Annotated in this window: 52 protein-coding genes (2 of these 52 only partly in view); 27 read left to right on the top strand and 25 right to left on the bottom strand. The window is 32.7% G+C overall.

Annotated features, from left to right (window positions below; all coding sequences use genetic code 11):
- Positions 1-957, top strand: partial view of a glucose-6-phosphate dehydrogenase assembly protein OpcA gene (gene opcA / locus Anndu_RS13675; RefSeq protein ID WP_464101737.1) — the 3' portion only. Its footprint begins 384 nt before the window's first position; only the last 957 of its 1,341 coding nucleotides appear in the window; its start codon lies beyond the left edge, outside the window; the stop codon is at positions 955-957.
- A 126-nt stretch (positions 958-1,083) separates the two neighbouring features.
- Here opcA and Anndu_RS13670 read toward each other — a convergent pair whose 3' ends face one another.
- Complete coding sequence (locus Anndu_RS13670; protein WP_464101736.1) at positions 1,084-1,578, bottom strand: hypothetical protein; 495 nt, start codon at positions 1,576-1,578, stop codon at positions 1,084-1,086.
- A gap of 105 nt (positions 1,579-1,683) precedes the next feature.
- The gene (locus Anndu_RS13665) at positions 1,684-4,377 is read right to left on the bottom strand and encodes a pre-peptidase C-terminal domain-containing protein (protein ID WP_464101735.1); all 2,694 of its coding nucleotides are present in this window, start codon (positions 4,375-4,377) and stop codon (positions 1,684-1,686) included.
- Positions 4,378-4,605: 228 nt separating this feature from the next.
- On the opposite strand from Anndu_RS13665, the gene Anndu_RS13660 reads away from it, so the two are divergent.
- From Anndu_RS13660 to Anndu_RS13605, 12 genes are all read left to right on the top strand, one after another.
- Positions 4,606-5,850, top strand: a complete 1,245-nt coding sequence (locus Anndu_RS13660; protein WP_464101734.1) for an RNA-guided endonuclease InsQ/TnpB family protein — start codon at positions 4,606-4,608, stop codon at positions 5,848-5,850.
- 593 nt (positions 5,851-6,443) lie between these two features.
- Positions 6,444-7,457: a 30S ribosomal protein S1 gene (locus Anndu_RS13655; RefSeq protein ID WP_464101733.1), complete on the top strand. Its 1,014-nt coding sequence runs from the start codon at positions 6,444-6,446 to the stop codon at positions 7,455-7,457.
- A 291-nt stretch (positions 7,458-7,748) separates the two neighbouring features.
- A complete protein-coding gene (locus Anndu_RS13650) occupies positions 7,749-9,257 on the top strand; it encodes a hypothetical protein (protein ID WP_464101732.1) in 1,509 nt (502 codons plus the stop codon).
- 60 nt (positions 9,258-9,317) lie between these two features.
- Complete coding sequence (gene radC / locus Anndu_RS13645) at positions 9,318-10,049, top strand: RadC family protein (protein WP_464101731.1); 732 nt, start codon at positions 9,318-9,320, stop codon at positions 10,047-10,049.
- Positions 10,050-10,520: 471 nt separating this feature from the next.
- Entirely contained in the window at positions 10,521-11,378 is an 858-nt protein-coding gene (locus Anndu_RS13640) for a Tic22 family protein (protein WP_464101730.1), read from the top strand.
- A gap of 105 nt (positions 11,379-11,483) precedes the next feature.
- A complete protein-coding gene (locus Anndu_RS13635; protein WP_464101729.1) occupies positions 11,484-12,215 on the top strand; it encodes a Tic22 family protein in 732 nt (243 codons plus the stop codon).
- Between the two features lie 298 nt (positions 12,216-12,513).
- Positions 12,514-12,993, top strand: coding sequence for a hypothetical protein (locus tag Anndu_RS13630; RefSeq protein ID WP_464101728.1), 480 nt, complete (start codon positions 12,514-12,516; stop codon positions 12,991-12,993).
- 128 nt (positions 12,994-13,121) lie between these two features.
- A complete protein-coding gene (locus tag Anndu_RS13625; protein WP_464101727.1) occupies positions 13,122-13,874 on the top strand; it encodes a response regulator transcription factor in 753 nt (250 codons plus the stop codon).
- 10 nt (positions 13,875-13,884) lie between these two features.
- The gene (locus Anndu_RS13620) at positions 13,885-14,481 is read left to right on the top strand and encodes a Maf family protein (RefSeq protein WP_464101726.1); all 597 of its coding nucleotides are present in this window, start codon (positions 13,885-13,887) and stop codon (positions 14,479-14,481) included.
- Positions 14,482-14,544: 63 nt separating this feature from the next.
- Positions 14,545-15,294 (top strand): peptidylprolyl isomerase, encoded by a 750-nt coding sequence (locus tag Anndu_RS13615; protein ID WP_464101725.1) that lies wholly within the window; start codon positions 14,545-14,547, stop codon positions 15,292-15,294.
- Between the two features lie 77 nt (positions 15,295-15,371).
- Positions 15,372-18,437: a peptidase domain-containing ABC transporter gene (locus tag Anndu_RS13610; protein WP_464101724.1), complete on the top strand. Its 3,066-nt coding sequence runs from the start codon at positions 15,372-15,374 to the stop codon at positions 18,435-18,437.
- 103 nt (positions 18,438-18,540) lie between these two features.
- Positions 18,541-20,088, top strand: a complete 1,548-nt coding sequence (locus Anndu_RS13605; protein ID WP_464101723.1) for a biotin/lipoyl-containing protein — start codon at positions 18,541-18,543, stop codon at positions 20,086-20,088.
- Between the two features lie 14 nt (positions 20,089-20,102).
- Here the strand turns inward: Anndu_RS13605 and Anndu_RS13600 are convergent, their stop codons facing one another.
- The 3 genes from Anndu_RS13600 to Anndu_RS13590 are packed head-to-tail and all read right to left on the bottom strand — an operon-like array spanning position 20,103 to position 24,395.
- Positions 20,103-20,480, bottom strand: coding sequence for a response regulator (locus Anndu_RS13600; protein WP_464101722.1), 378 nt, complete (start codon positions 20,478-20,480; stop codon positions 20,103-20,105).
- A 48-nt stretch (positions 20,481-20,528) separates the two neighbouring features.
- Positions 20,529-21,821, bottom strand: coding sequence for a hybrid sensor histidine kinase/response regulator (locus tag Anndu_RS13595; protein ID WP_464101721.1), 1,293 nt, complete (start codon positions 21,819-21,821; stop codon positions 20,529-20,531).
- 18 nt (positions 21,822-21,839) lie between these two features.
- Positions 21,840-24,395, bottom strand: a complete 2,556-nt coding sequence (locus Anndu_RS13590; protein ID WP_464101720.1) for an ATP-binding protein — start codon at positions 24,393-24,395, stop codon at positions 21,840-21,842.
- A 151-nt stretch (positions 24,396-24,546) separates the two neighbouring features.
- On the opposite strand from Anndu_RS13590, the gene Anndu_RS13585 reads away from it, so the two are divergent.
- Both Anndu_RS13585 and Anndu_RS13580 read left to right on the top strand, forming a co-directional pair.
- Complete coding sequence (locus Anndu_RS13585) at positions 24,547-25,071, top strand: GNAT family N-acetyltransferase (RefSeq protein WP_464101719.1); 525 nt, start codon at positions 24,547-24,549, stop codon at positions 25,069-25,071.
- A complete protein-coding gene (locus Anndu_RS13580; protein WP_464101718.1) occupies positions 25,068-25,553 on the top strand; it encodes a hypothetical protein in 486 nt (161 codons plus the stop codon). Before Anndu_RS13585 ends, Anndu_RS13580 begins: the two co-directional genes overlap by 4 nt.
- Positions 25,554-25,555: 2 nt before the next feature.
- On the opposite strand, the gene lspA is transcribed toward Anndu_RS13580, so the two are convergent.
- The 3 genes from lspA to bioB form a co-directional block, all read right to left on the bottom strand.
- Complete coding sequence (lspA, locus tag Anndu_RS13575) at positions 25,556-26,029, bottom strand: signal peptidase II (protein WP_464101717.1); 474 nt, start codon at positions 26,027-26,029, stop codon at positions 25,556-25,558.
- A gap of 77 nt (positions 26,030-26,106) precedes the next feature.
- Entirely contained in the window at positions 26,107-26,706 is a 600-nt protein-coding gene (locus Anndu_RS13570) for a biotin transporter BioY (RefSeq protein WP_464101716.1), read from the bottom strand.
- A gap of 74 nt (positions 26,707-26,780) precedes the next feature.
- A complete protein-coding gene (gene bioB / locus Anndu_RS13565) occupies positions 26,781-27,872 on the bottom strand; it encodes a biotin synthase BioB (protein ID WP_464101715.1) in 1,092 nt (363 codons plus the stop codon).
- A gap of 282 nt (positions 27,873-28,154) precedes the next feature.
- On the opposite strand from bioB, the gene Anndu_RS13560 reads away from it, so the two are divergent.
- Entirely contained in the window at positions 28,155-29,216 is a 1,062-nt protein-coding gene (locus Anndu_RS13560) for an IS630 family transposase (protein ID WP_464101714.1), read from the top strand.
- On the opposite strand, the gene Anndu_RS13555 is transcribed toward Anndu_RS13560, so the two are convergent.
- The 5 genes from Anndu_RS13555 to Anndu_RS13535 all read right to left on the bottom strand — a co-directional run bounded on the left by Anndu_RS13555 (position 29,164) and on the right by Anndu_RS13535 (position 34,486).
- Positions 29,164-29,370 carry a helix-turn-helix domain-containing protein gene (locus Anndu_RS13555; protein ID WP_464101713.1) on the bottom strand — a complete coding sequence of 69 codons (207 nt, stop codon included), beginning with the start codon at positions 29,368-29,370 and terminating at the stop codon, positions 29,164-29,166. The two genes, Anndu_RS13560 and Anndu_RS13555, sit on opposite strands and share 53 nt — an antisense overlap.
- Positions 29,371-29,474: 104 nt before the next feature.
- Positions 29,475-31,232 carry an arginine--tRNA ligase gene (gene argS / locus Anndu_RS13550; RefSeq protein WP_464101712.1) on the bottom strand — a complete coding sequence of 586 codons (1,758 nt, stop codon included), beginning with the start codon at positions 31,230-31,232 and terminating at the stop codon, positions 29,475-29,477.
- Between the two features lie 135 nt (positions 31,233-31,367).
- Positions 31,368-31,751, bottom strand: coding sequence for a DUF4346 domain-containing protein (locus Anndu_RS13545; protein ID WP_464101711.1), 384 nt, complete (start codon positions 31,749-31,751; stop codon positions 31,368-31,370).
- A gap of 76 nt (positions 31,752-31,827) precedes the next feature.
- Positions 31,828-32,886: a chemotaxis-specific protein-glutamate methyltransferase CheB gene (gene cheB, locus Anndu_RS13540; protein ID WP_464101710.1), complete on the bottom strand. Its 1,059-nt coding sequence runs from the start codon at positions 32,884-32,886 to the stop codon at positions 31,828-31,830.
- Positions 32,887-33,043: 157 nt separating this feature from the next.
- Positions 33,044-34,486 carry a folate/biopterin family MFS transporter gene (locus Anndu_RS13535; RefSeq protein ID WP_464101709.1) on the bottom strand — a complete coding sequence of 481 codons (1,443 nt, stop codon included), beginning with the start codon at positions 34,484-34,486 and terminating at the stop codon, positions 33,044-33,046.
- A gap of 227 nt (positions 34,487-34,713) precedes the next feature.
- On the opposite strand from Anndu_RS13535, the gene Anndu_RS13530 reads away from it, so the two are divergent.
- A complete protein-coding gene (locus tag Anndu_RS13530; RefSeq protein ID WP_464101708.1) occupies positions 34,714-34,983 on the top strand; it encodes a DUF6812 domain-containing protein in 270 nt (89 codons plus the stop codon).
- Positions 34,984-35,031: 48 nt separating this feature from the next.
- On the opposite strand, the gene sfsA is transcribed toward Anndu_RS13530, so the two are convergent.
- Complete coding sequence (gene sfsA, locus Anndu_RS13525; protein WP_464101707.1) at positions 35,032-35,775, bottom strand: DNA/RNA nuclease SfsA; 744 nt, start codon at positions 35,773-35,775, stop codon at positions 35,032-35,034.
- A gap of 223 nt (positions 35,776-35,998) precedes the next feature.
- Between sfsA and ebsA the strand changes: the two genes are divergently transcribed.
- The gene (gene ebsA, locus Anndu_RS13520; RefSeq protein ID WP_464101706.1) at positions 35,999-36,373 is read left to right on the top strand and encodes a type IV pilus biogenesis protein EbsA; all 375 of its coding nucleotides are present in this window, start codon (positions 35,999-36,001) and stop codon (positions 36,371-36,373) included.
- A 62-nt stretch (positions 36,374-36,435) separates the two neighbouring features.
- The gene (locus Anndu_RS13515) at positions 36,436-37,512 is read left to right on the top strand and encodes a phosphotransacetylase family protein (RefSeq protein WP_464101705.1); all 1,077 of its coding nucleotides are present in this window, start codon (positions 36,436-36,438) and stop codon (positions 37,510-37,512) included.
- Between the two features lie 78 nt (positions 37,513-37,590).
- Here Anndu_RS13515 and Anndu_RS13510 read toward each other — a convergent pair whose 3' ends face one another.
- Positions 37,591-37,812, bottom strand: coding sequence for a hypothetical protein (locus tag Anndu_RS13510; protein ID WP_464101704.1), 222 nt, complete (start codon positions 37,810-37,812; stop codon positions 37,591-37,593).
- Between the two features lie 502 nt (positions 37,813-38,314).
- Here Anndu_RS13510 and Anndu_RS13505 point away from each other — a divergent pair.
- On the top strand, positions 38,315-39,541 hold the full coding sequence (locus Anndu_RS13505; protein WP_464101703.1) for a response regulator: 1,227 nt from the start codon (positions 38,315-38,317) through the stop codon (positions 39,539-39,541).
- Between the two features lie 109 nt (positions 39,542-39,650).
- On the opposite strand, the gene Anndu_RS13500 is transcribed toward Anndu_RS13505, so the two are convergent.
- The 3 genes from Anndu_RS13500 to Anndu_RS13490 form a co-directional block, all read right to left on the bottom strand.
- Positions 39,651-40,100 carry a hypothetical protein gene (locus tag Anndu_RS13500; protein ID WP_464101702.1) on the bottom strand — a complete coding sequence of 150 codons (450 nt, stop codon included), beginning with the start codon at positions 40,098-40,100 and terminating at the stop codon, positions 39,651-39,653.
- Positions 40,101-40,325: 225 nt separating this feature from the next.
- Entirely contained in the window at positions 40,326-41,639 is a 1,314-nt protein-coding gene (locus Anndu_RS13495) for a 3-isopropylmalate dehydratase large subunit (protein WP_464101701.1), read from the bottom strand.
- Positions 41,640-41,791: 152 nt separating this feature from the next.
- Positions 41,792-42,598, bottom strand: a complete 807-nt coding sequence (locus Anndu_RS13490; RefSeq protein WP_464101700.1) for an Rpn family recombination-promoting nuclease/putative transposase — start codon at positions 42,596-42,598, stop codon at positions 41,792-41,794.
- 252 nt (positions 42,599-42,850) lie between these two features.
- On the opposite strand from Anndu_RS13490, the gene Anndu_RS13485 reads away from it, so the two are divergent.
- Both Anndu_RS13485 and glgB read left to right on the top strand, forming a co-directional pair.
- A complete protein-coding gene (locus Anndu_RS13485) occupies positions 42,851-43,345 on the top strand; it encodes a DsrE family protein (RefSeq protein WP_464101699.1) in 495 nt (164 codons plus the stop codon).
- 133 nt (positions 43,346-43,478) lie between these two features.
- Positions 43,479-45,794, top strand: a complete 2,316-nt coding sequence (glgB, locus tag Anndu_RS13480; protein ID WP_464101698.1) for a 1,4-alpha-glucan branching enzyme — start codon at positions 43,479-43,481, stop codon at positions 45,792-45,794.
- 53 nt (positions 45,795-45,847) lie between these two features.
- Here glgB and Anndu_RS13475 read toward each other — a convergent pair whose 3' ends face one another.
- From Anndu_RS13475 to Anndu_RS13460, 4 genes are all read right to left on the bottom strand, one after another.
- A complete protein-coding gene (locus Anndu_RS13475) occupies positions 45,848-46,567 on the bottom strand; it encodes a hypothetical protein (protein WP_464101697.1) in 720 nt (239 codons plus the stop codon).
- Positions 46,568-46,591: 24 nt separating this feature from the next.
- A complete protein-coding gene (locus Anndu_RS13470) occupies positions 46,592-47,353 on the bottom strand; it encodes a hypothetical protein (protein WP_464101696.1) in 762 nt (253 codons plus the stop codon).
- Between the two features lie 42 nt (positions 47,354-47,395).
- On the bottom strand, positions 47,396-50,119 hold the full coding sequence (locus Anndu_RS13465) for a hypothetical protein (protein WP_464101695.1): 2,724 nt from the start codon (positions 50,117-50,119) through the stop codon (positions 47,396-47,398).
- 143 nt (positions 50,120-50,262) lie between these two features.
- Entirely contained in the window at positions 50,263-50,619 is a 357-nt protein-coding gene (locus tag Anndu_RS13460; protein ID WP_464101694.1) for a hypothetical protein, read from the bottom strand.
- Positions 50,620-50,784: 165 nt separating this feature from the next.
- Here Anndu_RS13460 and pyrH point away from each other — a divergent pair, with 165 nt between their 5' ends.
- Positions 50,785-51,498 carry a UMP kinase gene (gene pyrH, locus Anndu_RS13455; protein ID WP_464101693.1) on the top strand — a complete coding sequence of 238 codons (714 nt, stop codon included), beginning with the start codon at positions 50,785-50,787 and terminating at the stop codon, positions 51,496-51,498.
- Positions 51,499-51,521: 23 nt separating this feature from the next.
- Positions 51,522-52,043, top strand: coding sequence for a ribosome recycling factor (frr, locus tag Anndu_RS13450; RefSeq protein ID WP_464104100.1), 522 nt, complete (start codon positions 51,522-51,524; stop codon positions 52,041-52,043).
- 139 nt (positions 52,044-52,182) lie between these two features.
- Here frr and Anndu_RS13445 read toward each other — a convergent pair whose 3' ends face one another.
- Positions 52,183-53,040, bottom strand: coding sequence for a glycosyltransferase family 2 protein (locus tag Anndu_RS13445; RefSeq protein WP_464101692.1), 858 nt, complete (start codon positions 53,038-53,040; stop codon positions 52,183-52,185).
- A 248-nt stretch (positions 53,041-53,288) separates the two neighbouring features.
- Here Anndu_RS13445 and rlmB point away from each other — a divergent pair, with 248 nt between their 5' ends.
- The 3 genes from rlmB to Anndu_RS13430 all read left to right on the top strand — a co-directional run bounded on the left by rlmB (position 53,289) and on the right by Anndu_RS13430 (position 55,455).
- Positions 53,289-54,248, top strand: coding sequence for a 23S rRNA (guanosine(2251)-2'-O)-methyltransferase RlmB (rlmB, locus tag Anndu_RS13440; protein ID WP_464101691.1), 960 nt, complete (start codon positions 53,289-53,291; stop codon positions 54,246-54,248).
- Between the two features lie 172 nt (positions 54,249-54,420).
- Positions 54,421-54,714: a DUF1816 domain-containing protein gene (locus Anndu_RS13435; RefSeq protein WP_464101690.1), complete on the top strand. Its 294-nt coding sequence runs from the start codon at positions 54,421-54,423 to the stop codon at positions 54,712-54,714.
- 141 nt (positions 54,715-54,855) lie between these two features.
- Positions 54,856-55,455: a superoxide dismutase gene (locus tag Anndu_RS13430; protein ID WP_464101689.1), complete on the top strand. Its 600-nt coding sequence runs from the start codon at positions 54,856-54,858 to the stop codon at positions 55,453-55,455.
- 181 nt (positions 55,456-55,636) lie between these two features.
- Here Anndu_RS13430 and Anndu_RS13425 read toward each other — a convergent pair whose 3' ends face one another.
- Both Anndu_RS13425 and Anndu_RS13420 read right to left on the bottom strand, forming a co-directional pair.
- Complete coding sequence (locus Anndu_RS13425) at positions 55,637-56,329, bottom strand: NUDIX hydrolase (RefSeq protein ID WP_464101688.1); 693 nt, start codon at positions 56,327-56,329, stop codon at positions 55,637-55,639.
- Between the two features lie 71 nt (positions 56,330-56,400).
- Positions 56,401-57,671, bottom strand: the 3' portion of a protein-coding gene (locus tag Anndu_RS13420) for an SPFH domain-containing protein (protein ID WP_464101687.1). Its footprint extends 184 nt past the window's final position; the window shows 1,271 of its 1,455 coding nt (coding positions 185-1,455); its start codon lies off the right edge, out of view — the gene reads right to left on this strand; its stop codon occupies positions 56,401-56,403.

Raw genomic sequence — 57,671 nt, 5'->3', positions numbered from 1 at the left:
GAAGGATCGGGTATTGCCGATGCGATCGCCGCCGAAAATCCCTGTCGCATTATTACTCTTTGCCCCAATACCCAAGAGGATGAGGGAGTAAGCGCCCAAGTTTCAGCCTATTGTCCCGTTCACAAACAGCAGAAAAACTCATTAATCTGTTGTGAGTATATCACCCTAAGCGGAACATCAGAAGCCTTAGAAAGAATTAGCGGTGTGATCAGTGCTTTAATGATTAGTGATTTACCTAAGTTAGTTTGGTGGAAAGCTAGTCCTGATCAAGATTTTGGCCTATTTAAAAGATTAACCCAAGAATGTCAAAAAATTATTTTTGATTCCAGTAGTTTTAATAATTTAGAAGTAGAATTGTTAACATTAGGAGCATTATTAAATCAAGGTATTCCCATCGCTGATTTAAACTGGTCAAGAATCGCTCCTTGGCAGGAATTAACGGCCGAAGCGTTTGATCCCCCTGAAAGACGGGCTAATATTTGGGAAGTGGACGGCTTAACTTTAGATTATGAAAAAGGAAATCCGGCTCAAGCTCTGATGTATCTAGGATGGATCGCCAGTCGTTTACAATGGCAACCCATTAGTTATCTGAAAGAGGGGGGAGATTATGATATTCGGAAAATAACTTTTTTAAGTAAAGATAAAAAAACGATTAATGCTGAGTTAGCGGGAATACCTACGGCTGATGTTGGGGAAATAGCGGGAGATTTAATTAGTTTAAGACTCTCATCTACTAATTTAGAAGCTGATTGTTGTACCGTTTTATGCTCAGAAACTACTGGATGTATGAGAATGGAAGCTAAAGGAGGCGCTCAAGCTTGTCGCATTCAACAAGTAACGCCTTTATTTGATCAAAAAACAGAGCAAATTTTAGGGCAACAAATTCAGCGTTGGGGTCAAGATTTCTTATATAAAGAAAGTATGGTACTAACTTATGAAATTTTAAAATTAGCTTAAATTTTTTAAATTGTTAGAATAATCATTGCCCACTCCAAAGATTAAACAGGGTGGGCAATTTCCCATGGGAATCAAAGATGAAACACCATTGCTCACCCTATCAATGACGATCTTAATCAATCATTTTTATGGATATACGATAACCTTTAAATTGGGCGATTCCACCGTATAATTATTACCATTTAACTCATAGATAACAACTGCTTTAACTTCATTTGCCCCCATAAAACCTTTAGAATTTGTTAAATGAAAGCCTTTTTCTAAAATTTGTAGTCCACCTAAATCAAAGGGATTAACTGTTTCAGACATCAAAACACTGTTGTCACTAGATTGGCGAATTTCAACTTTGGTAAGATTAGCAATGATATTATTTTGGGTTAAATTTTCTATTCTTAATCTAACAACGGCGTGACCAATTGGATAATTAGCTGAAGCTCCTAACGGTTGCCTTGTGTTCTCATAGGCCTCCAAAAGACTGACACTGAGATTAAAAGGAGTTTGTCGTGAATTTTGAGCCATCATTTCTTCCTGAATTAAGGGTTGATTTGTTTGCAATACTGGTGATAATGAGCCAAAAAACTGGGCATTTGCCGATGCCATCATTAATAAAAATTCAAACATAAAACCTCTTTTTCATAATTGACAATTAACTACAATGTAAGACGAAAGCCTATTTAGAAAGTGTCCGCTCTAAATAGGCTTACGGCTTAAATAATCAATTTTGATCTACGCAATAGCAACACCAAAATTAAAATTGCTACGGAACTCATCAAAACTTAAATCAATGAAGCCATCATAGGCATTATCACTAGAGCTAAGACCATCTACCCCCCAAGGATTACGCACAACCACGCGCTGTTGTCCACTACTATTAATATAGGCATTTGTGACGGAGTAAGCATGACCGCCTACAATATATGTGGTGTTAGAACCAAGACGACCGGTCTCCACCGCTTGTCCATTATTGAGCGCAGTTTGCAGTTGAGAGAAAGTGAGATTACTGGTAGAGTATTCATTTACGGTACGTCCGGTAACGTATGAGAGGGGGTTAACCAAATTATCTCCATTCCCGATCAGATTATAGCCGGGTTGACCTTCTCGCCATTCGCGCCATTGAGCGTATGCCCGTTCAACTAAGGGTACCCAAAGGGCATTAGTGGTAGAAGCCCCAATGATGCTACCGTTGTACATTGCCAATCGGCGATCAACCGTTACATATTCAGCACTTCCATTGCTGTAGAAACGGATGGTATAGGTGTTATCACCATTATCAATAATCATACTATTGATGACAGAACTAGATTGATTGCCAGAGTCATTAGATTGTCGTCCAAAAGTTGCACCTAAAGCCGCTAAGAAAGCACAGTCACCAAAATAACCTTGGTCAATATCACCAATCCGAGCTTGGCCAGAACTACCAAACAGACTACCCTGTACTGCTGTATGGGTTAAGTTATAGTTATTGAATATGCCGGTAGGCGCTACTGTTCCTAAAAACCAACGACCAACTAGATTAGACTCAAACTGACTCGCAGACATATTGGTCGCAGTACCATTGGCCACCTGTGCGGATAAATAACGAACATAATCGGCCATGGTAAAACGACTGCTATTATTGACTAATGTTCTTAAATCAAGTTGTTCGTTAGCATCAATCGTGCTACCATCTTGAGCATCACGGAAGATAGAGAGCATATCATTACGACTCAAATTTCCGTCAGATGCCAAAGAGCGGGTCAAACTGATCAATCCGGCATCTCGTAAGTTAGTGCTATACCAGTCTGAGTTATTGGATTCATTATCAGCAATAGTAACTGTGGCGGTGTTAGTTGTACCGACAGTATAGGCGGAATTGGCATTTAGGGTTAAAACAACTGTTTCATTCCCTTCATCGGTAGAATCATCAATTACATTAAGATTAAGTAAAGCTGTAGCTGAACCGGCCGCAAAAGTAACTGTGCCAGTTAAACCACTGTAATCTGAACCATCAGTGGCCGTACCACCAATAGAATAATAAGCAGTCAAAGCACTGGTAAGATTTCCGGTGCGAGTGAAGGTGAACACACCCTGATTTTGAGTTTGTCCATTGATAACTTCGGCCGCACTGGGATCACTAGCGGTAATGGTGATAGTTGGTAAAACGGGGGTAGTAGTTAAAGAGAGGTTATAGTTAGTATCGCCACTATAACGATAAACCCGTGCAAAGTAAGTTCCCGCACTTAACTGGCGAGTAATTGACTCCGAACTACTGCCACCTAAAGCAGAACTTTGAATCAAAGCACCAGAGCTATTGAGTAATTGAACATCAGCATCGGCACTCAAACCTGTTAAATTGAGATTGAAGTTACTGGTTGTACCTACAGAGAAGCGGTAATAGTCGTTAGTATCCGCACTTCCTACCCAATCACTAAAACTTTGAGTTCCGGTTAATGTGCCTATATTACGAGCGTTGCTAAGGGTATTACCCGCCAAGTCAAGAGGAATAGCAATGGCATTAGTACTTAAAGAGAGGTTATAGTTAGTATTGCCACTATAACGATAAACCCGTGCAAAGTAAGTTCCCGCACTTAACTGGCGAGTAATTGACTCCGAACTACTGCCACCTAAAACTGAACTTTGAATTAAAGCACCAGAGCTATTGAGTAGTTGAACATCAGCATCGGCACTCAAACCTGTTAAATTGAGATTGAAGTTGCTGGTTGTACCCACAGAGAAACGATAATAGTCGTTGGTATCCGTACTTCCTACCCAACCTGCAAAACTACGATTCCCACTTAATGTCCCAATATTAAGAGCAGTAGTAAGGGTATTGTCTTGCTCTACCAAAAGAGTCTGTCCATTATAGTTAATTAATGCACTATCATCTTCTTGTTGTAATAAGGCTAATTCTGCACTATCTATACTCTGGCCTTGTACTAATCTTGCAAATATATCTCCTTCATCTCCGGCGGAGTCTCCAATATTAATTTGACTGTCAATAAAATGACCAAATTCTTCTAAAACTACATCAACCACAGCTTCACTGTCGTTATTATTGACAAATTCATCCGAGAGGAAAATAGTATTAAGTTGTGCAGAATAAGCTCCATTGGCACTACCTAATATATCAGAATCAATAACTTTTATTTCCGGTGTACCATTAAAATTACCTTGAGCTAAATAATTGAGCAAATTATCGGCATTTTCTTGATTATAATTAACTCCGAAAGCTTCTCCTAAAATTTCATCGGCCGTAGAACTTTGAGCGAAATTTTGCAATATTTGTTGAAATTCCTGTAAATAAGGGATCTCCTGTCCTACGGGGGAATAATGATCGGCAAAATCTGTAATTAGATCTGGGAAATCGCCGAAAGTCTGATTCTGGGAGGAGAGGACAGAGGTTAAACTTAAATTTTGATAGTCGCAAGATGGATCAAACATAATATATATTATTAAATTAATTTTTTTATTGCTTATTATTAACGAAGATCCCTAAATTTTAATAATGATTTAAGTCTTTTGTCATCAGTAGATTTACTGATCTTTTTAGCTGAAATATTTAACTTTTTCATCAGAAATCTCGAAACCCCGTCCTTTAGGACGGCAGTATAATATTGACATTACCTAAGATTTTCGCTAGAATAGTATTGTTTATAGCGAAAAGTTATTATGTATTTAACTCAGAAGAACCAAATTAGAGGTCTTGACAAGAATGAATACTCTGCATTGAGAGAACTTTGCCGACTGAGCAAAAACCTTTATAATGTAGGACTTTTCGCTGTGAGACAATATTATTTTCAAGAGAAAAAACATTTAAAGTACGAATCTAACTATCACTATTGTAAAACCAATGAGAATTATCAGTTATTAAATACTGATATTGCTCAACAAACTTTAAAAGTAGTTGATAGAACATTTCGTAGTTTTTATAGCTTGATTAAAGCAAAAAAAGAAGGGGTCTATACTAATAAAATTAGGTTGCCTCACTACTTACCAAAAGATGCTTATTTCCCTTTAATTATACCAAGAATTAAAGTTAAAGACGATAAATTTAGAGTGCCAATGTCTCGTGCTTTTAAGCAAAAATTTGGTGAAATTTGGCTACCTTTTCCGACTAACTTAAACCTTGAACAAATTAAAGAAGTAAGAATCCATCCAAAATATAACGCTCAATTTTTTGAAGTTGAGTTTATTAGTGAAGTTGAATCACAATCGATTGAGACTATTTCTAATACGGCAATTGCAATTGATTTGGGATTAGATAACTTAGCAACTTGTGTTGATACCAATGGGGCATCATTTATTATTGATGGGAAGAAATTAAAAAGTATTAACCAATGGTACAACAAACAAAACGCTTTTCTTCAATCTTGTAAAGATAAACAAGGGATTAAAGAGTTTACCAAAAAACAAGCCTTGATTACCCAAAAACGCAATTATCAAGTTAGAGACTATCTTAATAAAACTGCTCGTTATATCATTGATTACTGTATCAAAAACAGAATAGAAACAGTAATTATTGGTGTTAATCCTGAATGGAAACAAGGGATTAATATTGGTTCAAAAAATAATCAAAACTTTGTTCAAATTCCTTTTTACAGTTTAAGATTAAAACTAAAATCTCTATGTGAAAGATACGGATTAATCTATAAAGAACAAGAGGAATCTTATACCAGTAAAGCTAGTTTTTTAGACGGTGATTCTATTCCAGTTTGGAATGCGGATAATCCTCAAAAATATACTTTTTCTGGTTCAAGAATAAAAAGAGGTTTATATCGAACCAAAAATAAAATACTGATTAATGCGGATGCTAACGGTGCAGTAAATATCGGAGTAAAAAGTAAGCACAATGGGTTTAAACCGGAGTGTCTAGTGGCTGGTTTGGCACAGCCTTTAAGGGTGAAAATCTCTTAAGAATCTCCGCCCTTTAGCGAAGCGCAGGGCGGAGAGTGTCAAACTTAAGTATAAAAGTTTGATCTTGTCTTTGACACTTCAAAACCTACCATAGAAATAAGCTTAAAAATAATAACTTTCTGAAAGTTCTAAAAGAGCATTACAATATTCGGAAAATTACTTTTTAAGTTAAAGATAAAAAACGATTGAATTGTACTAAAATCAAAAAATTTTGTCAAATCTTTACATGGATACGAAATTGACAAATCTTCAGACCATCAGTAATAATAAAAAACACGACTTTTAAGTTTATACTAAATGTTTAATCTCTCTACAATCAAGTCGTACCAATTAATCAGGCAGTTCTCATAAAATCAATATATTCAAAATGGACAGTATTTGCTATACTGGTAAGTCTGTGTGACTATAAATTAATATAAGGAAGTGTCCTAATCTACTATACTCATATTTCCCACAGTTAAATTATTATCTAATTCTTAATAATTATATTAGTTTAACCTTAAAAATGAGATAAAAAGATTACTTTTCCCTTAAAAAGACACATTAACACAGTAAATTTTAAGGAGATTTAAAAAAAAGGAAAATTTATGCCCATGGTCAATCAGACAAAAAATAAAACAAAAGAGATTGGGTTTACCCATGAAGACTTTGCCGCCCTTCTCGATAAATATGACTATCATTTCAGCCCCGGAGATATTGTGGCTGGGACTGTTTTTAGCATTGAACCTAGAGGTGCGCTGATTGACATTGGAGCAAAAACCGCAGCATACATTCCGATTCAGGAAATGTCTATCAATCGTTTAGAAAATCCTGATGAAGTTTTACAGTCCAACGAAACTAGAGAGTTTTTTATTTTAACCGATGAAAATGAAGATGGACAGTTAACTCTTTCAATCCGCCGTATTGAATATATGCGCGCTTGGGAAAGAGTTCGTCAACTCCAACAGGAAGATGCTACAGTACGCTCCAATGTCTTTGCTACTAACCGAGGTGGTGCTTTAGTTCGGATCGAAGGTTTAAGAGGATTTATCCCCGGCTCCCATATCAGTACACGCCAAGCGAAAGAGGATCTAGTCAATCAAGAATTACCTTTAAAATTCTTAGAGGTAGATGAAGATCGCAATCGTTTAGTTTTAAGTCATCGCCGTGCCTTAGTTGAACGTAAGATGAACGGTTTAGAAGTAGGGGAAGTAGTTGTGGGTTCTGTGCGCGGAATCAAGCCCTACGGTGCATTTATTGATATTGGTGGAGTTAGTGGATTATTACATATTTCCGAGATTTCCCACGATCATATTGATACACCTCACAGTGTGTTCAATGTTAATGATGAGTTAAAAGTCATGATCATTGATCTGGATGCGGAAAGAGGCAGAATTTCCTTATCTACCAAGCAACTTGAGCCTAATCCGGGTGATATGCTCAAAAACCGTGCTTTAGTGTTTGAAAAAGCAGATGAAATGGCGGAAAAATACCGTCAAAAACTGTTAGCTGAAGCCCAAGGTTTACCCGTTGAAGCTGAAAATCTTGAGGGGATTCCTCCTGCTACGGAAGATTATGAGATTCCTCCTGCTACGGAAGATGTAGAAGAAACAGTAGCGGTTGAATAAATTTATTTCACCTCATTGCAAACCCCTATGCTGACTCAGGATAGGGGTTTTTCTATTACTTTCCCAAAAGGGCTATTCAAAAAGTTCTAAGTTTAATTTAAAATCAGATAATATATTTTCTGCTGATAAAATTAGGGGTTATAAAGTGATAATTTGAGTACATTTTTTGATAATATTTGATATTATTATATAATTTATGATTTTAAATCTTGCCACCGTTCAAAAATTGTCAATTGTCAATTGATCAAGATAGGATTAAAATAAATCAAAATTAAGTTGAGAGAATTAAAGATGAATAAAAACAATTATTTAGTTTTGTTTTTCGGTTTGTTTTTGCTGTGTGGTGAACTTTTTAATGTTGTGCCTTCTCAGAAGATGGGGGTTTTGGCACGGATACCTTCTCATCAATTAATTTTAGCCGATGTTTCTCTTTCTGCTAAGGATAAAGAAAAAATTGCGATCGCCATTAAAGAATTAGATCAAACTAAAAATGAATTTAATCAGACATTACAATTATTACTTAAAGAACTTCAAGTAGTAGTTAATACGGGCAAAACTAAAAATTTAACTCCGTTACAAAATGCAAGTGTAAAATTAGATCAATTAATTGAATCTTATCAAAATTTAAAGCAAATATTAGAGCAATCTAGCCTTAAGCCTCAACCAGAAATTAAAAATAAATTGCAAAATATAGAAGCTATTTTGAATCGTTTTTCTAAAGTAATTCAGCCGTTAAAAAGTGGAGTTGATCCCCAAAAAGTTCAAGAAGTTCAAGAGTATTTAGGATTTTTTCCAAAACGTAATATTAATCCTAAATTTTATGGCATTTATGGAGAAACAACTCAAGAAGAAATTGGAAAATTTAGCGAAGATAATTTTAATAAACTTTCGATTCAAATTAAGCAATTAAATGAGCAAATTAATCAGGCTTCTGGGACGGTTGTCACGAAAAATCAACTTAATAATTTACAACAATTAGAGGAAAAATTAAATAAATTAGAATCGGAAAATAATAATTTAAAATCTCAAGTTAATCAGTTAAGAATCCAGCCCAAAAATTGGTTTTTGTTCTATTTATCAATCTTTTGTTCGATCAGTGCATTACTAGGATTTATCTTTTTAATTATTAATCAAAAAAAATTAAGTCAATCGCTTAAACCAACTAAAGTTTACAACTTAACAAGTAATGATTTAGCGGTAATAGAAGAAGAAATGTATGAGAAAATTGCCCAACAATTTAAAGAACAAATGCGATTAATTGAAACAAGATTTAAAGTATTAGAAGGAACGGCCTCTTTTTCAAAGAAAATTCCCCATTTTTCACCTTCTAGTGAGGTTGATCAAAAATTAAGAATTATTGCTACTCGTGAACAAGGAATTGCTAATTTAGAGGGAGGTTCTACTCCTAAAATTATTAATCCTTATGATAATTTAGTTAATGATTATAATTTAAGTTCAGAAGAATTAATTAAACAGATTATTGAAGTTAATCCGATTAATCAAGATTTAAAAAATACCCCTAGAGAAGATAATACTTTACCTGCGGAAATTATTTTTAAAAAGCAAATAAAAGGTCAATATTGGCTGATGAAAGTGGATGATTTTTATTATTTAATCCCTAAATTAAATTTGTTACTTACAAAATTAAGTTATCAATCTTTACAAGATTTTTTTGAATGTTATAGTTATAAACCCGGAATTTCTACCAAAATTCAATTATTAAAACCTGCAAGAGTGGCGGTTATTCCTAATCAAGAAGAATGGGAATTTATCCAAAAAGGAATTATTCAATTTGTTTAAATCAATTAGTTATTGGTTAGTTGTTATTGGTTAATTATCAATTATTAATTATCAATTATTATGACTTATAATTTAAGAATTGCGGATTTACCTTTAAGTGAAAGACCAAGGGAAAAACTCTTAAATTTAGGAGTAAAATATTTATCAAATGCGGAATTAATCGCCATTTTATTAGGGACTGGACAGGGAAAAGGAGGGCTATCTGCTGTCGGTTTAGGGCAACATATTTTAAAAGAATTAAGTCAATTTGAAAGAGAACCTTTAGACCTTTTAAGAGATATTTCTCCTCAAGAATTAATGACTATTCAGGGGGTAGGCCCTGCTAAAGCGACAACTATTTTAGCGGCGATCGAATTGGGAAAAAGAACTTATCAATTTAGCCCAAAAGAAAAGGTTAATATTGATAGTCCAACGGCGGCCGTGGCCGCTTTAAGTAATCAATTAATGTGGCAAAAACAAGAACATTTTGCGGTAGTTTTATTAGATACAAAAAACAATTTATTAGGTACACAAATTATCACGGTAGGCACTTCTACGGAAACATTAGTAGCCCCTGCCGATGTATTTCGTACGGTGATTAAACAGGGAGCAACAAAAACAATTGTAGCCCATAATCATCCGTCAGGAAATGTTGAACCTTCTGAGAGTGATCTTGATTTAACAAAACAGTTATTACAGGGTTCTCAATTGTTAAGTATTCCTATTTTAGATCATTTAATTTTAGGACAAGGCAACTATCAAAGTTTACGTCAAATTACTAATTTATGGCAAGAATTTCCCCAAGGAGATTAAAATTTACTCTTTAAAAAAGTTTTAAGTTAATATTTTTAAAAAGTGACATAATAACAAGAGTAATCTATCAAAATTTCATCCTATAGTAGCAACAATTAATAAACCCATTATTCCCTTAAGCTTAGATAATTATTTACAACGTCCGGCCGAAGATCAACAATAAAATGTTAATTATCAATTTTTGAAGTGGAAAACTCATAAATAGAAGGTGAAGTTTATACTCAGTTACCCTTATTTTTGATCTTACACAAGCAACACCGCGCGATCGCTGATCTTAATAATTTCTATTATTAAGATCACAAATAGGGACTTGTCCAAATTTTAAAATAATGGGAACGATTTTTGCGGTAAGATAGTCACAAAACACTAATAATCAATTTTAACTATTACAATAATAGATAAAAATATTGAATTTTTTTATTTAAACCCATTATTTTATTCTGAACAAAATCATTATTGAGGTTAATTTACATGAAATCAATGATCCGTTTTTTTGCCACTTTAGGTATAATTAGTAGCACCTGTTTCATGGGCTTAGGACAATGGCAAAAAGTGAACGCTTTGCCCGAAGAAGAAATACAAAAAAAATTGTGGATGCCTGTTTTTATTGTAACAACAGAAAATGGAGAATTATTATCAGTTCCAGTTGAAAATAATCAACAAATTACCAGTGTTTTTTTGAGTCCACAAGCGGCCGTAGATTTTCGAGATAGTAGAACTCAAGCCCAACCGGATCTAGGCAATCTTCAAGTTGTAGGAACATCAATGGCCGAAATTTATAACTTAGATACAAAAGAACAAAATTTACAAAATTTTATTTTTAAATACATTCCCATTCCCCAACAAATTGCATCAACTTTTCTCTTTTTATGTCAACATTCTTCCCAAGAATGTCCGGCAGAAAATGTGCAATTTGTTGAAACTTTGAGACAACAATTAAATACAGAAAATCCCACTTTATCAGAAGAACAACTTAATGGTTTAACCCGTATTACCAGTATTTTTGACGGTGTTCCTTTATTTGTAATTACTGATGGAGATGGCAATTATTTACCCGTTAGTTTAACTAATGATAATCGAGAAATGATCCCTTTCTTTTTTGAATTGGAACAATTAAATGTTGTCTTTTCTGAAGTAATGGAAAAATATCCTGATCGAGCTGATAGTATTGGGATTGAAATTACTACTTTAGAAAATGTGATTAAAAGAATCGAAACTGAAGATACACCTCAAGTTCGTCAATTTGAAATTGTCCCCACTAGAGAAACTTTTCAGTTAATCCAATCCCAATCTAATAATCCTAATCCTAATAATCCTAGTAATCCCTAATCCTTTAAATTAATCAAAACAAAATCCATTTATACTTCCAACATTTTAACAATTTTGGAAGTATTAGTTAAATCGAAAACATTAATTAAAAAAGTTAACAATCTTATGGTAAGTAAAATCTTAAAATCAATTAATCTTAAATCAAATTTAATTAGTTTTGCCATCTTATTAAGCACTTTTATTCAACCTTTAAAAGTTTTTGCTTTAACAGAAGCCGATGTAATTTCTAAATTACAAAATATTCCTTTATTTGGTATTGTAGATCAACAGGGAATGCTTAATTCTTATTTATTTGTGGATCCAGATCAAGCTTTATCAGTTTATCAAGACTTACAAAATACCGATCCCTACAGGGCAAATAGTTTAGAAGTTCAACCTATTTCTTTAAGTACAGTTTATCAAAAATTACAAACAATTCAAGCACAAAATACAGAAATTCCTGAATTAATTGTACCCGATCAAAATAGTTTAGATCTGGCCACTTCATTAATGAGAAGTAATGGACAAAGTGTTAACGATCCGCGCACGATTGGTATTCCTTTATTTGTAGCTACCATTGGAACAGGAGCGCAAGAACAATGGTTAATTTTAACAAATCGTGATACAAATAAATCCTATATTCCCTTTTATTTTGATAAAACTGAAGCCGATCAAATTGTGGCAACTTATAAACAAAATAATCCTAATGATATTTCATCAGTACAAGTTCGGGTTTTTTCATTAGGTTATATTGTGGGATTACTATTAGCAAATAATAATGAAGCCACTCAAATGATGGAAATTATACCTTCAATGGAACAAATTGACACCGCTAACCGTTTATTACGTCAACAATAATTAATCCTAATTAATCCAAAATTAGCGATCAAAAATAAAATTAACGCTTTTATTCTTCATTATTAGTTATTAGTTATTCCTTATTTATAACCAGAATTTAGCTCTCTTTTAAAACCCCTATTTTTAAGGGGAAAAACAAATAAATTTTCTGATTGTTGATCCCCTACTTTTAAAACAGTTTAATTGTCAATTATTTAATAGTCATTGTGTCACCTTAAAGATTGTCTATTTGCTCCTGATTTAAAGTCTAATCTTTTGATAAAATAAAGATAGATGAGTAAATGATCAGGAGGAGAAAATGATGAAAGTTTCTTTAAAATATTTAATTTTAATCCCATTTGTTTTAAGTAGTTTTCCAGCGATCGCGCAAAATGTACAAACAATTGTGATCGCTCCTAACTCCAATCAAACTAGAATCGAAAATAACGTATCAGGACAAATCTTTTCCGCTTTTTCTTTACCAGCCATTTTAGGACAAAGTAAAGATGGGCAAGGCAATAATTGTTTAGGATTTGTAGGAGATCAAGCACCCGATTATACAGTAAATTTAACTTCAGATTTTAGTGAATTAAATTTAGAAATCAATAGTCAAGGGGATACCACCATGGCCATAAAAACCCCCGATAATATAATTTATTGTGGAGATGATATTAGTACAACTAATCCCGATGCCAGTGTCACTTTAACTAATATTAAATCAGGACAATATCAAGTTTGGATCGGCGCTTTTGAAGAAGGTGATACTTTAAACTATAATTTAGCCATTAATGCCCAGTAAACAGGGAATAATGACCAATAACCAGTGACCAATCTTTAAGATTTGGTTAATATTGCCATACCTTGGCACTATTTATGATTAGATTAAATTAATGATTAAATTTCTTATCAAATCTACCTTTTGTTTTTATGCTATCCCTTGAAGCCCCTACTTCTCCTACTCAATCAAAAATGACTCAAAATGCAAGGATTTTAGTCGTTGAAGATGAAGATTTAATCCGCAATATGATCATTCTAGCCTTAAAAGAAGAGGGTTACGAAGTGATTGAAGTTAGTGACGGACAAAGTGCTTTGCGTTTTCTCCAAACTCAAGGAGAATCGAAAATGGAAGAAATTATTGATTTAGTAGTCTTAGATCTGATGTTGCCTCAAGTTAATGGCTTAGATCTATGTCGTTTTTTACGTTATCAAGGTAACACCGTCCCAGTTTTGATTTTAAGTGCTAAAGCCAGTGAAACCGATCGAGTTTTAGGTTTAGAAGTGGGGGCAGATGATTATTTAACCAAGCCTTTTAGTATGCGGGAGTTAGTGGCTAGATGTCGGGCTTTGTTGCGCCGTCAAAAATATTTAAGCCATTCCCAAGTTACCACTAAACAATTTAAAGATGTAATTCTTTTCCCCGATGAATGTCGGGCTACTGTCAGAGGAGAAGAATTGAATTTATCCCCTAAAGAATATAAAATTTTAGAATTATTTATTAATTCACCAAAAAGAGTTTGGTCAAGAGAACAATTAATCGAAAATGTTTGGGGAATTGATTTTGTCGGGGATACGAAAACCGTAGATGTTCATATTCGTTGGTTACGCGAAAAATTAGAATTAGAACCAAGTCACCCCGAATATATTATTACAGTAAGAGGTTTTGGTTATCGTTTTGGATAAATTAAATCAAATGAACATTCCTAAATTTATTTTAGCTTCAGCTTCCCCCGCCCGTCTTCAACTTTTAAAAAGTGCGGGTATTAAACCTATTACTTTTCATAGTAATTTTGATGAATCTCAAATTAAAGTTAATGATCCCCTTGAATTAGTGCAAATTTTAGCACAGAAAAAAGCCGAAACCGTTTCCCCCCTATTCACTGATAGTTTAATTTTAGGTTGTGACTCCGTTTTGGCTTTAAATGGAAAAATTTATGGTAAACCGCAAAACCCCCAAGGGGCGATCGAGCGGTGGCAAGAAATGAGAGGAAAAGAAGGCTTTTTATATACGGGTCATGCTTTAATTGATCAAGTGCAAAATCAACAAGTAGTTCGCTGTGGCATCACTAAAGTTTATTTTGCCAATATCAGCGATCGCATGATCAAACAATATGTTAAGAGTGGTGAACCCTTAGCCTGTGCCGGATGTTTTGCCATTGACGGAAAAGGAGGCTTATTTGTGGAAAAATTAGAGGGTTGTCATAGTAATGTGATCGGGTTAAGTTTACCCTTATTAAGACAGATGTTAAGTGATTTAAACTATGATGTAACCAATTTCTGGAATTATTAATTTTTCATGTTTGAAATTATCTTATAGAATTAGAATAAGAAGATTCCCTTAAAACAAACAACAATGAATCATCAAGTTTTACAAATTAATTCTCAGGTTATTCCTTCTGAAAATCTACTTTCTTTATTAAAAAATCATTTAATGTTACCTCAGTTTGTGCGAGAAATTATCATTGATCAGACGATCGCCGATTATACTTGTACACCAGAGGAAGAAAATAACGCTAAAATTCAGTTTTTGCAACAATATCAACTTATTTCTGAAGATAAATTACAGGTGTGGCTTCAACAAAATCACCTCGAAATTGAACAATTAAACGAAATTGCGACTAGAAGCATTAAAATTGAGAAATTCAAACAAACTCAATGGATTAATCAAATTGAATCTTATTTTTTGACGAGAAAATCCCAATTAGATCGCATTATTTATTCATTGATTCGAGTAACAGACGGGGGAATGGCTCAAGAGCTTTATTTTCGCATATTGGAAGGGGAACAAACTTTTGCCCAATTAGCTCAACAATATTCAGAGGGTAGTGAGGCTCAAACGGGAGGCTTGATCGGGCCGGTGGAATTATCCGTACCCCACCCTGCCTTAGCCCAACGCTTAAGAGTGGCTCAACCCGGAAAAGTTAATCCCCCTGTACGGTTAGAACAATGGTGGGTTATACTCAGATTAGAAAAATTTATTCCCGCTCAATTAGATGAGGCCATGAAACAAAAATTATTAAATGAGTTATTCTTAACATGGCTTGATCAACAGGTACAAGAAAGGGTTTTTATTAAAAATCTTGAAGAAACAACTCAAATTTAAAAAATAAAGATTAAATTAATAATTATACAAAATATCAAAATTATTGATTAAAAATCAACAATCATTTTAAATTGAATATGACAACTATTCAAATTTCTATTCAAGACTTTATTGCCCAAACGTCACCATTTAACCAACTTTCCAATGATGAGCGGGAAAAATTAGCCCGAAGTTTAACCCCTTTTCGTTATCGCATGGGGCAACCTATTTTACTTAAGGATAAGCCTTTACATCAAGTTTCGATTTTATATGAAGGCCAAGTGCGTTATTTGGGATATGATCCCGGACAAAAAACTAATTTACCTTTAGAATTATTACAGCCCGGCGCTTTGATCGGTTGGGTTAATTTTGTGAGGGGGGTAGCCTGTGAAACGGCGATCGCTTCTACTGAAGTGGTTTGTTTAACTTTTACCTACCAAGAATTTGCCCAATTATTAAATAGAGTTAACACATTAAAAGCTATTTATCAAGAACAATGCTCCCTTGTGGAAGTATTTGATATTTTAGCCCATCAAATGGAGCAAAAAGCGAAGGCTAATCTTAATTTAAAACAATTTGCCCTCGAAATTACGAGCCAAGGTAAACCCTATCATCTAGCCCCCGGCAAATATAATTTAGAAGATGATTTAATTAGCCCTTTAAAACGTCAAGATCAGATCTGGTTTGTGAGTGGGGGAGAAATTTTAGATTTTCCCCTCAGAAGTGAATTAAAATTAACTCAAAACTCTAATAATTTAGAAATTAAAGGAACTAATCCGGCTCGTTTAATCGGTTTTCCCTCTCAAATTTGGGATCAAATTTTTGAAACTTTAGCTTTACCCCCCGTTGAAGAAGAATTTAAGGATCCATGGGTGCAAGAAGGAGAAACGGTAACATCTACCGTTGAAGTTTTAACCGAAGAAGGTTGGCGCGAAAAAATACCCGAAGGCTCATTAAATCCTATTAATCCTCCTTTAATAGAGGAAAAATATTCTAAATCTTCCCTGAAAAAATACCCTTATATTAGAGGAAAATCACCTGTTGATGCGAGTGTAGCTTGTTTTCAAATGCTTAGTCAACATTTTAAAATGCCTTTTCGGAGGGAAATTATCCAAAAAGTCGTTAAAGAGCAAATTACCAGACAGGGAAGTTTACCCTTAAGTGTGGCCGGTGCGATCGTAGAATTAATGGGGTTAAATGCTCAATTGGCAAAGATTCCAGCCACTGCTTTAACTAAATTAGAAGCCCCTTTATTAGTGATGTGGCAAGATAGTTTAGGGATCCTTTATGAAATAAGTGATCAAAGTTTAGTTATTGGTGTGCCAGAAATTGGTATTTTAAGAAGAAAACCTCAAGATTTTATTGATACATGGGGAGAGCAAGGAGAAGTTTTATTATTACAAAAAACTAAAAATACTCCTGAACAAAAATTTGGTTTAAATTGGTTTTTCCCTTCTGTTATCAAATATAAATGGGTATTATTAGAAGTATTAATTGCCTCATTTTTTGTTCAATTATTTGCCTTAGCTAACCCTCTGGTTATTCAAGAAATTATTGATAAAGTAATCGTCCAAAATAGCCCTGATACTTTACAATTTTTTGGGATTTTATTAGTTATTTTAGCAATTTTTGAGGCCATTTTAACCAGTTTACGAACTTATTTATTTGTTGATACCACTAACCGCATTGATATGAGCTTAGGCTCAGAAATTATTGATCATTTAGTGCGCTTACCTTTAGGTTATTTTGAAAAAAGGCCGGTCGGGGAAATTTCCACTCGGATCAATGAGTTAGAAAATATCCGGCAATTTTTAACTGGCACGGCTTTAACAGTGGTTTTAGATGCGGTTTTTACCATTGTTTATATAGTGGTGATGTTTATATATAATGTTCCTTTAACTTTAGTGGCACTATCAGTAATTCCTATTTTTATTCTGTTAACAATTATTACCTCACCCATTATTCGCCGTCAAATTAGAGAAAAAGCAGAAAGAAATGCAGAAACTCAATCCTATTTAGTAGAAGTAATGTCCGGTATTCAAACGGTGAAAGCTCAGAATATTGAGTTACGTTCCCGTTGGCGTTGGCAGGAAAATTATGCCCGTTATGTCTCGGCCGGTTTTAAAACCGTTTTAACTTCAACGGCCGCCAGTTCCATGAGTAATTTTCTCAATAAACTCTCAGCCTTATTAGTGTTATGGGTGGGAACTGGTTTAGTTTTAGAAGGCCCAGAAAAGTTAACTTTAGGGCAGTTAATCGCTTTTCGGATCATTTCGGGCTATGTAACTTCCCCCCTATTGCGTTTATCCCAACTATGGCAAAATTTCCAAGAAACCGCCCTCTCTTTAGAGCGTTTAAGCGATATTGTGGATACGCCCCAAGAAGCACAGCAGGATCGGGAAAATATTCCCATGCCTGAGATCACAGGGGCTGTGACTTACGAAAATATTAATTTTCGTTTTAAACAAAATGCGCCGTTACAACTATGTCAAGTTGATTTAGAAATTAAGCCCGGAACATTTGTGGCCGTAGTCGGCCAAAGTGGCGCTGGTAAAAGTACCTTAACTAAGCTTTTATCAAGACTTTATGAGCCTGAGTCGGGACGGATTTTGATTGATGGTTATGATATTAATAAAGTTGAGCTTTATTCTTTGCGCCGTCAGGTGGGGGTAGTGCCTCAGGATCCCCTCTTATTTCAGGGTTCGGTGCAGGAAAATATTGCTTTAACTAACCCCGATGCTAGTTCTGAGCAGATTATTGAGGCGGCTAAAATAGCGGCCGCACATGACTTTATTATGACTTTACCGAATGGTTATAATACCCGAGTTGGTGAACGGGGGGCGGCTCTGTCTGGTGGTCAACGTCAAAGGATTGCGATCGCGCGATCGGTTTTACAAAGACCTCGTTTATTGATTTTAGACGAGGCCACCAGTGCTTTAGATTATAAAACGGAGCATGAAGTGTGTGTCAATTTGAAAAAAACTTTTCATGATACAACGGTTTTCTTCATTACTCACCGTCTCGGTACAATTCGTGATGCTGATACAATTGTATTGATGGAGGCGGGAAGAATCGCAGAACAGGGGACTCATGAGGAGTTAATGGCTTTAAGAGGCTATTATTATTCTCTTTTTCAACAACAAGCCTCTAGTAGTGGGAAGTAATAAGTAGTACAGGCATCTTGCCTGTATCAACTATCAACTATCAACTATCAATTATCAATTATCAATTATTAATTATCAACTATTAAATAACCAATAATTAATTATGATGAATAGTAAAAAATCTGCTAATAAAAATAATAATGGTAAAGGTGTGAGGGATAATTCTGATCTTGAAGTTTATCAAACTAGCCAAACCTATTCCTACGATTTTGATCAACCTGTTATTTTACGTCAATCTCCCATCTGGTCAAGGTTAATTATTTGGTCTTTGATCGCCGTTACCGTTGGGACGGTGGCTTGGGCGGCTATTGCTAAAATTGAAAAAGTTGTCCCGGCCGTGGGACAATTAAAACCGATCGGTAAAATTCATGAGGTTAAAGCCCCTGTTAATGGTGTGGTGGATGAGGTTAAAGTGAAGGATGGTGATCATGTGGAAAAAGGTGAACCTTTATTAATTTTTGATACCCGTAGCACTGAGGTGGAAATTAAATCTTTAAAGGCTGTACTTCAATCTTTAGTTGAAGAAAATAATTTCTATCGTACTATTCTTAATCAATCCCTCCAAAGTAGTGCGATCGAGTCTGAAATTATCCGTTTAAATATTCGTCAAGAAGTGGCTTTATTAGCTAGAAATCGTACCTCTTTAATGGAAGAAAATCAATTTTTAAATGCTTTAATTGAAGACAAACCGATTAATTTAAACTCTGAACAATTGGCCAGGTATGAAATTACAAAACAAGAGGCTAAGGCTCGGATTATGGCTGATCAATTGGAGATGGATAAATTAGCTAAACAATTGGCTCAAAATACAATTAAAACTAAGAATGCTCAAGCAAGATTAGCCACTGAAACTAATATTTTAAATAAGATTAGTTTTTTAGCAGAAAAAGGGGCGATCGGTAAACTTCAATATGAAAAACAAAGGCAAGAAGTAGATAATATTCAAGCAGAATTAAAAGAATTAAATGAGGAAGAACAACGCTTAAATTTAGATATTGAACAAAAACAAAATACTTTAGAAAGTACCACTGCTACTTATGAAAGAGATGCTAGAAATCAATTAGAAACTAATCAACAAAGAATCGCCGAAATTGATAGTCAATTTACTAAAAATATTGTAGAAAATGAAAAACAAATTACTGATACGGATAAACAAATTAAACAAATGGAGGTAACTTTAGATTATCAAGTTGTTACTGCTCCAATCAGTGGCACTATTTTTGATTTAAAGGCGATCGAAAAATTTGTACCTTCCCCTTCTCAAACTGAACCATTATTAAAAATAATACCTGATGATCAATTTATCGCTGAAGTTTTTGTTACTAATCAAGATATTGGTTTTGTGGATAAAAATGATCCGGTTGATGTGAGAATTGACTCTTTTCCTTTTAGTGAATTTGGGGAGATTAATGGTACGGTTATTTATGTGGGAAATGACGCTTTACCACCGGATGAAATTAATCAATATTATCGCTTTCCTGTTAAAATTAAATTGGAAAAACAATATTTAGAAATTAATAAAAATCAAATTTCTTTACAGTCGGGAATGTCTATTACTGTTAATATTAGAATTGACGAAGATCGTACTTTTTTAAGTTTATTAACGGAAAAATTTGTTAAAGCGAAAGACTCTTTAAAAGGTTTACGTTAAGTTTTAATTAACCCTTAATTGCTTAGATAATTATTAATTTTATCTTTAAGCAAATTAAAATCAATTGGTTTATTAATAAATTCGATCGCTCCTAATTGTTGAGACTTTTCTAAATTTACCGCTTTATCATAAGCTGAAACCACAAAAATTGTTAAATTAAACTCTTTTTTCTTCAAATTTTCCATTAAAGTAAAGCCATCCATTTTTGGCATTCTTAAATCCGTAATTAATAAATCAATTTCCGAATTATTATCTAAAATTTCCAAAGCTTCTAGGCCATCAAAAGCAAACATAAACTCATAAATTTGAGCTTCTATTTCATCTAAAAATTGAAACTCAAATAACATTTTCATCATTTTTTCATCATCAACTACTAAAATTTTTTTACTCATATTTTCAAAACAATTTATGATTATAAACTAAGATTATGCTAACTTTTATTATGACACTGATTGAGGGAGAACAATAATAAATTCTGTATATTGATTAGGTTCACAGTTAATTTTTAATTCTCCTTGATGTTCATTGACAATTATATCATAAGCAATAGATAAGCCCAAACCAGTAGCTTTGCCGGGGGGTTTTGTCGTAAAAAAAGGCTCAAAAATTTTCGATAAAATTTGAGGATTAATTCCCGCACCATTATCTTTAATTTTAATCTCAACTCCCCCATTTAATTGACAAGTTGTAATAGATAAATTAGGAATAAAACTTTGACCTATTTTCTCATATTGATGATTAAATTCATCAAAAGCATTGTTAATAATATTAACCAAACCAAGACTAAAAGACTGGGGATTCAACATCACTTTACCAATTAAAGGATCATATTCAGTTTTAAGATCAACTTCCATTGTGGGCAAAGATGTTTTAAAACTTTTAAGGGATAATTCTACATTTTCCATGATTAATTGGTTTAAATCTATTAATGTTAATTGTCCCTGATCTCCCCTAGCGTGTAATAACATTGAACGGATAATACTATCTGCCTGTTTACCCTGATTATAAATTGAATCACTACTTTTTTGTAAATATTCGATCAAAGTCTTAATATTTTTTAACTTTTCTTGAGGAATTAAATCGGAAATCAAATCAATTTCTTTAACTATTTTTTGACAAAAATTAACGCAAACTAATGCAAAATTATTGATGAAATTGAGAGGATTTCTTAATTCATGGGCAATACCTGCGGTGAGCGAACCTAAAGAGGCTAATTTTTCTTGGGCAATAATTTGTTGTTGAATTTTTTTGAGTTTTTCTAAAGTGTGATTTAACTCTTTTTCTGTTTGATTTTTTTTATCAATTTCTATTTGTAATTGTTCATTTTGAGCTTCTAAAGCAAGAGATAATTTTCTTAATTTTAAATGTGTTTTAACCCTAGCAATTACTTCTTCAGGTTGAAAAGGTTTTGTAATATAATCTACCGCACCTAAACTAAACCCTTTAATCTTATCTTCAGACTCAGCCAAAGCCGTCATAAAAATAATTGGAATATCTTTAGTTTTTGGATTTAATTTAAGAATACTACAGGTTTCAAACCCATCTAAAATAGGCATTTTAACATCTAATAAGATTAAGTCAGGGGGATTATATTCGATTAACTCAAGCGCACTTTTTCCATCAGTTTCAACCGCCACTTGAAAACCTGCTTTTTTCAAAGAATGGGAAACAATTGATAGATTTATTGCCGTATCATCTACAACTAAAACTAAATTATGATTTAATTCATTCATTTTAAATTTAATTTAAAATTAATAATTTTTGCATAAACATTGATTTAATAATATTCTAATTTGTTTGAGTTTAAATTGTTTAATCAAAAGGATAATTTCTTGACAAAAAGGAGTTAATTGGGAATTATTAATTTGTATTTCCTCAAGGGTTTGATTAAGTTCATCTAATAATCCTTTCTTGGCTAAATCATACAATGTTTTGACCATTTCTTGATCAGGAATCATCATTTTGCTTTGCTCTAGGTTAGGATTGATGATCTTTTCTAAACTTTCTTGAGCTAATTGTTCTAAATTATTAACAATTATCTGATGATCATTATACCAATTAATAACACAAAGTTTGAGATCAAACCAAAAAATACTACCTTTTCCGATACTACTTTCAACATTTATTTCACTATCTAAAAGATTAACTAATTTTTGGGCAATGGTTAAGCCTAAGCCTATTCCCTCTGTCAAACTGTTATTTTGATTAAGTTGTGTAAAGGGTAAAAATATTTTTTCTTGTGCATTAAAAGGAATACCAATACCCGTATCTTGAACGGTAAAACGTAAATTAACTTCCACATTAATTAAAGAATTTGGATTAGAAATAAGCCGAGATGATAAGACTTCAATTTTTAATGTTACCTCCCCCTGTGGAGTAAATTTAATCCCATTTGATAACAAATTCAATAAAATTTGTCTTAAGATTTTCCCATCTGCATAAATCATTATTGGTAAATAGGGATCGGGTAAATAATTAAATTTTAAACCCTGATTTTGTGCTTTAATCTCAGTTATTTTAACTAAACTTGTTAATAGTTGAATTAAATTTAATTCTGATGGTTCTATTTTAATTTTATCCGCATCTAATTTAGATAATGATAACAAATCATTAATTAAATCTAATAAATTAATCCCACAATTATTAATAATATTTAAAGCTTGTTGTTGTTCTTGATTAAGATTAGAATCATTTTTAATTAATTGAGTATAACCTAAAATTCCATTAAGAGGAGTGCGCAATTCATGACTAATATTAGAAATAAATTGACTTTTAACTTGAGATGCTTTTTCAGCAATTTGTTTAGCTTGTTGTAACTCTTTTTCTGATTGATAACGATGACTTATATCGGTGATCATCGCCAAAATTCCCTGATAATTTCCCCTTAAATTAAAAATAGGACTCAAAGAAATAATTGCCCAAATTCGCTCATTATTATCACAATTTAATTGTAATTCAAGATTATTTTTTTCCCCACAAAGACAGTCAGTAAATTTAGCTTTTAATACATTAAGATAATTAGGAATAACAAACTTAAAAAAAGATTGATCTATAATTTGATTAAGAGAATAACCTAACATTGTAGCTAGTTTAGGATTAGCAAAAGTAATTAAATCTTCTTTATTAATAATACAAATTCCTTCTTCAGCCGTTTCAATAATTTGACGATATTTAGCCTCACTTTGCTTTAATTGTAATTGAATTTCTTTTTTTTCTCCTTTAATAAAAGTAATAATTCCTGAAATGATCCCAATAATCAAATTACAGATCAAATTAACTAAAAAATAGTGATTAAATAATAGCTTAACTTGTGCTTTTAAAATCTCTGGAGACATCCAAATTACAATAATAATATTATCATTAGGCCAAGAATAAATAGAATTAAACAATGATAAATGTTGAGAACTAAGATCAATTTGATTAAAAGAAAATATCCCTTGATCCGTTTTAATATTGCCTTTTTTTTGCTCTAGGATCTGTTGCCATTCTGTGGCAAAAACCTTCTCAAATTTGCGATCTTGCCCCTCTAAAAACATAAAACCCCATTCATCTTTTTTATTTAAACCTTTTAACCAAAAACCTTCTTCATTAATGAGAAAAATTTTACCTTGAGAAGTATTAATTTTATTCAAATTATCAATTAAATCTTGAGCTAAATAATTAATCACAAGGAAAACTTTTTTTTGCCCTTTTTTATTAAAAATTGGGGAAAGAAAATGAATTGTAGGTTTAAAAGGTACTTCAACTTTGCCCCTTTTAAGATTAAGATCTAAAGGAGAAATAAAAATTTCATTCTGCTCTAATTTTAAACCTTCTTGAAACCAATATCGCTTAAACTGATTATCTAATTGATTATCAAAAGAAGATAAATAAATATTACCTATCTTATAAACCTTAATTATTTCCTTTCCCTGTAAATCAATTAATCTAATCTGATCATAATTTTGATTTTCTTGTGCAAAATTTTGATAATTTTGAATTAAATTAATTTTACTTTCTTGATTTAAAATATTTTTCTGGTTAAAATCACCCTCGTTGATTAAAGTTTTTAATTCATTTTCCTTAGATAAAAAACTTAAATCTTGAATAATTTTTTCAATTGTTTTTTCAATAAAGTCAGCTTCACGGGTTAAAATTAAATTATTATTAAATTTTAATTCAACTTCTAAAGATTTGACCTTTGCTTGGTAAATGATAAAAAAATATAAACCGACAATTAAACTCATGGGAGTAAAAAACAGTGCAAAAGTCAAAGCAGATAAACGTCTACGAATATTATAATACTTATAATTTAGCCAAATTTTCATTGTTGATTCTGGTTATATTTTTGGGAGACAAAAAATCAGAATTTGCTTAAATAATTGACAATTTCCCCTGAACAATTGATAATGATTGCTTGATAGTTTTATTTTTTCTAATCCTGCTCTTTAAACCGCTTGTTTTTCAGTGACAATTCGTTTGGCACAAGAAACTGATCTTCATGATCTCACTAATATTATAACTCACAGTTTCTACCCTCCCGAAAAATCTTGGCGATGGGTTTATCCTCTTTTGAAACTGAGTATTTATGAGGATTTACGTCTGCGTTTAAATTCTAATTCTCCCGAATATTTCTGTTTTGTTGCCACTATTACTGTTTTAGAAAATCAAATTAGAAAAGAATTATTAGTTGGCACGATCGAAATAGCTATTCGTTCTCAATTATTTTCACTTAAAAAGGAGCAAGTTTATGCTTATATTTCTAATTTAGCAATCCATCGAGATTATCGCCGTCAAGGAATCGCTCGTCAATTATTACAATCCTGTGAAAAAATAGCGAACGATTGGGGTTTTGAAAGGATTTATCTTCATGTTTTAGAAAATAATCATCCAGCCCAAAAACTTTATCACAAACACGGTTATCAGTTAGCGAAAAGGGAATCTACTCTAAGTTCTTGGCTTTTTGGTCGTCCTCAACGTTGTTTACTGATCAAATCCTTATGATGCAAACTTTAGATCTGAGTCTTTATCCCACTAACTCTTTTTCCTTCCAAACTCACATTATCCATGATTTGCGATCGCAAATACAATGGGTAATTAATCCCCGTAGGAAAAATGGAATCATCCTCTATAAACCTTATCATGCCGAGTTCGCAGGGCCGGGTGCGGTAATCGGTGGACTTTTTGATCGGGATGTGATTAAAGTTTTACCCGTAGGTAAATTATCTTTAATTTTACCGAATAATTCTCAAGAAAAACAAAGAGCCTATTTAATTAGAAGACAATGGATCAAACTTTTAAGTAAAATTTTAGAAAATCCCGATCCTATTCAAAGGGCGCAGGTGATCCTCAATCAATTTGAAAATTGGTTTGATCCTCAAACGGCTTCTCAAGTGTCTAATTTAGCTTTTGCTAATTTAATTGGCGTTTTACCTCAAACGATCGCTCAAGTGCGCAATATTGGCGATCGTCCGGATCTATTTTAATTTTAATCTGATTTGCGACTTTCTGAAAAAGGAAAAAGCATAGTTAAAACTAAAAAAATAATGCCAATATTAATACAAACATCGGCCACATTAAACACGGGAAAATTAATTAAACTAATATGTAAAAAATCTATGACATAACCTAAAATAAACCGATCAAGCCCGTTACCTAAAGCTCCTGCCAAAATAAAACCATAACCTAATTGTTCTTTTTTGGTCATTCTCGGGCTTTTTAGAGCTAATATAATTAAACCAATACTAACAAATAAAGAAAGCCATTTAAGCCAATTTACTCCTCCTTGAAAAACACTAAAAGCCGCTCCATTATTTTCTTGATAAGTTAAATGAAAAACTCCTTTCCATAAATAGATCGGATCTTCATACATGGCAAAAATTTTAATCATGCCATATTTTGTAATTTGATCTAAGATTACTCCGGCGATCGCCACCAACCAAAACAATTTATTTTTATTCATTTTTTATTTATTTACTATTAGTTATTTGTTATTTTTTATGGTGATAACAAGGGGTTAAAACCTGTTAAAAAGGAGAATTAATAAAATGAAATTAATCTAAATAAATAGGCAAGAATGGTAACAGTACAAATAATAATTAATTGACTTGGAAAAGGGGCAATCGAATATTGTAAAAACCATTGCCATAATTGAATCAAAAAATTATTACCCGCACTAAAAGCACTAAATAAAATTAAATATAAAATACCACAAAGGTGAATAGTAGTTAAACCGATTAAACTACTAATAGCTAAACGCTCTAAAGTTGGTTTTGCTAAAAAGGCAAAATAACCACACAACCAAGCCCCCGGCATAAATCCTAAAAGATAGCCAAAACTTGGTTGTTGATAGTAATTTAAACCCCCACCATGAGCAAAAACAGGTAATAAAGTTAAACCAATAAAAAGATAGGCGATCTGGGATAAAAGGCCGGCTTTTTTACCACCTAAACAGCCTATTAATAAGACCGCCCCTACTTGATAACTGCTTCCTAAAAAATAAATTTGGATGCCTTCTTTGATCCATTCCCAAGGGGCATTAACGATAAAAACTTTAATAAATGTACTACCAATAGTGATCAGTACACCTATTAAAGCCCAGATTAATTCATAAGGTACGGATTTTTCTTTTTTTGACAATTTATAACTATTCAAAATTAATTATTGATTGGTTATTTGTGATTCGTTATTTGTGGTTTGTGATTTGTTATTTTTTATTGATTACTGTTAACTATTACAGGGGCTTCTGAGCCTTTTAAACCCAATTGCGTTAACATTTCATGGTCTTTTTCGGGAGGTTGTCCTAAAGTGGTTAAATAATGACCAATTAACATGGCATTAATACCCGATTGTAACCCTAATTTTTGCATTTCACCCATAACGGCCTCTCTGCCACCCGCATAACGTAAAATTTGTTGGGGTAAAATAAAGCGGAAAATGGCGATCGCTTTTAAAGCTTCGTAGGGATCTAAACGAGGGCGATCGCCTAAAGGAGTGCCTTGTCTGGGGTTTAGCAGGTTAATTGGTACAGATTCTACCTCTAATTCCCGTAAAGATAAGGCCAGATCCACCCGATCTTCCCAACTTTCACCCATCCCAATAATACCACCGCTACAAGCTTGAATGCCAACGGCCTTGAGATTTTTCACCGTTTCCACTCGATCGCCCCATTGATGGGTAGTAACAATTTCAGGGAAAAAGTTTTCTGAGGCTTCCAAATTATGATTATAACGGGTAACACCGGCCTCTTTTAACGCCTGTGCCTGTTCAAGGGTAAGTTCCCCTAAAGCACAACAGGGTTTAATTTTGGTTTGATCAATGATCGCCTTAACCGTTGCTAAAATTTGGGAAAACTCTTGAGATTTAGGGCTATTATATTTTAAACCCTTACCTTGAGACACTAAACAAAATCTTGAAGCCCCTGCCGCCGCCGCCGCTTGAGCCTGTGCCAAAATATCCTCTTGGGACATTAAACCGTAAACAGGAGAATTATCCCCCGGATGATGGGAAGATTGGGAACAAAAACTACAATTTTCCGAACAATTACCGGATTTTACATTCACAATACTACATAGATCGACTATGTTACCACAACAAGCTTGACGAATGCGATCGGCCCCTTGACATAGAATTAAAATATTTTCTTGACCTTCAATTTCGGTTAAAGTTAAAGCTTGTTCTTTCGTTAAACGATAGCCATTAACAATTTGAGAAACCAGATCATCGAGCCATTGACTGAGTTCTGAAGTTGAAAAGGCTTTGAGATCAAGCTTTGAAGACTGAGTTTTGACGGTTGCCTGTACCATATTTTTAATGCGTCTAAAAATTTAAAGTAAAATTACTAGAATTTTATCACGGGTTTTGTTATTCGTTATTGCTTATCCTGAATTATTAGACTTGTTGCGAAATAATAAAAAGCCTCTATTAATTATAATATTTAAGATCATAGCTTTTTCCTAATCTGTTTTCAATCTTATGCTACCTCCAAATATAAATTCCATAATCCACACGCTGTTAACATTAACTTATACCATTTACAAAAAGTAAGTTCAGGGTTAGTATAGGAATAAATTAACAGGAGCAATAGTATGTCAGGAATATCAAAAATAGAAGTAATTGAATCAGCACATAGCCTCAAAAATCTCATGAAACAACAAAAAACAGCTTTGAATTTTGCCAAAGTTCAAGCTTTATATCTTTGGAAAATTCAAGTGGCTGAAACGATCACATACTTAGCGGTAATGATGGGACGTAGTGAGAGAACAATTTACGAATGGTTTCACTTATATAAGACGAAAGGATTAGACGCATTATTACAAGAACATAATAAAACAGGAAGACCAAAAAAACTAGAGCTAGAAACAGTGGCTCTGGTCAAAAAAGAATTAAGTGAGCCTCAAGGATTTACCAGTTACCAAGAAATAAAAATATGGTTATTTACTTGTCAAGATATTGAGATAAGTTATACCACAATACATCAATTAGTGAGATACGAATTAGGGGCAAAATTAAAAGTACCACGTCCTTATCATGAGTATCAAAATGAAGGGGTAATATCCGTATTTAAAGAGTATTTACCCATAAGATTAAAAGGCATAATAGCTCAAATAAAAGAGAAATGGGGTGATACTAAAAATATTTGTTACTGGTGTCAAGATGAAACTAGATTAGGTTTTAGAACAGAATTAGGAAGGAAAATAACTTTAAAAGGAGTCAAACCAGAACAAGAATTACAATGGCATTATGACTATTATTATCTTTATGGATTAATCGAAGTAGAAAATGGCAAAAGTTTTTTCTATGAACTATCTCATTTTAATAGTGAATGCTTTGGTAAATATTTAACAGAATTTAGTAAAGAATATCCCGATGAGGTTCATATAATACAGTTAGATAATGCACCCTGTCATACTGCCAAAAAGTTAGAAGTACCTGAGAATATAATTTTGTTATTTCAACCACCTTATTGTCCAGAAGTAAATCCGATTGAAAGACTGTGGTTATATATCAAACAACAGTTAAAAAATATCTGGTTTAAGAACTTAGATGATGTCAAAAATAAAGTAGCTAATATCTTAAATAATTTACAAGAAGATTTTATCCTGTCTTTAGCAGGTTGGGATTATATTGTGAATGCTTTATCTGTGTAGCTACTTTTTGTAAATGGTATAATATCCCTTGTAAACGATGTAGCCAACGATGAGCTTGAGAACGGTCAAAATCAAATAAGACTGAGGCTAAATCGAATGTAGGATAACATTTGAAGTAGAATAAAAGACTTGTTGCGAAATTGATTTTTTGCAAAATTCGATCCTTATGTGACAAGGGTTTCAGGTACGCATATATTTAATTCGCAACAAGTCTATTATAACTTCCTCAAAGTCCTAAAAGAGGGTTAAGATAAAAAATTACATTCTTTCTAACACAGGAATACCTAATAAAGATAAACCTAATTTTAAAGTTTTAGCCGTTAAATCACATAATAATAAACGTGATGTTTTAATAGTTTCTTCTGACTGTAAAACGGGACAATTTTCAAAGAAAACATTAAATTTTTGACTCAATTCAAATAAATAATTACATAGACGATTAGGAAATAAATCTTTTTCTACTTCGGTAATTAGTTCTTCTAATTGTAATAAATGTTTTGCTAATACTAATTCTTGATCTTCTTTTAATAAAATTTTAGCATTTTCTCCTAAATTTGAAAAGTCAATATTACCCTTTCTACTAATACCTTGTACCCGCACATAAGCATATAATAAATAGGGTGCAGTATTCCCTTGTAAAGCTAACATTTTTTTGTAACTAAAAATATAATCGGTCGTGCGATTTTGACTTAAATCTGCATATTTTACCGCACTAATTCCCACCGTTTTAGCCACTTGTTGAATAAACTCAGGGCTTTCATTTCTATTTTCATTATTTAAGCGAGTTTCTAAATCATTTTGAGCATAATTAATCGCTTCATCTAATAAATCTTTTAATTTAATAGTTTCCCCCGATCGAGTTTTTAATTTTTTGCCATCTTCACCTTTAACTAAGCCAAAAGGTACATGAATTACCTCAATATTTTCTGTTAAAATATTGGCTTTTTTAGCTACTTGAAAAACTTGAGCAAAATGATTAGATTGCCCTGCATCTGTTACATAAATAATACGGGTAGCTTGATCCTCTTTAATCCGATAATTTAAGGCCGCTAAATCGGTGGTAGCATAGTTATAACCTCCGTCTGATTTCTGTACAATTAAAGGTAAAGGATTACCCTCTTTATTAGTAAATCCGTCTAAAAATACACATTTTGCACCATCATCTTCTTGTACAATATTTTGACTTTCTAATTCTGCAATAATGGCAGGTAAAAAGGGATTATAAAAAGATTCTCCCCTTTCAGTTAAATTAATATCTAAAATATCATAGATAACTTTAAATTCTTTACGAGATTGATCACAAAGTAATTGCCAAGCTTTCAGACTTTCTTCATCTCCTGCCTGTAATTTTACCACTGCTTGACGAGCAGTTTCTTTAAAAGTTTCATCCTCATCAAAACGCTGTTTAGCTTGTTTATAAAAAGTGACTAAATCCCCAATATCTAAAGCATTAGCGGTAGTTAAAGCACTAGGATAAACCTCTTTTAAATAAGTAATTAACATTCCAAATTGAGTACCCCAATCCCCAACGTGATTAAGTCTTAAAACTTCATAACCCTTAAACTCTAAAATTCGGGCAATACTATCACCAATAATCGTAGATCTTAGATGGCCAACGTGCATTTCTTTCGCAATATTTGGGCTAGAAAAATCAACAATCATTTTTTGAGATTGTTTAACTTTTTCAATGCCTAAACGCTCATCTTTTTGATTTAGTTCTAATTGATTTTCAAGGTAATCAATTTTAATTTTAAAATTAATAAATCCTGGCCCTGCAATTTCCGGTTTTTCACAAAGATCATCTATTACTAAATGATCAATAATAGTCTGAGCAATTTCTCTAGGATTTTTCTTTAAAATTTTAGTTAAACTCATGGAAATATTAGACTGATAATCACCAAATTTAGGATTATTTGTCAGGGCAATTAAAGGATCAGTCTCCTTCATTTCTTCACCAAAAGCTTTAATTAATGCTTGGTTAACTTTTAATTTGAGTTGTTCAAGAATAGCGCTCATAATAATTAAAAATAATTTAAAATTAAAAATAAAAATAGATTAGATTTTTAATACTACCACAAGATCAGGAGTTTTCTAAAGTAAATCAAACTCCTAGCTGATTGGTTGATTTTGTAGCTTATTTATGGTAAAATATTAATCCTGAATATAATCTTCACCCGATAAAAGAGCGATTTCTGCCCTTACAAATTCCCGCCCTAAATATAAAGCATGATCGAAACAAGAAAGAGGTAGTTTTGCTGATTCTTCTGTTATTTTGATCCCAATTTCTTTAGCAGTACGCCCTTTAAAAATGACAGTGGGAACTCTTTTTAAAGGCTTGTCACAGGGTAAAGGTTTGCCCGTTTCGGGGTCTAAAGCTACCCCAGTTTCACTAATAGTATTAGTATAATGTTCAGCACAAATTAAATTGTTTTTTCTATCTATATAAATAATAAAATATCCTTCAGGATCAAGATTAATAAAACGGTTAGAATATTGATCATCAATTTGTTTTAATTCTTCAGGATTAGGCTTCATTTTTTTGTTTCAATTGTAAAATTTACTTGCTGATTATACTATGAAATAACCATCAAATTTAATTTAATTTATAATTTTAAATATTTTCCACGATCGCCTCAGCCATGCGATCTAAAGGAATACTTTGATCACTTAAGGCCGCCTCATCCACTGAGCGGGGCATCCCATAAACAACACAACTAGACTCAGCTTCCGTGAAAATGATCCCGCCTTTGGCTTTGATCCAAGCCGCCCCTTGTTTTCCATCTTCTCCCATGCCCGTCATAATCACTCCTAAAACTCGATTTTGATAGATTTCGGCCGCTGAACAGAACATTACATCAACCGAGGGGCGGTGTAAAGTATCAAAAGGATGAGTGGTTAAATGTGCATACACCTCGCCTAAAGCATTACGTTGAAAAGTAAAATGTTTACCCGCTTGTGCCAAAAAGACAGCACCGGCCGTGATCCGATCGCCCTCTTGAACTTCCTTAACCGTTAAAGAGGATATTTTATTTAATCTTTCCGCATACATTTTGGTATAACCAACAGGCATATGTAAGACGATCGCCACTGCTACGGGCAGATCGGCCGGCAACCGAGGGATCAAATAAGTTAAAGCTTGAGGGCCTCCCGTAGAAATACCGATCACAACTAAATCTACTTTAGTAGAGGTTTTATCCTTTAAAGCAATAGAAGAAATTAAATGATCACTAATTTGAGTTTTTTCTTTGATACTATCAAGATGGGAAAAAGAAATTAAAGAAGCGGCCTTAACTTTTTCAATTAATTCATCCTGCATTTCCTTAATTTTATCAGTAGCTAAAGCCGTTGGTTTATGCAGAAAATCAATAGCTCCCGCATCTAAAGCAGCTAAAACTTTTTCGCTACTTTGATCGGCTATACTAATAATTACTACGGGCAAAGGATGAATGATCATTTGTCTTTTTAAAAATTCAATTCCATCCATTTCCGGCATAACTAGATCAAGAGTCACAACATCGGGCTTAAGTAAGGCAACTTTATCAAGGGCTTCTTGTCCATCATGGGCTGTTCCTACCACTTCAATGAATGGACTACGGAATAACATTTGTTTAACTACTTTCCGAATATAAGCGGAATCATCCACTACTAAAACACGAATAATACTTTTCATAAAAAAGCCACTTTTTAGTCAATATTCTTTTAAATTATAGCAAGATAAGTTGATTAGTAAGTAAGTTTTGAGCTATCAAAATAAGTTAATCTCAAATGATTAGATAACTTATCACAGCCCAGAAACCTGTTATACTAAACAACTTAATTAATAATTATTACTTTTTTGATTCCAATAATTCAGGTAAAACATCAGGTAAAAAAGAATTTTCCATAACTGAGCCTGTCTGATGATGTTCAAATAATTCTACTGTGGGTAAATTACCACAAATTGGCGATTGTTGGGGATCATCTTGCGGTAGCCATTTAACAAAAATTAAAGGCAATAAAGAAGATAAATTAGTAATTAAAATTAATAACCATAATCGCTCAAAATTAGTTTCTGTTACCCCTAAAAAATGGGTTAAAACTGCTCCCAACTCCCCCGATAATAGACCCGCTAAATTGAAAATTGACATTAATAAAGCAAATAAACTCGCTTCTATTCCTTCAGGGCAAAGACGTGCGGCCAAGACTAACACGGGCATAAAAGCAATTTGTCCCATCACCGTTAAAATGATACTATCGCCAAGACTAAACCAATAATCATCTATGCCTAAAATGCGGTTTACATGGGTTACTAATAATAAGGCGCTCAGTCCTAAAACACTAGACACAACCACACTCCAGCCTAAAATTTGACGAAAAGGGATATTTTTGAAAAAGCGATGATAAAGCCATGTTCCCAATAAGGCCGCTAAACTGGTAAATAATCTTACTCTACCTAAAAATTCCGGTTTAAAACCTAATTCATTAGTGGTAAAAAAGAAAAAGGCTGAGTCCGCACTCGGTGTCATTTGCCACAGAAAAATAAAAGCAGTAGGTAATAGGATATATTTTTGTTTAATCGCATTCCATAAGAGTTTTAGCTGTGTTAAAATTTTAATTTGCTCTGGGGTTTCTTCTGATGTTTTAAGTTTAATTTTATCTTCAACAATTAATCCAGCGATCGCCGAAACAATTAAAGGAAAAATAGCCGTGATCAAAAAAACCGCTTGAGTCGAAAAATGTTCTAATAACCATCCACTCAAATAAGCCGTCATAAAGCCACCAAAGGCAGAAGCCCCCCACATCAAAGATTGTAAAGAGCCAGAGCGTCCTAAAGATTCTCCTCTGGCTCTTTCCACCACGATGGAGTCAGCGATCACATCACTAATAGCAACGGATAAAGAAGTTAACAAAAGGGCAAAAGTCGCACTCCACACATTATCAACCACCGTAGCTAAAGCCAACCAACTCAGCGCACCTAAAATGCCGGAAATGAATAAATAAGAGCGCCTACGATAACCAAAAATGGGTAAACCATCAGATAAAAAGCCAAATAAAGGTTTTACCACCCAAGGCAAAGCAGAAATACCCATTAAAGCGGCCACTTGTGCTGGAGATAACCCTAAAGTATCTTTCAGGAAAAAACTCACCGCTAAACGAGCTAATCCTAAAATTCCTTGGACAAAATAAACCGTTAAAATAGCGAAAAGCTCAAAACTCGGTTGATTTCCAAACAGGATTTTTTCTTGTAAAAATTCTTTTATCGTTTTTAATCGAGAAGATTGAACTAACATAAAATTTCGTTAAGATTTGTGACATTTTCTATCATAAGCATAAATTCTTGATTCGATCAATGGTTAAGGTATTGATTAAACTTAACTTAAAAATTAACTAATTAAGGAAAATTAATGTTATAATGTTAGAAGATAACAAGAAAACATTGATCGAAAAAATCTTGAAGTTTAATTTTGATAAAATTTCGGAAATTATTTGATTTAATTTGTTTTAGGAGTACCAAAATATGACTAACACTTTTAATCATAAATCAGACGAACCAAAAGAAGTCAAAGTTAAAATTGTTACTCTTAATAATTTGATCCTGTTAGGAATTTTAAAATTACCATTTTTAGCCCATAGTTATCGTTCAAGATTATCTGATATTTTAAATCAGGGGCATGATTTTATTCCTTTAACAGATGTTCAAGTTTTTGAAAATCAAGAACTTTTAATTGAGACTTCTTTTTTATGTGTTAATAAAGATAATATTGTTTTATTAACAGAAGAAGTATAAACTTCTTAATCTTTGTTGTTTAATCATGAAACAATTTATGATCCCAATTTATGATTCATTGTTAACTATCAATTCTTGATATTTAGCCAAACCTAAATAATTAATTTCTTGGGGTGTCACTTCAAAACGATAAGGTAAAATTTCTACACCTTTTTCCACCGCTTCTTTAAATAAATTACTATAAATTGGATCTGTCTCAATTCCGGGGCTAAATAAATCACAATCACTACGATTAATAAAATATAACATTACACAACGAGCTTGTGGCACTAAATTTATTAATTCTTTTAAATGTTTTTGCCCTCTAGTGGTGACGGTATCAGGAAAAATAGCAACATTATCAAGGGCGAAAGTAGTATTTTTTACTTCTAAATAAATCGGTTTTTGATCATCTGAAGTTAACAGAAAATCAATACGACTTTTTTTATTTTCCCCATAAGGAACTTCTGATTTAACGATAGTATAATCATTAGCTAATTGGGGGAAAATTTTATTTTCTAAAGCAATTTTGATCACTTTATTCGGAAGATTAGTATTAATCCCAATCCATATTTGATTAATTTGGATCATCTCCCAAGTATAAGCCAGTTTGCGCTGAGGATTATCACTTCGGGAAACCTGCACGGGGGCGCCCACTTGACAAACCCCCGTCATAGGCCCAGTATTAGGACAATGGGCGGTAATGATTTCACCTGAATTTAATTGTATATCCGCCAAAAAGCGTTTATATCTTTTTAATAAAATTCCCCCTAAGAGGGGAGGATATTGATAAATCATTGTAGAATGAGACATTAAACTTATTTGAGTAAATCCTAACAAGAAAATTAAATGATTTTTCAATCATACTATACACACAATCCTCAAGATGATTATAATTACAGTTGACAATTGATTAATTTCCTTATTTTCAATTCTTTACTTTTAGGTAAAGGTAATTGTCAACTCAAAACTATCCACTGTCAATTGTTAAATATTATTAACATTATACTGTGAGCTAAAATCAATTTAAAAGCTTATGTCATTTGAAAAACTACAACCAGCACCAAAAGGGGATGTAATGATTTATATGCCCTATTATCCCCAAAATAAACACCCTTTTTTAGCATACGCTATTAGTCTTTATTATGAATCTTCTTTAGAAGGAAAAAGAATGATTGAAGGTGGTGATCCCATACCCTTTATTGCTACTTGGTCAAAATCAAAACTTCCGATGGAAATGACTCGTTGTCGTTTACAATTTGATAATAATGCGGATTTTAGTTATGAAGTATCTTTATCTAATTCTGAATTTATTGACTATTTAATAGACGTGATTCGTGGAAATAAACAATCAGGAGCGATTGATTTCCCTCAAACTTTTTACCGTAAATTATTATCTTTAGCTTCTTAATTTGATTTTCTCAATCAACAATGAAGCATAAAATCTGATTAAATTTTTGATTAGGAGTTAATGTGTCAAATTCTCAAAATAAATATTTATTAATTGGTTCTACTGATGCCTATAGTGGAAAATCCTCTGCTATCATTGGTTTAATTGATCAATTACAGCAAAAAAATCAGAAGATCGCTTATGTTAAGCCTTTAGGCACTCTCATTCGCAGTCAATCTTCCGGCACGATCGAGGAAGATTTACAATTTATTCAACAAGTTTATTCTTTAGACAATGATTTAATTAGTTCTCCTGTCTTATTTCTTGATGAAACTACGATTCAAAATAGAATTATAGAAAAAGATGACACTAATTACTCCCAAAAATTACAAGAGAATGTGAGTAAATTGTCCGCAGATTTAGTTTTATTAGAAGGCCCGGCCACTCTGTGGGAAGGAAGTTTATTTAATTTGTCAACTGTGCAAATGGCAGAAGCGATCGATGCTTCCATCTTATTAGTTTTACCCTATAGCTCTGTTGCTTTAGTAGATAGTCTTTTAACCGCTCAACAATTTTTAGGCCATCGCCTCTTAGGAGTTTTAATTAATCGAATACCGGAAGAACAGTGGGAACATACTCACAATGTGATTAAGCCTTTTTTAGAGGGTAAACAAATCCCCGTTTTAGGAATGTTACCAAAAGATCGTTTACTCCACAGTTTGAGTGTCAGAGAGATCGCACGCCGTTTAGATGCGAAAGTTTTATGTCGAGAAGATCGCCTTGATCTAATGGTTGAAAGTTTAACCATTGGTGCGATGAATGTCAACTCGGCTTTAGAATATTTCCGGCAAAGGGAAAACATGGCAGTGGTTACAGGCGGCGATCGCACTGAATTACAATTGGCCGCTTTAGAAACATCAACCCAATGTTTAATTTTAACAGGTCGTGTCGCCCCCCAACCTTTAATTTTAAGTCGTGCTGAAGATTTAGAAATACCAATTTTAGCGGTTAATTATGATACTTTAACTACGGTAGAAATCATTGACAATGCGTTAGGAAAAGTACGTTTACAAGAACAAATTAAAATCCAACAAATTAAAGAAGTTATGGCTCAATATTTTGATATAGAAAGATTACTCTCTTTAATAGGTGATAAATAATAAATTATAGATAATAAGTAATAAGTATTAAGCATTAAATTAAAAATAATTAAAAATGACCAATGATTAATTGTAATCTTAAAAACTTTGTTTTTCCCGTAAATCATCAACAGCATCTTCCGTTCTTTGATTAGGATTTTTAAATTCTTTTTGTGGAAAAATTCTTTTAACTAAACTGTTAATTTCTTGACGAGTATTCGCACTTGCTTTCCCTAAACTTCCGGGTAAAAATTTATCCCCAAGAGTAACAAATATTAAAAAAACAATGAATATATAAGTGAAGGCTGTTTTTTGACGCATAGTCTATTCCTCCTATTTTTGATTAATCTCCTTTGTTTTCAATGTAATAATAATTGTTCCAATTCAATTATACCCTTTTTTCTTATAAAATCTAACATTAAACCTTATTATTTACCCCTATTTTCATTTGTGATCAAATTAATTAATCTATTCAATTCTTACTACTTTATTTATCTTTAATCTATTTAATCAACTAGATTTTTTTCACGATCAAACAACAATTTTTTGATTTATTATTTAGTAGATTTTGATAATTTTACGAAAACCAAGACAATGAACTTTATTGAGTCCTAGAAAAATTAAAATAAGGGCAAAATATTTTAAATCAATTATTTTCCCGATAGACCGACTTTGAGAGGAAATATATAGACATAATAGCCATTTTGAGGGAGAATTGAGTAACAAAAATGATTCTGGTTAAAATTTATTCTTAATCAAAGGAACATTAGGCTATAATTAAGAAAAATAATCTATTTTAAAACCCATAACGTTATTATTGATTATGACTGGAGCAAACTCAAAACTATTGGAACTTGCTCATCAATTAGATGATCTTTGCAAAAAAAGAAGTACAGGGGAATTAATCCTAACCAATGCCAATGGGGAGGGCAAACTTCATCTTTTATCTGGTCGTTTACTTTTTGCAACGGACGGGTTTCATCCTGTGAGAAGATGGAAAAGGAATATTAGACAATTTTGCCCTAAATGGCAACCAGATTTTAGTAAAATCGAAAATAATTTACTTTGGGAATATGAATTATTACATCAAGGAGTCAGGGATAAAACTTTACAGGTTAATGAGGCGAAAACGGTGATCCGAGCCATCGCTAAAGAAGTTTTTTTTAATATTGCCTGTGGAAATCAATGGCAATTTCATTGGCAAAGTGAATCTTCTAGTGAAACGGAACTTTCTTTAAGTTTATCTTTATCTTACTTGGAAGTTGAACCAACTTTGATTAAAACCGCCAAAATGCACCGTGAATGGTGTACTGCTGGTTTGAGCAAATTAAGTCCCATTTTAGCACCAATTTTAATTAAACCTCTGGATCCAAAAACGATCTTTGGCATGGGAAAATATTTGAAAGGGCAGTTAACTTTATGGGATCTAGCCTTGGGAATGAATCAATCTGTGCATCAAATTACTTGTCAGTTAATCCCTTTAGTCAAAAAGCGTTTAATTCAATTTAAAGTTATTTGTGATCTACCCCTCCCATTTGAACACAAAAAGCAAATTGAAGTCAAATTAAAAACGCAAATAGAAACTATCAGCCAAGAGCCAATAATTAAAGCCCCAGTTTCTAAAGGTTTAATTGCCTGTGTTGATGATAGCCCTCTGATTTTTGAAGTTTTAAGAAATATTATAGAGCCAAATGGCTATGAATTATTATGTATTCAAGAGCCAATGAGAGGATTTGGTCAATTAATCGAAAGAAAACCAGATTTAATTTTTTTAGATTTAATTATGCCCACCGCTAACGGCTACAGTGTGTGTAAATTTTTAAGAAAAACTACTATTTTTGAGAAAACTCCTATTATTATTTTGAGCAGTCGGGATACCTTGATTGATCGTAATCGAGCCAAGTTAGTAGGGGCTTCCGATTTTTTGGGAAAACCCCCCGATCAAGATAAAACTTTAGCGATACTAGATAAGTATTTAAGTGTAGTAAAAAATAAAATAATTGTTAATCCAATGACGAATAAAACAGAAGAAATCAACCTAGCTTTTTAGGTTTTAAAAGTCGGGCATTTTAATTAAAATATGTACTTTAAATAAAGTAAAAAATAATGCAATTATAGTTTTTATCTAATATTTTCCCCTAATGTTATTGAGCGTAATTTTAATTAGGTAAATTAAAAGTTGATTGATCTACTTCCTCTCCTATTCTTTGAATTTCAAAGTTTTCAATATTACCTTCAAAACGATTAAAGATCACTCTAACTTCATTAAATGAAATAGCGGAAGATGCCCCTGTAGGAGTATTACATTTAATTCTTAGTAATGTTTGAAAACCGCCGTAAGGCTCATTAATATAAAAAATTTTTTCACAATCATAACTAATAAAACCTTCTAAAGCCAATTGATTTAAGGCCGCTATACCCATTTTATGATCAATTAATGATCGGATTTCTTGATTTTTTTCCCCTTCATTCATTAATCTCCATTGATTTTTTAGCTCTTGTTTTATCGGTATTTGAGTATTAATTTGAGCTTGATTTTTACTGGATAATCCTATTATTAAACCACTGATTAAGGCAATAGATAATAATAGTAAAGTTATTTTTTTCATCTGATTAAATTCTCCTTTCTCTTGTTACCTTATGACGCTCATAGCGATCGCAAGTTCCCCTAATGGTATAATTTGTTGAGCATTTAAACCACTTTAACAGAATTACTTTTGTGTTTTAACTGATGATGGCATTTAATATAACAAATCTATTTTTTAGAGTGTATTATATCCGTTAAATTTCATTACAAAATAATCCAACGGAATAACACACCCTAAAATTAAACCCTACATAAACTCACGAGGATCGGTAACATAACCTGTTAAAGCACTGGCGGCCGCCGTATAAGGGGAAGCTAAATAAATTCCTGCCTCTTTATTACCCATACGCCCCGGAAAATTACGGTTAGTGGTGGAAACACAGATCTCCGGCTCATTCATGCGCCCAAAGGTGTCTTTAGGGCCTCCTAAACAGGCGGCACACGAAGGTGCGGCCGGCTCATAACAGCCTGAGTCTATGAATATCTCCGCTAAGGTCTGTCCATTATGTTTAATACTATATAAATCCTCATAAACTTTTTGGGTTGCAGGTACAATATAAGTGGGAACTTTAACTTTTTTACCCTGTAATAGTTGCGCCGCATTAACAAAATCAGTCGTTTTACCTCCGGTACATGAGCCGATATAAACTCGATTAATTTTGACATCACGACAATCTTTGGCTAAGGCTCTGTTATCCGGTGAATGGGGTTGGGCGACAACTGGCTCTAATTCCTCTACATTATACACATGGGTACTGTAAAAATTAGCGTCTTCATCACTATAAAAACTCACAAAAGGTTTATCTGTTTTCCCTTTCAAATAGTCATAGGTGGTCTGATCCGGTGCAATTACGCCGTTTTTACCCCCTGCTTCAATTACCATATTACAGAGGGTCATTCTTTCTTCCATCGTCATATTTTCAACAGTTTCTCCGGCAAATTCCATTGTTCTATAGGTTGCACCTGATACGGATATATCGCCAATTATCTGTAAAATTAAATCTTTTGCGAGTAAATAATCAGGCATTTTTCCATTTAAAATAAATCGCATGGTAGCCGGAACTTTAATTAATAGTTTACCTGTACCCATGATAAACCCTGCGTCCGTATTACCGATCCCTGTGGCAAACTGCCCAAATGCCCCTGCGTTACAGGTGTGGGAGTCTGTACCAAATAAAACTTCCCCTGGGCGAGTGTGGCCTTCCTGTGCCAGTGCAACGTGACAAACCCCTTTATAATCAGGATTAACTTTAAAATTAGAGCGATCGGTAATATCATAAAAATATTTTAATTGTTGCTCTTGGGCGAAATCCCTTAAAATATCAACATTACGGTTAGCTCTTTCATCATTGGTAAAGATATAATGATCGGGGATAATCACAATTTTTTCTTGATCCCAAACCTTAGCATTTTTGCCAAATTCTTTCTGAAATACGCCGATCGTGCCTGGCCCACAGACATCATGGGTCATTAGTACATCCACATTAACCCATACATTTTCCCCCGGAGTTACCTTATCACGGTTGGCGGCACGGGCGATAATTTTTTCAGTTAAGGTCATTCCCATAATTTAATTTTGCTCCTAAATAATTAGTAATTTGATTAATAGTATATTGCCAATGAAAATTTTAGACAATAGAAAGAAGGTGGGCAATTAATCATAATTTTAATTAAAGTTATTTCTTCTTAAATAAAATTGCCCACCCTACAAGATTAATTATTATTTTGTGAATCAAAGATTGTTTTTAAATCTTCAACTTCTGACACTGTTAAATTAGTAATTTGAGCTATTTTTTGAACAGTAAAATTTTCTTGTAATAAACTAAGAGCAATTTGTCGAGCTTTGTGTTTCTCACCTCTTAATTCACCTCGTAATTCACCCTTTAATTCTCCTTCATGGAAAATTGATTGATACACTACAGACTCGCGCATAATATCACTCCTTAAAATATTATTAATAAAATTTTGAGTTAAGACTAAACCTGCTAAAATAGCAGTAGAAGCTGACAGATTACTCTGAAGTCTTCTATCTTCTATTTTATCAATTATTTCCCCAACTTTAGTTAAAGTTGTTTCTATTTTTTCTGTTTTGCTTAATACGGCAAAGGGTAATAAACCCAGATTTTCTAAAAACATTTCGGTAGGTTGTTCCCATAACCGAATTACCTCAAATTTATGGTTAGTTTTAGGAAGATTAAATGAATTTTGATAGACTAATTCTGAATTAGTTTTGCGTAAATAAACTACAATTTGACGCATTTCTTTGTTAGGATATTTACGATAGCACCTCACTCGATAGTCTAACATCCGAAAAGGAATTTCATCATCGGGATTAGTTTGAAATTCACTATGTAAAATAAATTCGTCATTTTGTTGTAAAATTAAGGAATCTGCCCTAATCGGCTCTAAAGATAATTCAGTGGGTTTTAATTCGGTGAATTTTACGGGATAACCAATTAACCAAGTTGATATATCTTCAGGGAAAGATTGTGCCAGATATTTACAAATATTATCAAACATAACACAATAATCAATAATCAATAATCTTTTTTTATGATATAATATTACAATTAATTTTATCATAAAGATTGATCTGTTACATCCTATTTAGCACTTCTATAGTTAATATTTTTCTTAGTTAATTTTCGGTATAATTTAATCAGAAAATGTAGTTAATTGATAACTTTAGATTGACAAATTAATAATTATGGTTAACCTTATAGATTAATCTTAAAACATAAGTTGAACAATAATCAAATTCAAGGAAAAATCATGCCAAAACTACTGAATTATCTCTCCTCTATTCTTCTTTCTTCTATGGTAGGAGTTTCTCTCACTGTTGCTATGCCTAGTAATGTCAATGGGCAAATAATTTCTCAAGAAGATCATAACACCATGATCACAAATGGGAATGTTAGTTTATTTGTGAATTTAACTAGCGATGATATTCATAGGGCTGGAATGGCGATCAGTTTTGCACAAAGTGTTTTACAAAATGGACATAAAGCGACCATTTTTCTTAATATTAATGGAGTTCGCATTGCAACCAATAATATTCCTCAACATATTAATGGAATAACAGACAAAAGTTTACAAGAAATGTTACAGGAATTTATAGCACAAGGTGGTACAGTAATTGCTTGTCCAAGTTGTTTAAAATTAGCAGGAATAGGAGAAGATGAATTAATGGAAGGAGTAATAATTGGCTCTCCTCAAGTTACTCAACCTTTATTATTTGCTGATGATGTTCGAGTTATGAGTTGGTAATTTCTGTGATCAGTGATCAATAACCAATGATCAATCACAAATCAGACAATGACAAATGACAAAATAATAACTTTTTAGTTTAAAGTTAAGGAATATAATCAAAAATGCTATTTTTTAAGAGAATTATAAGTTAATGACTAAACTCTCCGCCGATCAAGTTAATCAGATTGTTAATAATCTTCATCATGATCCCTTTGAAATTTTAGGTTCTCATCTCCTTGATTTACAAGACAATAGTAAAGGCTGGGTAGTTCGTGCCTATCTGCCTAAAGCCCAGGCCGCTTCCGTTGTTTGTCCAGATCAACGCAAAGAATATCCGATGACATCCTATCATCATCCTAATTTCTTTGAATGTATTATCGAAACTCCCAAATTAGCTAATTATCAGTTAAAAGTGAAAGAGGGAGATCACGAAAAAGTTATTTATGATCCTTATGCCTTTCGATCGCCCAAGTTAACCGACTTAGATATTCATTTATTTGGGGAAGGCAACCACCACCGTATTTATGAGAAGTTAGGCGCTCATTTAATGGAAGTTAATGGCGTTAAAGGTGTTTATTTTGCCATTTGGGCCCCTAATGCCCGTAACGTCTCAGTTTTAGGTGATTTTAACCACTGGGATGGCCGAGATCATCAGATGCGCAAACGTCACGGCGGGATCTGGGAACTGTTTATTCCTGAACTTGGGGAGGGTACAGCCTATAAATATGAAGTGAAAAACTATGAAGGGCATATTTATGAAAAGTCTGATCCTTACGGTTTTTATCAAGAAGTTAGGCCAAAAACCGCTTCGATCGTGGCTAACTTAGACAAATATCAATGGAAAGATCAAGACTGGATCGAAAAACGCCGTAACCAAGATCCCTTGAGTGTACCTATTTCCGTCTATGAAGTCCATATTGGCTCATGGTTACACGCTAGTTCAGAAGAAAAACCCGCCCTTTTAAGGGGAGAGGGTGAAGCAGTCGCCGTTTCTGAACTTAATCCCTCAGCCCGTTTTTTAAGTTATTATGAATTAGCCGATAAACTGATCCCCTACGTTAAAGAATTAGGTTACACCCATATCGAATTATTACCGATCGCTGAACATCCTTTTGACGGATCATGGGGTTATCAAGTAACAGGCTATTATGCGCCTACTTCCCGTTTTGGCACACCTGAAGACTTCATGTATTTTGTAGATAAATGTCATGAAAATAATATCGGGGTGATCGTTGACTGGGTGCCGGGGCATTTCCCTAAAGATGGTCACGGTTTAGCCTTCTTTGACGGTACACACCTTTATGAACACGCCGATCCCCGTAAAGGTGAACATAAGGAATGGGGGACATTAGTATTTAACTATAACCGTAATGAAGTACGCAACTTTTTAACCGCCAATGTGTTATTTTGGGCGGATAAATACCATATTGACGGGATCAGGGTTGATGCAGTGGCATCAATGTTATATCTCAACTATGCGCGTAAGGATGGGGAATGGTTGCCCAATGACTACGGCGGTACGGAAAACATTGAAGCCGCCAACTTCCTACGTCAAACTAATAATTTATTATTCCAATATTTCCCCGGAAGCCTATCCATTGCGGAGGAGTCAACCGCTTGGCCGATGGTATCATGGCCTACCTACGTTGGGGGTTTAGGCTTTAATTTAAAATGGAATATGGGCTGGATGCACGATATACTGGATTATTTTAGTATGGATCCATGGTTTCGCCAATTCCATCAAAATAATATCACCTTTAGTATGTGGTATCACCACAGTGAAAACTATATGTTAGCTCTTTCCCATGATGAGATCGTCCATGGTAAGAGTAATATGATCGGCAAAATGCCCGGAGATGAATGGCAAAAATTCGCTAATGTGCGCAGTTTATTTACTTATATGTTCGCGCATCCGGGTAAGAAAACCATGTTTATGAGTATGGAGTTTGCCCAGTGGAGTGAGTGGAATGTGTGGGCTGATTTAGAATGGAATTTATTACAATATGAACCCCATCAAAAATTAAAGCTATTTTTCTGTGAATTAAATACTCTTTATAAACAAGAATCTGCTTTATATGAAAGAGATTTTCAAGAGGAAGGTTTCCAGTGGATAGACTGTTCAGATAATCGTCATAGTGTGGTTTCATTTATTCGTAGAGCTAAGGATCCTAATGAATTTATTATTGTGGTTTGTAATTTCACTCCCCAACCCCATAGTCATTATCGCATAGGCGTTCCCGAAGAAGGTTTCTATCAAGAAATATTCAATAGTGATGCGCGTAAATATGGCGGTAGTAATATGGGTAATTTAGGGGGTAAAATGACCGATGAATGGTGGTTTCATAACTACCCCAATTCATTAGATTTATGTTTACCTCCTTTAGGGGTTTTAATGTTAAAATTAGATCGTCAAAAAACGGCCAAAATTTTACAAAAACCGAAAACAAATCAACAGGAAGAAGAATAAATTATCAAATTTTCTAAGATTAATTACCCCTACCTATCCGTAGGGGTTTTTGATTATAAACCTAAATCATTTAAAATATTTAAAGTTTGATTTTGTTGTTTTTGTTGATGGGAAAACCAACCATAAAACATCTGTTTTAACAGCCAACGGCGAATTATTCCTAAATTTAACCATAATAATTTTTGAATAGCCCATTGTAATAGAAAAAAAACCATGATCGGGGCGATCCATAATAAGATATTATTTTGAAAATGTTGGAGGTTAAAAATTATACTGATCACAATCATTACAAATGCTATGATCCATGCTATTTTTTGAATTATTTTTTTAATTTTTATTGGTTTAAATTGGAATTTTATTTCCTGTAAAATTTCTTCAATTAACCAAGAATGGGCGGTAATTAATGACAAAATTAAATCACTATTTTCTAAACAACGATCGCAAATTTGATTAGTAATATTGCCCTCTAAACCAATAGAAGTTTTTAAGATGGGTTTATGATGATTAATTTGCTCAAAATAGGTAATAAAATTAAGATTAGATTGTAAATTATAGGATTGATATTGATCGATTAAACAATAATATCTAATTCTATTTAAAAGATTTTCAGAAATTTTTAAAGATAAATCTTGATCTTTAGCATTGAGAATTTTGATTAAATTTTTTTGATCAAGATGAAAAGTAATTCCTTGAATAATTGAAGTTTGAGGATTAATTTTTTCTTCAACTATTTGTAAACAAGAATCTAAAAAAATGGTTTTATTTTTAATCATTAGTTATTAATTTATGTGATTTAATTATTTAATTTTTTTGATAATTTCAATCATAAAATTCAATAAATCTTGCCATTGTTTTTGACCAGAATTAACACTTTCTTGATGTAATTTAATTAATAAATTTTGTTGAGGATGGGCTAAAATTTCTTGATTAAAACGATTAATCACATCTCCATCTAATTGTAAAATAGTTTGAGCATAAATGGTATTATTACAAAAATCAAATGAATTATTACTTGTTTCTTGAGTTAATAAAAGACGATTGCGACTATCTAAGGCCGATTTTAATTCACCAATTTTTCTTAAACTTCTTAAAAAAGCACCACAATTTAATAATTTTTGTACCTTATTCATTTCTCGATTACTTTTAGAATTAATTGGGTTTGGCAAATAGGTATTATTAAGATCAATTTCTAAATTTTGATCGGTTAAAATCGAGTTATTATAAACCCCATCAATCGTATTTTGTTGATCATAAATTTCTGATTTAGGATTAGTTAATAATAATAAATATTGTAATTCTAATTGTTTTCTTAAATCTATATAACGGTGATATAATTTAGGTGAAATCGGTTGTTTTTGTAAATATTCTTGGCTAATCGGAAACAAATCTCGATAAATTTCCCAAGGAATAAATTTATCTCCAGTTATTTCTTCTACTAACATTGTATTGACTTCTAAAGCAGTCATCTCAATGAATAATTCTCCTAATGATTGAATAAAAAAATTTAACCTTGTTTCTAAAGATTTTTTTTCCTGAATTTGTGTTGGTTTTTTATTCATTGATCATAATTCTCCATCTATTTTATTAATAATTAGTTATTTTTAGTTAGATTTTTTAGAAGTAGTTTTACGGGGTTTTATTACTGCTAAACTTTGGAATAATTCATCATCAAGTAAAGGTGAATTTTCTTGAGATAAATTAGCAGGTGCTTCTTCAGAAGATGTTATTATATCATCAAAAAGAGATTCTTCTTCATTTTTGCTTAAATTTTCTTCAAAATTTTCTTGATCTCCTAACTCTAAATTTTCTAATTCTTCTAATTGAAAATCATTTGTTTCAGGGTTTTCTGTGAAAGGATTATTATTAAAAATATCGTCATCATTTAAGTTTAATTCGGTAACATCTCCATCGCCCAAAATATTACCAAACGGATTTTCGTCACCTTCTTCAATCCAATCTTCATTATCATCTAAATTAAGTGAATCTAAGTTAGGAATAGCTCTATTTTCATCTTCTAACGTCCATTCTTCTAAGCCTGATTGTTGCCCAGATTCAAAATCTAAACTAGGTAAATTATCAAAGTTTTCTTCTAAATTTTCCCCGAAATTACTATCAGTTTTAAAGTCTAAAATTGAATCATTTTGACTAGATTCAAAATCTAAACTAGGTAAATTATCAAAGTTTTCTTCTAAATTTTCCCCGAAATTACTATCAGTTTCAAAGTCTAAAATTGAGCCATTTTGACCAGATTCAAAATCTAAACTAGGTAAATCATCAAAGTTTTCTCCTAAATTTTCCCCAAAATTACTATCAGTTTCAAAGTCTAAAATTGAGTCATTTTGACCAGATTCAAAATCTAAACTAGGTAAATTATCAAAGTTTTCTGCTAAATTTTCCCCAAAATTACTATCAGTTTCAAAGTCTAAAATTGAGTCATTTTGACCAGATTCAAAATCTAAGCTAGGTAAATCATCAAAATTTTCTTCTAAATTTTCCCCAAAATTACTATCAGTTTCAAAGTCTAAAATTGAATCATTTTGACCAGATTCAAAATCTAAACTAGGTAAATCATCAAAATTTTCTTCTAAATTTTTCCCAAAATTACTATCAGTTTCAAAGTCTAAAATTGAATCATTTTGACCAGATTCAAAATCTAAACTAGGTAAATCATCAAAATTTTCTTCTAAATTTTCCCCAAAATTACTATCAGTTTCTAAACCTAAAACTTGATCGGTTTCTTCCCAATTTTCCTCTATTAATTGAGGAGTTTCTGTTGATTCTAAATCTAAACTATCAATATTATCTATATCTTCACCTTCAAAATCTAAATTATCATCAGTTTCTAAACCTAAAACTTTAACAGTTTCTGCCCAATTTTGATCTATTAATTGAGGATTTTCTCCTAATTCTAAATCAAAACTAGCAATATTATCTATATCTTCACTTTCAAAATCTAAAATATTATCAGTTTCTAAACCTAAAACTTGATCAGTTTCTTCCCAATTTTCTTCTATTGACTGAGGAGTTTCTCCCAATTCTAAATCCAAACTAGCAATATTATCTATATCTTCCCCTTCAAAATCTAAAATATTATCAGGCTGATCCACATCGCCCCAATCTTCATTTTTCCGAGTTTTTCCTAACTCAATATTTGAATCAATTATAGATTCAGATTGTAATTTAACCGCCGGAAAATCAGATTGATCTAACTCAATTTCTTCCTCATTTTCTAACTGTAATTCCAAAAATTCATGAGATTGATCAATATCACCCCAGTCTTCATCTTCGGCAATTTCTTCTAATTCAATAATCGGAATTTCATGATCAGTAATTTCATAATCTGATTCTAATTTAACCGAGGGAATTTCCTCTTGACTTAATCCAATTTCCTCATCTAATTCTAATTCAGAACTTTCAGGGGAAAGATCAACATCACCCCAATCTTCTTCAGGTGCATTTTCTAAATCATCAAGGCTTAAAATATCAAGAAAACCTTGATCTTCTTCACGAATTTCATCACTAATACTAACCTTTTCTTCCTCAAAAGATAAAGCAGATGGAATAAAATTAGATTCTTCCCAATCTTCTTCTTCTAAATCAGAAACAGGCATTTCAGGAGCAGGAGTAAATACTTCTTGCGCCTCCATCATTATTTCTGAATCTTTAATTTCTAATTTAATTTCTTCTAATAGTTCTTCTTTAATTTCCGACTTAATTTCTAATTTTAATTCATCTAATTTTTCCGATTGAGATTCTTGATCACCATTAATTTGACTAACTTTTGTTTCCACTGAAGGAGTAGGAATAACGGGAACAGGGATTACATCAACCGGATGATTTTCTGGATTTAATTCTAAAGAAGGAAGGGCAATTTCCGATTGATCTTCAGTTAAAATTTGATTATCTAAATTCAAAATTGCCAATAATTGTTCTGAATTTTCTTGGTGATCTAAAACGGCCAAAACACTAAAAAGTTTTTGTAAACTTTGTAAATTATTGCGAAAATTATGACTACTTAAAGATACTTGATGAAAATGAAAAGGTAGAACTTTTGATAATTCTGAATTAGTTAAAAATTGATCCCCAATTTGATTTTCAATTTCCCCTTGAATCAAATTAACCCGACTTTTGAGGCTATGTCCGGGAGTTTCTTTTTCTTGAGATGAAGTGGTGTCTATTTCTTCTTGATGAGACTTATTTTCAGAAGATTCTACCCAAGTCGTAATTTTTAATTCAACAGCACTATTCATCGCTAATAAGAATGCTTCTGCGAGTTTACCACTGTTGATGGCTTCTTTAAATTCCTGTTCTTTATTGGACACCATAATTTTTGTTATACTCCCTAAAATTAATTGAGTGCGATTAATGTCAATCGTTATAAAATTTTATTTGATATTAACTTTAATTTTAAAATAAAAAAATACAAATAGAATAAAAATTTTGACTATGATAGCAATTTTTCATTCTTTCAGGATAGGTGAGACAGACTATCAGCTAACAGGGTAAACATTTTATGGATATTTTCCAAGTTAGTTTGAATGATTTGATGCCCTTCTTTTACTTGTTCCAAATGAAACTGTTGCAACTGCTGATAGGATTTTTTATTAATAAATTGAGAGCCAATTTCATTGTCAATATCACCCTCTAAAATATTAATCCTTGTGCGAATATAATTCCCTTGGGAGGGTTGGGATGATAAATTTTCTTCTTCCCTTGTTACCCAAGTGGTAATTTTTAAGTCAACCGCCTCACTCATCGCAGTAATCAAAGCCTCTTTAAGATTACCCTGTTTGATTTGATCTTTAAAGTTTTCACTGGCACTCATAAAATTAACTTACTCCTGATCATTTTAATTTTTTTATTTTACCTTACCCCCTGTAGTTTAGACTAAATCAGTAAAAGGATTCTGAGACAGTTCCAAACAATTGAGACAATGGCCAAAAAAATGTTATGTTAAAACAAGCAAATAATTGTATTAACAAATATTATAATGACTTACCGTAGGGTACTTTTAAAATTAAGTGGCGAGGCTTTAATGGGCGATCTAGGCTATGGCATTGATCCCAAAGTTGTCGCCGATATTGCTCAAGAAATTTCTGAAGTTGTCAAAAGTGGCATTCAGATCGTCATCGTGGTGGGTGGCGGTAATATTTTCCGGGGAGTAAAGGCCGCTTCGGCGGGTATGGATCGGGCTACGGCTGACTATATCGGGATGATCGCCACCGTGATGAATGCCATGACTTTACAAGATGCCCTTGAACAAATTAATATTCCCACTAGGGTTCAAAGTGCCATCGCTATGCAAGAGGTGGCCGAGCCTTATATCAGGCGTAGAGCGATCCGTCATCTGGAAAAGGGGCGGGTAGTGATTTTTGGGGCAGGATCTGGTAATCCCTTTTTTACCACTGATACTACGGCGGCCTTACGGGCGGCCGAGATTGATGCTGAGGTAATTTTCAAAGCAACTAAGGTTGATGGGGTTTATGATAGTGATCCAATGCTCAACCCTAATGCCAATCGTTATGATAGATTAAGCTATCATCAAGTCCTCACCGATGATTTACGGGTGATGGATGGCACGGCGATCGCCCTTTGTAAAGAAAATAATATTCCCATTGTGGTATTTGACTTATCCGTGCGCGGAAATATTGTCAAAGCCTGTCAAGGGGAAGCTGTTGGTACTACCGTAGGAGGTAATTTGTGAGTTTAGACGATTTAAAAGACAATATGCAAAAGACGGTGGAGGCGACAAAACGGTCTTTTAATACGATCCGCACAGGGAGAGCAAATCCGGCTCTTTTGGATCGGATTGTAGTGGATTATTATGGGTCGCAAATGCCTTTAAAAGCTTTGGCTAATATCAATACTCCCGATTCTAGCACCATTGCGATTCAACCGTTCGATCGCACGAGTATGGGTATGATCGAAAGGGCTATTTCCATGTCAGATCTAGGTTTAACCCCTAATAATAACGGTGAAATTATTCGTTTAAATATTCCCACTTTAACCAGTGAAAGACGGAAAGAATTAGTCAAATTAGCTGGAAAATTAGCAGAGGAAGGACGAGTAGCTTTACGAAATATTCGTAGGGATGCGGTGGATTCCGTGCGTACACAGGAAAAAATTCATAAAATTTCTGAGGATGAATCTCTCTCTTTACAAAAGAAAATTCAAGAAATAACTAATCAATATACGAAAATAATTGATAATTTATTATCAGAAAAAGAGAATGATATTACTACAGTTTAATGTCATTAATTCTTAGTCGCTTTAGTGGACTTTTGCGATTAGCAATGATCCAGTCTTAAAATTAATTTCAAGGCTAATAGTGAAAGTCTATTAAAGTTGACTTTAGCAAATTATTTTTAAGTTTTTCTTTCTACAAATCCTATTTATTTATAGAAGTTTGGCGAGAAAAAAATTTAACTATTCCTTTGATTTTCCCAAGGGAAAGAGAAGGTTTAAAGACTATTAAAAGCAAGGTATTGATTACTAATTTAGTAAACTTTAACATAAAAATATAAAAATTGGTATACCTTTTTAAAGTGAATAAATAACTATAGGTACTATGAAACATTTTATTAGTTAAATTACGATTAGTAATAGAAGAAGGGTGATGAAATAAACTAAATTGATTAGTAATCGCAATTTTGTGACCTTTTTGTTTATATCTCAGACAAAAATCAAAATCTTCATAATAAAGAAAATAATTACAATCAAATTGAGGGCAAAGATCAAAGTTTTTAAGGTTAATAATCATACTACAACCACTGAGCCAATCACAGATTAAATAATCTTGATTAACATTTTTTTCAAATAAGTTAGTTTCTATAATATCACCTAATTTTTGATTAAAAATTCCTCCGCCAAACCAAACTTTTTGCTCTTGGGTGTAAATAATAGTACCTAAGATCGAAAGTTCTGAATATTTTGCTAAAAAATTAATAACATCATTAAAATTAAGATTGTGAAAATAAGTATCGGGATTAATTAACCAAATAATAGCATTTTTATTTTTTTGATAAATAAAATTTATGCCTAGATTACAGGCTTTACCAAAACCTAAGTTTTGTTGATTATTAATGATAATTACATTATCTGATTGTAAAATTTCAATACTTTGATCCTCGGGAGAATTATTAATAATAATAATTTGATAATTTAAGCAATTATTATTATCTATAGAGCTTATTAAATTTTGAATTAAATTAGTTGAATGGTAATTAATAATTAGTAAATAGATCACATTAAATTTATGACTATAAATTAGATACAATGAATTAAATAAATTAGTATTACTTGATGATTTTAGCCTATTTTGCTTTTTTATCTCCTCAATGCTGAAGGGCTATCTAAATAAAGTCTGCCGAAGCAAACTTCAGGCCAAATCCTGATTAATTATTACTGATTAATTGCGCCTAGTGCTATAATGTGTTTGGGATTAGACATTCTTGCCCCGATCCTTCCCTCAATTTCCTTAAATTTATAGATACAATGGCCGACTTTAAAAAAAAACCTGCCCCGAAGAAACAGTTTAAATCTAAACCTAATTTTTCTGATCATAAGCACTCTACATCTGAATTTAAACCAAAATTTAAACCCAAAGTTAAACCCAAAATTCAACCGCAAGTTAAACCAATCATTGATGAAACGGAGATAAATAGGCAAGATCAAACACAAGAAGAAGAATCAGAATTAGTTTACGGAAGACATCCTGTTTTATCTGTCTTAAATAGCGATCGCCCCTTAAATCGCATTTGGATCACCCATCAACTGCGCTATGATCCCCGTTTTTTATCTTTGATTAATACCGCTAAAAGTAATGGTACGGTTGTGGACGAAGTGGGGGTTAGTTTACTTGATAAAATTGCCAAAGGCGGTAATCATCAAGGAGTAGCCGCCCAAATTTCCCCTTATGAGTATTTAGACTTAGAAGAGCTAATTGTTCAGGCTAAACAAAAAAGTAATTCTCCAGTCTTTATTATTACTGATGGGATCACTGATCCCCATAATTTAGGGGCGATTATTCGTACGGCGGAGGCTTTGGGTACTCATGGCTTAATTATTCCCCAACGGCGATCGGTTGGGATTAACTCCACTGTGATGAAGGTTGCGGCCGGAGCTTTAACTTATTATCCTGTAGCAAGGGTAGTTAATCTCAATCGAGCTTTAGATCGCTTAAAAGACGAAGGTTTTTGGATCTATGGTACGGCGGCCAATACGGGCAATGCTTTACATAAAGTTGATTTTCAGGGGGCGATCGGTTTAGTGATCGGCTCAGAAGGTGAAGGCTTGAGTCTATTGACTCAAAAAAAATGCGATCTGTTGGTAGAAATACCTTTAACGGGTAAAACTCCCAGTTTAAATGCTTCTGTAGCAACGGCCATCACCCTGTATGAGGTCTACCGTCAGCGTTGGTTAACCCAAAATAATCAACATTACATAACATCTTAAGATAGTTTAACCTTCCCAAAATTAGAATAGGGAAGTATAACTAAATAAAATAGTAGTCTTTAGTTGTTTAAGATGATTTAATTCGTCAAGAGTTTTGCTTAGACTACTATTAAACAATTCACTCTTTCACAATTTAATTTTAAAAAGTTTTTTTCGTTTTCAAAAAAGAATTATGATTAACTCTATTAAAGAAATTTTCATCAAAGTATTAGAATTTATTGGTTTTGCTTTTTGGATTGAAATTAAAACAGATAAGCCAACTTGTATCTATTATTTTGGGCCTTTTTTAACTAAAACTGAAGCCGAAAATGCTCAGAGCGGTTATGTTGAAGATTTACAAAATGAAGGGACTCAAGGTATTTTTGTTGAGATTAAACGCTGTAAACCTCAAACTTTAACAATTTTTGATGAGTTAGGGGAAAAAAAGTCAAAGAGTTCGATTAAAAATTTCAGTTTTGAAATCTAACAGTTTATTTATTAAAGCTTTAACCTTAATTCTCTTACTTATTATTTGACTTCTTGATTGATTGACAAAAGTTAACTAATTAAGTTAACCTGAAAAAAGTCAATGCTAAAGATTAAAATTAAAATTTGAGAGAAAACCACAATGGCTTACGAATTACCAAAACTTCCCTATGATTATACCGCTTTAGAACCTTGTATTTCTAAAAGCACTTTAGAGTTTCATCATGACAAACATCATGCGGCTTATGTTAATAACTTTAATAATCTTGTAAAAGGGACTGATTTAGATAGTAAATCCCTTGAAGAAGTTATGAAATTAACCGCCAATAATCCTGAGAAAGCTGGTATTTTTAATAATGCGGCACAATCATGGAATCATAGTTTTTATTGGCAATGTCTTAAAGCTAATGGAGGTGGTACTCCCTCCGGCTCTTTAGCTGATAAAATTAATGCTGATTTTGGTAGTTTTGAGAACTTTGTTGAAGCTTTTAAAACTGCTGGTGCGACTCAATTTGGTAGTGGTTGGGCCTGGTTAGTATTAGATAATGGCACTTTAAAAGTTACTAAAACTGGAAATGCTGGAAACCCTTTAACCAGTGGTCAAACTCCTTTATTAACAATGGATGTGTGGGAACACGCTTATTATTTAGATTATCAAAACCGCCGTCCTGATTATATTAATGACTTTTTAGGAAAGTTAGTTAATTGGGATTTTGTGGCTGAAAATTTAGCCAAAGCTTAAGTTAATTTTGCTTAATTTTTATTAGAATTTCCGAAGTTATAAGCTTCGGAAATTTTTATTTTAAGTTTATTTAAGATTAGTTGGTTTTCCCGATCAAGTAAACTTTATCTTTAAATATTCCCTATCCCGTATTATTAGAATGGGAAGAAATTGCTAATCAATAATCAATAATAATTAATAATTAAATTTCAAAATTAAAACCTTTTTGTTTTAATTTTTGATATTTTTCTTCATCAAATTGATAAAGTTGGGCGGCACGGTGAGCGACTCCAATTTGTTTTTCTTTTAAGGGAATTAACAGTTCCATTTTTAAAATTTTACGGCGAAAATTACGTTTATCTAAATCTTGTCTTAAGACATTTTCATATAATTTTTGTAACTGAGAAAGGGTAAATTTTTTGGGTAATAATTCAAAACCGATCGGCTCATAACGTAATTTTCCTTGTAATCTTTTTAAGGCAACATTTAAAATTTGATCATGATCAAAAGCCAATTTAGGAATATCATTAAGGGAAAACCATTGAGCTAATTTTGCATCAGTGGTAGCTTTAATTTTCTGTTCAGTTAAGTTAATTAAAGCATAATAAGCAACAGTAATTACTCTTTCTCTTGGATCTCGATTGACATTTCCAAAAGTATATAATTGCTCTAAAAATATTTCTTTAATACCCGTTTCTTCTTGTAATTCTCTTAAGGCCGCATCTTCTAAAGACTCATCTAAATGCACAAAACCACCGGGTAAAGCCCATTGATTTTGAAATGGTGGGATTTTTCTTTTAATTAACATTACTTTTAAAATTTGATTGCGATCCAAGCCAAAAACAACACAATCAACTGTAACAGCAGGTTTTGGATATTGATAAGTATAAGGCATTATAAAGATACTATCTAAAACTGATTTTATATTATATCATTAATTCAGTGATTAATGACAAATAACTAAAATTAATCATTTGATTCTTCTAACTTTTTATCATTTTTAATAATACTTAAAATGCTACTAATAAAAGTTAATAAATTACTTAAACTTCCCTCTTGATTATTATTAGTAATAATTGTTGTTTTTTGTTCATCAGGGGCGGGTAAATTTTTGGCTATTTCTGATAATTGATTAATTAATTGAGCTTGTAAATTAACCTCAGAAATATTATTTTCGATTTCTTTTCTTCTTTGTTCTAAATTTAATTCTCTTTGTCTTTGTTCAATTTTAGCAATATTTTCTAACTGTTCAATGTCTAATTTAGCTATTATTTCTTCTTTGACTTTTTGCCGTTGAATTGCATCAAATAACATCTGTTCATTGAGTTTTTCTGTTTCAGCAGTAATCTTTCTTTTTTCTATATCTAATTCCTGTAAAACTAACTCTAATTTCGCCTCATTTTGAGCCTGTAAAGTTGCATTTTCTTCTACTAATTTTTGACGAGTAGCTTCTTCTTCTAAAGTATGACGGCGTAACATTTCGCTATGTTCTCGATCATATTTTTTCTGTTCTTGATTAGCTTTTAAAAGTTCAATTTCACTTTGGGCATTTAATTCCGCTCTTTCTTGAATAATGCGATTTTCTAACTCTTTTTTCGTAATTTCTTCTTGATTTTTTAACTCAGCTAAACGAGCCAATTTTTCCCTTTCAACCCGAAAAGGAATTTGTAAATTTTGCCATAATTGTGCCGAACTAACTACCGCTTCTTTTATTTGTACAGTGACAATTTTTAAGCCTAAACCTTCAATTTTTTGTTGACCATTTTTGCTTCCTTCCGCTACATTTTGCAAACGATTAGTTAACTCTTGAATAATCGGTTGTTTATCACTTAAAACCTCATCAATAGACATGGTAGCAACCTTATCTTTAATGGCCGCTTCCGCCTGTTCTCTTAATTGAATATTAACAATACCCATCGGGTCTTCAGGATCGCTAAAATCCAATTTCCAATAAGCAGTTTTAATGTCGTCAATAATCCACTGTACATAGGCTTGAACTAAAATACCTTGACGTTCACGACAGATACAATTGGCATTAATTAAGATAGTTTGAACAGCAGAAGGTATAATTAAAAAAGCATCGGTGAGGGGGTTAAAAGGGAAAGAAATACCCATCCCAATATGAATCGGTTGTTCATGGCCTCTACGGGTATGAATTACATAAACATTGGGGGGAACAACCACACTTTTCCATAACCAAAAACCCGTTATTCGATATTCGATCGCGCGGCCAATGT

It is taken from the genome of Annamia dubia NIES-4383 (assembly GCF_055394725.1).
The sequence above is the reverse complement of the archived record's forward strand: the minus strand, read 5'-3'. Positions and strand labels throughout refer to the sequence as shown.

What these genes read in the sequence shown, in the direction of transcription:
- frr (WP_464104100.1), top strand. Translation starts at nt 51,522, where the DNA reads ATGCAAAAGACGGTGGAGGCGACAAAACGGTCTTTTAATACGATCCGC.
- Anndu_RS13670 (WP_464101736.1), bottom strand. Translation starts at nt 1,578, where the DNA reads ATGTTTGAATTTTTATTAATGATGGCATCGGCAAATGCCCAGTTTTTT.
- Anndu_RS13530 (WP_464101708.1), top strand. Translation starts at nt 34,714, where the DNA reads ATGACTAACACTTTTAATCATAAATCAGACGAACCAAAAGAAGTCAAA.
- Anndu_RS13610 (WP_464101724.1), top strand. Translation starts at nt 15,372, where the DNA reads ATGACAACTATTCAAATTTCTATTCAAGACTTTATTGCCCAAACGTCA.
- Anndu_RS13600 (WP_464101722.1), bottom strand. Translation starts at nt 20,480, where the DNA reads ATGAGTAAAAAAATTTTAGTAGTTGATGATGAAAAAATGATGAAAATG.
- Anndu_RS13620 (WP_464101726.1), top strand. Translation starts at nt 13,885, where the DNA reads ATGAACATTCCTAAATTTATTTTAGCTTCAGCTTCCCCCGCCCGTCTT.
- Anndu_RS13595 (WP_464101721.1), bottom strand. Translation starts at nt 21,821, where the DNA reads ATGAATGAATTAAATCATAATTTAGTTTTAGTTGTAGATGATACGGCA.
- glgB (WP_464101698.1), top strand. Translation starts at nt 43,479, where the DNA reads ATGACTAAACTCTCCGCCGATCAAGTTAATCAGATTGTTAATAATCTT.
- Anndu_RS13640 (WP_464101730.1), top strand. Translation starts at nt 10,521, where the DNA reads ATGAAATCAATGATCCGTTTTTTTGCCACTTTAGGTATAATTAGTAGC.
- lspA (WP_464101717.1), bottom strand. Translation starts at nt 26,029, where the DNA reads ATGAATAAAAATAAATTGTTTTGGTTGGTGGCGATCGCCGGAGTAATC.
- Anndu_RS13630 (WP_464101728.1), top strand. Translation starts at nt 12,514, where the DNA reads ATGATGAAAGTTTCTTTAAAATATTTAATTTTAATCCCATTTGTTTTA.
- Anndu_RS13460 (WP_464101694.1), bottom strand. Translation starts at nt 50,619, where the DNA reads ATGAGTGCCAGTGAAAACTTTAAAGATCAAATCAAACAGGGTAATCTT.
- Anndu_RS13490 (WP_464101700.1), bottom strand. Translation starts at nt 42,598, where the DNA reads ATGTTTGATAATATTTGTAAATATCTGGCACAATCTTTCCCTGAAGAT.
- radC (WP_464101731.1), top strand. Translation starts at nt 9,318, where the DNA reads ATGACTTATAATTTAAGAATTGCGGATTTACCTTTAAGTGAAAGACCA.
- argS (WP_464101712.1), bottom strand. Translation starts at nt 31,232, where the DNA reads ATGAGCGCTATTCTTGAACAACTCAAATTAAAAGTTAACCAAGCATTA.
- bioB (WP_464101715.1), bottom strand. Translation starts at nt 27,872, where the DNA reads ATGGTACAGGCAACCGTCAAAACTCAGTCTTCAAAGCTTGATCTCAAA.
- Anndu_RS13635 (WP_464101729.1), top strand. Translation starts at nt 11,484, where the DNA reads ATGGTAAGTAAAATCTTAAAATCAATTAATCTTAAATCAAATTTAATT.
- Anndu_RS13500 (WP_464101702.1), bottom strand. Translation starts at nt 40,100, where the DNA reads ATGAAAAAAATAACTTTACTATTATTATCTATTGCCTTAATCAGTGGT.
- Anndu_RS13650 (WP_464101732.1), top strand. Translation starts at nt 7,749, where the DNA reads ATGAATAAAAACAATTATTTAGTTTTGTTTTTCGGTTTGTTTTTGCTG.
- Anndu_RS13560 (WP_464101714.1), top strand. Translation starts at nt 28,155, where the DNA reads ATGTCAGGAATATCAAAAATAGAAGTAATTGAATCAGCACATAGCCTC.
- Anndu_RS13495 (WP_464101701.1), bottom strand. Translation starts at nt 41,639, where the DNA reads ATGACCTTAACTGAAAAAATTATCGCCCGTGCCGCCAACCGTGATAAG.
- Anndu_RS13665 (WP_464101735.1), bottom strand. Translation starts at nt 4,377, where the DNA reads ATGTTTGATCCATCTTGCGACTATCAAAATTTAAGTTTAACCTCTGTC.
- Anndu_RS13505 (WP_464101703.1), top strand. Translation starts at nt 38,315, where the DNA reads ATGACTGGAGCAAACTCAAAACTATTGGAACTTGCTCATCAATTAGAT.
- Anndu_RS13465 (WP_464101695.1), bottom strand. Translation starts at nt 50,119, where the DNA reads ATGGTGTCCAATAAAGAACAGGAATTTAAAGAAGCCATCAACAGTGGT.
- Anndu_RS13615 (WP_464101725.1), top strand. Translation starts at nt 14,545, where the DNA reads ATGAATCATCAAGTTTTACAAATTAATTCTCAGGTTATTCCTTCTGAA.
- Anndu_RS13625 (WP_464101727.1), top strand. Translation starts at nt 13,122, where the DNA reads ATGCTATCCCTTGAAGCCCCTACTTCTCCTACTCAATCAAAAATGACT.
- Anndu_RS13430 (WP_464101689.1), top strand. Translation starts at nt 54,856, where the DNA reads ATGGCTTACGAATTACCAAAACTTCCCTATGATTATACCGCTTTAGAA.
- Anndu_RS13545 (WP_464101711.1), bottom strand. Translation starts at nt 31,751, where the DNA reads ATGAAGCCTAATCCTGAAGAATTAAAACAAATTGATGATCAATATTCT.
- Anndu_RS13510 (WP_464101704.1), bottom strand. Translation starts at nt 37,812, where the DNA reads ATGCGTCAAAAAACAGCCTTCACTTATATATTCATTGTTTTTTTAATA.
- Anndu_RS13485 (WP_464101699.1), top strand. Translation starts at nt 42,851, where the DNA reads ATGCCAAAACTACTGAATTATCTCTCCTCTATTCTTCTTTCTTCTATG.
- Anndu_RS13535 (WP_464101709.1), bottom strand. Translation starts at nt 34,486, where the DNA reads ATGTTAGTTCAATCTTCTCGATTAAAAACGATAAAAGAATTTTTACAA.
- Anndu_RS13605 (WP_464101723.1), top strand. Translation starts at nt 18,541, where the DNA reads ATGATGAATAGTAAAAAATCTGCTAATAAAAATAATAATGGTAAAGGT.
- sfsA (WP_464101707.1), bottom strand. Translation starts at nt 35,775, where the DNA reads ATGTCTCATTCTACAATGATTTATCAATATCCTCCCCTCTTAGGGGGA.
- Anndu_RS13435 (WP_464101690.1), top strand. Translation starts at nt 54,421, where the DNA reads ATGATTAACTCTATTAAAGAAATTTTCATCAAAGTATTAGAATTTATT.
- rlmB (WP_464101691.1), top strand. Translation starts at nt 53,289, where the DNA reads ATGGCCGACTTTAAAAAAAAACCTGCCCCGAAGAAACAGTTTAAATCT.
- Anndu_RS13470 (WP_464101696.1), bottom strand. Translation starts at nt 47,353, where the DNA reads ATGAATAAAAAACCAACACAAATTCAGGAAAAAAAATCTTTAGAAACA.
- cheB (WP_464101710.1), bottom strand. Translation starts at nt 32,886, where the DNA reads ATGAAAAGTATTATTCGTGTTTTAGTAGTGGATGATTCCGCTTATATT.
- pyrH (WP_464101693.1), top strand. Translation starts at nt 50,785, where the DNA reads ATGACTTACCGTAGGGTACTTTTAAAATTAAGTGGCGAGGCTTTAATG.
- Anndu_RS13660 (WP_464101734.1), top strand. Translation starts at nt 4,606, where the DNA reads ATGTATTTAACTCAGAAGAACCAAATTAGAGGTCTTGACAAGAATGAA.
- Anndu_RS13590 (WP_464101720.1), bottom strand. Translation starts at nt 24,395, where the DNA reads ATGAAAATTTGGCTAAATTATAAGTATTATAATATTCGTAGACGTTTA.
- Anndu_RS13425 (WP_464101688.1), bottom strand. Translation starts at nt 56,329, where the DNA reads ATGCCTTATACTTATCAATATCCAAAACCTGCTGTTACAGTTGATTGT.
- Anndu_RS13580 (WP_464101718.1), top strand. Translation starts at nt 25,068, where the DNA reads ATGATGCAAACTTTAGATCTGAGTCTTTATCCCACTAACTCTTTTTCC.
- ebsA (WP_464101706.1), top strand. Translation starts at nt 35,999, where the DNA reads ATGTCATTTGAAAAACTACAACCAGCACCAAAAGGGGATGTAATGATT.
- Anndu_RS13475 (WP_464101697.1), bottom strand. Translation starts at nt 46,567, where the DNA reads ATGATTAAAAATAAAACCATTTTTTTAGATTCTTGTTTACAAATAGTT.
- Anndu_RS13655 (WP_464101733.1), top strand. Translation starts at nt 6,444, where the DNA reads ATGGTCAATCAGACAAAAAATAAAACAAAAGAGATTGGGTTTACCCAT.